Below are 57,671 nucleotides of genomic sequence, written 5' to 3'. Positions count from 1 at the left end.
AAAATACCTATCGTGAAAGTTTATCTATCAGGCATTTAATCGAAAACGGCGAAATTATTCCAGCCGCTCATTCGGAGATTAATTTTATTATACTTGTGGTTAACAGATTGCGCCTTGATTTGAACCACAATAAGCGCCTGACGGCAGAAATTCTTGAAGAAATGTTAAAAGGCGCACATCTTAGATTTGAAGATGATGGTTTTTTTTATTCTGAAATATCTATGCAGTTTAAAGAGCGACTGCAGAAGCGCCGCTCATCTCATCAGTCTATTGTGCAGCAATATTCATTTTCGGGAGTCGTTCTCAAAGAGGTGCTATTTGGTGTTTCCGAGAATAAAGAAGGGAAGAAAGCAAGCTGGATCCAATTTGAACGGCATAATACCAGAACCATCGCTGCTTTGACCCTGCATCTTATTGATTACCTGAGATATCGATGTACAGGAAAAAATATTGGCCCCTTCGGCGTATCCGTTTATACTGATCGCGAGCCTTTGACCATAAATCCGGTGAAGATTTAACTGATTTACACTGTACGTCGGTTGCGCATATATGCGCTCCAGACGGAGTTACCTGGAATTGAGTTTTTATGATAATTAATCTGAAAAAATACCCCGAATATCATGACTATCAGCAGGCTTTAATCGAACTGACTGAGCGTCTGCCGCAGCATATCCAGCCACCTTGTGAGCTGGTCTGTCAGTTTAAGATTGAGTTTTGTCGAAATTATTATTTATTAAGTATGACCGTGAGCGGAAAGCTGACAATCATCTGCCAGCGATGTTTAAATGAATTTACCTGCGATTATTCCAATTCAACGGAACTCGCTCTATGTGCCTCTGAAACCATTGCTGAAAAACTGATGGCTGAATTTGAGACAGTGGTTTATGAGAAGGATGAGGTTGACTTGAAACAACTGGTTACTGATGAGCTATTTCTCTACAGTCCAATGCTTCATGAGCATGTCGAGGATTGCGATGCTGAAATGCAACAACACATGAACATTTAAAATAAATCGCGGAAATTTCCGAATAATGGGAAATTGAAGTATAATACGCAGCAATTTTTGCTAAATTCCAATATTAGTTGCACTAAGACTTGGATTATAGGGAAAAAATGGGTAATATTTCGCCCAACATTAGACTATTCGCCTAGGAGTAATACAATGGCTGTTCAACAGAATAAAAAATCACGCTCACGCCGTGATCAACGACGTTCACACGATGCTTTGACCGGACCTACTTTATCCGTAGATAGCACAACAGGTGAAACGCATCGCCGACATCACATCACCCCGGATGGTTATTATCGTGGCCGCAAAGTGCTTGACACCGATAATGTCTACGAAGACGAGAAAGAAGAGTAATTCGCTTGAAAAGCATAACAATTGCCGTTGATGCGATGGGAGGGGATCATGGCCTTAAGGTGGTGATTCCTGCTTGTGTTCGAGCTGTTCAGCAAAACCCGGAACTTAAGCTGATTCTGGTTGGCGATCAAACACAAGTTAACTCATTGCTAAAAAAACATACTGCGAATCCAGAGCAAATCACAGTAGTGCATGCTTCTGAAATTGTGGGTATGGATGAACTGCCGTCTCAGGCAATGCGAAATAAAAAAGATTCATCCATGCGCGTTGCGATTAATCTGGTGAAAGAAGGAAAGGCAGAGGCCTGTGTCAGTGCTGGAAATACCGGCGCATTGATGGCTACCGCGCGTTTTGTCCTGAAAACCTTACCCGGTATTGATCGTCCGGCAATAATAGCTACCTTGCCGACACAGCAGGGAAAAACCCGGGTCATTGATCTGGGTGCTAATGTGGATTCCTGTGCTGAGCATCTTTTTCAGTTTGCTGTAATGGGCTCGGCTCTAATCCAGGCTGTTGATAAAAAACGTCAACCCAAAATCGCATTGCTAAATATTGGTGTAGAAGAGATCAAGGGAAATGATCAGGTAAAACGTACCGCTCATATGCTGGCCGAATGTACACTCATGAATTATGTTGGCTATGTGGAAGGGGACCAGTTTTATTCTGGTGAAGTAGATTTGGTAGTCTGCGATGGTTTTGTTGGTAATGTAGCCTTAAAAGCAAGCGAAGGATTGGCCAAGTTAATGCTGTCTGTTCTCAGGGAATCCTTTTCACGCTCATTTTTAACCAAACTCGCGGGATTGATTGCGAAACCTGCCCTAAATCATCTTAAAACCCGTATGGATCCAGCCCGATATAATGGGGCCAGTATGCTAGGGCTAAATGGCATTGTTATTAAAAGCCACGGCGGTGCAAACGAACTGGCTTTTCAAAATGCCATTGAAGAAGCAATTTTACAAGTTAAGAACAATGTAGTGGACCTTGTGCGTGAGCAAATAACCGATTTTATCAATCAAGGCTTATTGTTATGAAAAATGCTGTAATTAATGGTACAGGCAGTTACTTACCAAAGCATCAGTTAAGCAATGTCGAACTTGAGTCCAGACTGGATACCACTCACGAGTGGATTCATTCCAGAACAGGTATCAGCAGCAGACATATTGCCAATGATGAGGAAACTGTTTTTTTTATGGCGTCAGAAGCTGCCAGGAAAGCACTGGAGTCTTCTACTATTGAAGCAGACGATATCGACGTCATTATTGTCGCAACCTGTACCCCTGATCATTTTTTTCCGAGCATGGCCTGTCATGTTCAAAAAGCACTGAATATAAAAAAACCAATTCCGGCATTTGATATCAGTGCTGCCTGCAGTGGTTTTGTCTATGCTATGGACAACGCATGGAATTTTATCCGTTCTGGAGCTGCAAAGCATATTCTTGTAATAGGTAGTGAGCGTATGTCTCACGCAGTAAATTGGGAAGACCGTTCTACCAGTATTCTTTTCGGCGATGGCGCAGGCGCTGTTGTCTTGTCTGCAGACTCCGAAAGAGATGGAATTATTGCCAGTAAACTGCATTCCTCTTTTGATGCGGATGCTTTACTCACTTATGAAAATTTTACGACTCAAGGCCAGCGCTCCTATATTGGCATGCGCGGAAACGAGGTGTTTAAAATTGCAGTTAACATCATGGGTGACATTGTTGATGAAATTCTTGAAGCCAGCCAGCTGAAGAAATCAGACATAAACTGGTTAGTTCCACATCAGGCCAATATTCGGATTATTAAGGGAATCGCCAGAAAACTGGACTTACCGATGTCTCAGGTCATTGTTACTATAGAGAATCAAGGTAACACGTCTGCTGCCTCTATTCCCCTGGCTCTTGATTTTGCAATCAAAAATGGCTCCATTAAACGTGATGAGTTATTACTTCTTGAATCCTTTGGTGCCGGTATGACCTGGGGTGCCCTGGTCATTCGTTACTAATCCATTCTGGAGATTTATTTTATGGCAAATCTGGCATTTGTATTCCCCGGACAGGGATCTCAATCAGTAGGTATGCTGGCTGAGCTTGCTGAAGCCTACCCTGTTATTCATAAAACATTCAATCAGGTATCTGACGCATTAGGTTATGACCTATGGCATTTGGTTCAGAATGGTCCGGAAACCCGTCTTAATCAAACTGAATACACGCAGGTCGCAATGCTGACAGCGGATGTTGCTGTTTTCAGAGCATTAAAACAACAGGATTTACCACGTCCAAGATTTATGGCAGGGCATAGTCTCGGTGAGTATGCCGCTTTGGTTTGCGCTAATGCGCTAACTCTTCAAACAGCAGCAAAACTGGTTGAAAAGCGCGGTCAGTTAATGCAACAAACAGTACCAATGGGTTTGGGCGCTATGGCTGCTATTGTTGGCTTAACTGACGAGCAGGTTGTGGAGCTATGTGAACAATCAAGTGACTCACAGTTTAAAGTGAGCCCTGCCAATTACAATGCGATAGGTCAGGTGGTTATTGCGGGTCATAGCGCTGCCGTAGAAAATGCTATTAGAAATGCGGAAGAAGCCGGCGCCAGGCTTGCAAAGCTTATTCCTGTTAGTGTCCCCTGTCATTGCGATTTATTAAAAGACGCCGCAAGCGCGTTTGAGAGTGATTTGAATGCTGCTGATTTCAGGCTGCCGGATTTTGCTGTGGTCAGTAATGTGAATCTTGCTGTTTATCAATCTATCCAGCAAATGAGAACGCTCTTGAAAGAGCAGTTATACCGTCCTGTTCGTTGGGTAGAGACTATACAATTATTCAGAGCCAATGGAGTGGAGCATATCATCGAATGCGGACCAGGCAGAGTATTGTCTGGCCTGGTCAAGCGAATTGACCGTTCATTATCTGCCGCTTGTGTTCATGACAATGATTCGATGGAAGCGGTTTTGTCGCAATGGGAAATGAGCGAAAGTTATTAATTCGGAGCTTGGAATGATAAATCTTCAGGGTAAAATTGCATTGGTTACCGGTGCGACACGTGGTATTGGCATGGCCATTTCAAAAACATTAGCCAGGCAAGGGGCTTATGTTATAGGTACCGCAACGACTGAAAGCGGCAGCCAGACTATTTCCGACTACTTCAAACAGGAAGGCCTTTCTGGCGAGGGTGCCGCTTTGGACGTTACCAATAAGGACGCCATTGAGCATTTAATGTCGCAGCTTTCTGATCAGGAAAAACTGCCTGGAATTCTGGTGAATAACGCCGGGATCACTTGCGATAATCTGTTACTTCGCATGGACGATGAGGAGTGGCTTAAAGTTATCGAAACGAATTTAACTGCTGTATTTCGCATGAGCAAGGCTTGTATCAAGCCGATGTTTCGGGCGCGTTGGGGTCGTATTATCACTATAGGCTCAGTGGTAGGGGCCAGCGGCAACTCAGGACAGACTAATTACACTGCTGCCAAAGCAGGAATTGTTGGATTCAGTAAATCACTTGCTCAGGAGATGGCAAGCCGGGGTATCACAGTAAATGTGGTGGCCCCTGGTTTTATTGATACCGATATGACCAGCATCCTGCCAGATATGGTTAAAGATGAAATGCTGAAAAGAATACCCATGAAACGTCTGGGTTCTGTTGATGATATTGCTCAAACAGTCGCTTTTCTGGCCTCTGATTGCGCCAAATATATCACTGGAGAGACTATTCACGTGAATGGTGGAATGTACATGGATTAATTTCTTGCGTTCTTGCAAGAATTGAATAAACTACCTTCATAAATTTTTTTAACAAAGAGGAAACACTAGTTATGAGTACAGTTGAAGAGCGGGTTCGTAAAATTGTTGTCGAACAATTAGGCGTTAAAGAAGAAGAGTTGAAAAACAATGCTTCTTTCGTTGATGATCTGGGTGCTGATTCATTAGACACTGTTGAACTCGTTATGGCTTTGGAAGAGGAATTTGAGACTGAGATTCCTGATGAGAAAGCAGAGAAAATTACTACTATTCAGGAAGCCATTGATTATATTGAATCAAACCTGAATAAAGAAGAAGCCTGATAATTGAGGAGTATTCATTGAGTAAGCGGCGTGTTGTAGTCACTGGGATGGGTATGGTTACCCCTGTTGGACTTAATGTCGAGGAAACCTGGCAAAATATATTGGCTGGTAAAAGCGGTGTTGGACTGGTTGAAGGTTTTGATACTGCTGAATACTCCACCAAAATATGGGCAAAGGTTAAGAATTTTAACATTGAGGATTACGTGCCGCTGAAAGATGCCCGCAAAATGGATGTATTTACCCAATACGGAATTGCGGCTGCTGATGAGGCTCTGGCTGATTCTGGATTAGTGATTGATGAGACGCTAAGCCTTCGTACCGGTGTGGCTGTAGGTGCAGGAATTGGTGGTATTGAGACAATCACTAATAATCAGGATAAGCTGGTAACCGGTGGGCCAAGAAAAGTATCCCCTTTCTTTATTCCCGCAGGCATCATTAACATGGTTGCCGGACAGATTTCAATTCGCCATAGCCTTAAAGGCCCTAATATTTCAGTCGTAACAGCCTGTACTACTGGAACGCATAATATTGGTCTGGCAGGGCGAATGATTGCTTATGGCGATGCAGATGTAATGATCTGCGGTGGTGCTGAAATGACTACGACACCGCTTTGCCTGGCTGGTTTTTCTGCTGTTCGCTCCTTATCAAAAAGAAATGAAGAGCCAGAAAAAGCCTCACGCCCCTGGGATAAGGACCGTGACGGTTTTGTTATGGGTGAAGGCGCAGGCATTCTCATTCTCGAAGAATACGAACACGCAAAAGCTCGCGGTGCAAAAATTTATGCCGAACTTGCTGGCTTTGGCATGTCTGGCGATGCCTATCATATTACAGCGCCTGATGAAGATGCGGATGGAGCCTCTCGAGCAATGGAAGCGGCTATTCATGATGCAGGGATTGAGCCTGAGCTTGTTGATTACATCAATGCACATGGAACTTCGACCTATCTCAATGATATGAATGAAACCAAGGCTGTTAAACGAGTATTTGGTACTCATGCCTATGATCTGGCTATTAGCTCTACAAAATCGATGACTGGTCATCTGTTGGGAGCAGCTGGAGCAGTTGAAGCGATATTTAGCGTGCTCGCAATTAAGGATCAAATCGTACCGCCCACTATTAACCTGGATAACCCGGATGAGGGTTGCGATTTGAATTATGTTCCACATGTGCCGCAAAAGAGAAAAGTTGATTACGTGTTAAGCAATTCTCTTGGGTTCGGCGGGACTAATGGTTCCTTACTATTCAAGCGTGTATAAATGTTTGGCCGGGTAATCAAGCTATTCGCCGTTCTGTTTTTGGTATGTAGTTTGATTTTTCTCGGCTATAAAGCTTATTTTATTCACAACGATTTACATTCAGCCATGATTGATAATGGCAAACCCTTCATTATTGAAATCAAACCTAACTCCACTGCCAGTGCCATTGTACATCAACTAAAGACCCAAGGTTTTATTGAGTCCGAGCAAACCCTGCTGAATTATATTAAATGGAAAAAGATTGCCGCTCAGTTTAAGGCAGGAGTCTATGAAATCGAACCCGGCGATTCAGCGCTTGATTTCCTTGAGAAGATAATTCAAGGGAAGGTATTGATTGAATCCCTGGCAATTATCGAAGGAACAACACTTGCTCAGGTTGAAAAGCAGTTTACACAAACTCCTTATCTGTACTTCAGCCCGGATGATTTTAAGCTAATTATTGGTAATCATGAAACAGCGGAAGGCTTATTGCTGGCAGATACCTATCGTTACAATGCCGGGAGTGATGCAAAAAAAATAATTCAACTTGCAAACAAAAATCTCCTTAAGGTACTTAATGAGGCATGGCAGCAGCGGGCTGCAGATCTCCCTTATAAAGAACCGTATGACCTCCTTATAGTAGCCTCGATTTTGGAGAAGGAAGCCTCTATTGCAGAAGAGCGCGGGATCATATCAGGAGTTATTGTCAACCGTTTAAAGAAGCATATGCCGCTGCAGATGGATCCTACAGTTATTTATGCAATGGGTTCTGATTTTAAAGGAAAATTAACCCATGCGGACCTCGCCATAAACTCTGCTTATAACACCTATCGTAACAAGGGATTGCCGCCGACACCGATTGCAATGGTTGGAAAAAATGCTATCTTCGCTGCGGCCCAGCCCGAGAAAACCAATTATTTATATTATGTGGCTAAAGGTGATGGCTCGCATTACTTTTCCACTAATTATGATGAACAACGCCGCGCTATCTTTCGCTATCTGATTAAGGGGCATGAATGACGTCAAAAGGCAAATTTATTGTCGTTGAAGGGATGGAGGGCGCAGGTAAATCAACTGTCATTCATACCATTAAAGAGTTTCTGACAAAAAGAATTGATTCAGTCATTCTTACCCGCGAGCCAGGCGGAACGCGTATTGGAGAAAAAATCCGCGAAATCATAAAGGAAAATTATCCTGGTGAGACTCTTGCAGCGCGAAGCGAATTATTACTAATGTATGCAGCCAGAGTCCAATTGCTGGAAGAGCTTATACATCCAACCCTGAAAAAGGGCGGCTGGGTGGTTGCCGATCGATTTGAGTTATCCAGTTTTGCTTATCAGGGCGGGGGGCGTGGACTCAATATGGAGTTTCTTAATCAGCTGTCCTCTTTTTGCCTTGATAATATTCAGGCTGATTTGACTTTTTTTCTTGATATTTCACCCGAGAATGGGCTGGCCCGAACCAGGGGAAGGGGAGAGGCTGATCGTATAGAGCGTGAATCTATGGACTTCTTTAACCGGGTTTATCAAGCTTATCATCATAAAATCAGCACGATGGAAAAGGTCGTTATTATTGATGCGGAACTGTCCCTAAATGAAGTTCAGGAGCAGGTTATCTCCAGTCTGGAAGCATTTTTTAATTGATAGTTTGGGAGCTGTGGTGAATTTGTCTGAACCGGCGCATTTAATACGCGCTCATTACCAACACTGGCAGCATTTTGTTGAGATGGCACGAAAAGGCAAGCTCAGTCATTCTTTGATGCTGGTAGGAGCCGCGCATTTGTCGCTGGAGCTGTTTTCACTGCAAATAGCTCGAAGTATTTTATGTTCCTCTCTGCATTCAGATATTGAGCACTGCCAATCCTGCACTCTGGCAAACAGTAAAGAGCATCCCGATCTTCAGCTGATTATGCCTGAAAAAGCGGGGGCAGGGATTAAGATTGAGCAAATCCGGGACTTACAGTCCAGTGTTTATACCAGCCCTCAATTAGGGTATACGCGTGTAGTTATAGTCTATGCTGCAGAGAAAATGAATCAATTTGCAGCCAATGCTTTATTAAAAATCCTCGAAGAGCCGCCTGCCAATGTCTATTTCATCTTATTGGCCGAGCAGATGGGTACGCTGCTCCCGACCATCATCAGCCGATGCCAATTATGGCGATTTACAGACAGGTTTGAATCTGAAGGTCATTTAAGCCTGGCTTCTTGTTATAATCCGGAGAGCGAACGCGGAAAACTTGCCGCCGATTTGCCGAAAATTATTGAGGACTTGCTGAAGTTAAGTAATAACCAATACTCAGCCTGTGAGCTTGCCGCAAAATGGGCGGTTTATCCTTTAGTAGAATTAACCTGGATCCTGTATTTAATATGCTCAGAAATGATCGAGGCTAAACTGCTGAAACAGCTTCCAGGCCATGTTAACTCTCAAGCTCTTGGCCAACTCGCCTCAGGCTTTCACTTGTTTTCATTATTCATGGTTTTGGATAAAATAAATGCTATTACCAGGAATTTGAACCATAATATGAATGTGAACCCGCTGCTGGCGTTGGAAAATCTATTAATTATGACAAAACAGGGATGCAAAAATGAGCGAGGAAGTTCCAGTAATTAACTGTGCTTATCCTTCCGAAAGTGCATTATATATGGCTTATATGCCATTTTTAAAAAATGGCGGCCTGTTTGTAAGAACCTTACAGTCTTATGCTATAGACACCAAAGTCGTGTTATTGGTTAACTTGCCTAATGAGACACAAACCTATCGTGTAACGGCACGGGTAGTCTGGATCACTCCCCGAGGTTCACAAGGCAGCAAACCGCCGGGCCTGGGGCTTCAATTTATTGATCCTGACGCCCGTAATTTTGCGAATAAAATAGAAACTCACCTTGCTGGCATGCTAAAATCATCTCAAATGACTGATACGATGTAATGTTATGCTGATTGACTCCCACTGCCATTTAAACTTTATCGATTTAACCGAATTTGACAATAATCTGGATAACGTCATCCAGCAAGCAGAGGATAATGATGTCCAGCACTTTCTCTGTGTCTGCGTCGATTTGTCTGATTATGATACTTTGTGCGCTATCTCCAGGCGATATAATCAGGTGAGTATTTCCGTTGGCCTGCATCCCAATAGCCTGATTGAGAAGGAGCCTGATGCCCCATTGCTAATACAAATGGCAAGCCATCCCGCCTGTATTGCCATCGGGGAAACCGGACTTGACTATTATCGAACCGAGACTGAAGATGGGCTTGATTTACAACGCTCCCGGTTTCGCGAGCATATTCGGGCAGCGATTCAGTCAAATAAACCTCTGATTATTCATACCCGTCAGGCAGCCGAGGATACACTTCGAGTGATGAAAGAAGAAAATGCGGACGCCATTGGCGGGGTAATGCATTGCTTTTCAGAAACCTGGGATATCGCCAAACAGGCTCTCGATATGAACTTTTATATTTCAATGTCTGGAATTGTCAGCTTTAAGAATGCAGCCGTTTTGCACGATGTTGCTCGAAAAGTGCCATTGGATCGTTTATTAATTGAAACTGATTCCCCGTATCTTGCGCCTGTTCCCTTCAGAGGAAAACAAAACCACCCCGCGCTGGTTAAATATGTAGCTCAGGCAGTTGCCGATTTAAGACAGATGGATTATGCAGAGGTTGCTAACATTACTACTGAGAACTTTAAACGCTGTTTCAAATTAATCTAAAAACAATATCCCTGGCCCCACTGCCCTTAAGTTAAGGAAATTTTGTCTTTCCCGCGAAGGCGGGAATCCATTCCTCAATTGGCATTATAGCGAGCTTAGAGATGGATCCCCGCCTTCGCGGGCTGAGGAATCCCCTCATTTTTTCATTCAAAAAGTACGTATCTTATCAGGTCAAAATGACTTAAAAGTGTCGTTTCCGCGTAGGCGGAAATCCATCTTGCAAACAAAGTTAGGAATTACCTTGAGAAATAGATTCCCGCCTACGCGGGAACGACACGATAATAGACCTGTTTGAGTAATTGTTAAGCCATCCGCTGACTATATAAAAAATGAGGGCATTCCTCAGCGGGGAGGACAGCTTATATACAACTGAGCATAACTTAATGGCAGTGACCCCTGGCCCAAGGCACTTATTTAAGATATTTACCCAGGTCCTCGGCCGAGGGACTTAGGGGTTAAAGCATTAAACATTACTCAGGTCATGCTGTGGCTGTTTTGAGTAGATAATTCTTCATCATTAGTACTGTCTGCCTCAGGACTACTATTTTCTTCGCGTATCTCCCGGGCCCTGCTTTTATAATGCTGGGTGGTAGCAATTAAAGGCTTCATCGCTTCGTCTTGCTCAGCAATTTTACTCTGCTCTGATTTTGCCGAAGTAAATCCGCTTTTTATCCAATTCCATAGCCTGCTTAAAAGCTCTGTAAAGCTGGGCAGCCGACTAACATACTGTTTCGTTTCTTCTTCGTTTTGAGGGTAATGTATGTCCTCTGAGGAGGTGTAATCATTATCTGCATCATGAGCTGCCAGGGGTTTTTCAGCTAAAGCCATCAGAATATTGAGACATCGCTTGTCATCTGCATTTCTGGCGATCTGTAGTACATCTTCTGACTTGATTAAAGCAGCCAGATTCAGGTTGGGTACTGATTGATTTAAGTAATTAACAACCGCTTTGACGCACTCAGGGTTTCGAGACGCAGCGGCACCTTTTAGCAGAAAAAGCTGATAAACTTTTCCATGTTGCTCATTCTGTACATGTTTATCAAGCGTGTCGCGTACGAAATCATCGGCAAGGAGTTTTTCAAAAGCCTCGAGTCGGCCTGCCTGCAGAGCTATTTTACTGGCAGCCAGATATGCAACACTGGGATCGCCATCGGCATCATTTAAAAAATTTCGATATTGCTCGTCTAGCAATATCGTCATCGCTTCCAGTTTATTGTCACGAGCAGCCATTTTCAGAGCCATACGTGAATCGCTTGCTCCATTTCTGAACCAGGCCTCTATTAAGTCCTTATCGTCCTGAATGGCAGCCATCGTCAATTGGTTAAAATGAACATTATCGCCAACGTCGGCAGAAGCATTAGCACGCTCAGGATTATTTTTAATAATATTCTTGATAATAAAGTTTTCTTTATCGGGAAAGCTATCAGGGGCAATGGTTGATTCAGGATGTGCCATCACATTAATAGTCAGAGGGATTGTTTCCAGAGGGCCTTGTTCTGTTGCAAACGCTTCTCGGGATAAAAAGTTAGCTAACTTGCTTGCAGCATTTACTTTGTCGCCATCTTTAAACACACGAATCTTGTTATTATTCGGATCATAGACTTCGAAATTTCCCTCTTTATTGACAGATACAGCGATTGCATGTGTTGGGGTTCTAACTGTCCAGGCAGTATCAGGAACTCTCATTCTGTTAAAGATATTTCTCCAGTCACCGCGCTCAGCGACCAGCCCGATATTATAAACGCGCTGTAGCTTCATTGGCACGTTGACAGTCGTGACATCTCCGTCAGGACCGGGTGCAGGCTGGGCAACTGGCACTTTCAGATTGAGTACCGCATCCTCCTGGCTTAGTTTTTTATTGAACTCCTGGGGCAGATAGGCATTTAATACTTCCTGTATAAACTTGTTTATCTCGCTGTCGCTAACAGTCTGATTTTGGATAGATTCAGGATCTGTCTTTTGAGCTAATAACTCCCCCTTACGATTTATAGCATCTAAAATTTTTGCAAACTGGCTGGATTTTCCTTCGAGAGCATATTGGACATAAACCGCCGCCAAGCCATTACATATCCCATTATCATTGGCACTAAGCTTAATATCTCCCTCCTGAAGAATTAAATTAATCATGGGAATAACATAAGCTTGTTCCATTCCTTTGACGCTGGTGAATCCAAAATCAGGTAAAGGGGATTTGTTAGACATGTTAAAACTCGTATAACTGATTACTGCTTACAATAATTTTAGAACATTTAGCTTAAGGTTATCTTAGGGATAAGGACTATCAATATCTGTACCTAATATCGCATGATGGTGTTCATTTAATCCATACTTTAAATATAATCCGGAAAAAAGGAGTTTTCATGGGGATTGATGCCGCTGCAGTGATTAGCTTAAAACCTGAGGGACTTTATTGTATTCCTGGCGATTTTTATATCGATCCGCTTGTCTCAGTAAAAAAAGCTTTAATCACTCATGCGCACTCCGATCATGCCCGTATGGACCATGAGGAGGTCTTGGCTACTTTTGAAACAATTGAGCTCATGCAAATCCGTTATGGTGAAAATTGCAATACCCGTTTTCAAGGGCTTACTTACCATTCCAGGATTGATATTAACGGCGTGACTGTTTATTTTCTGCCGGCAGGACATATTTTGGGAAGTGCTCAGGTTGTTGTCGTATTTAAAGGATATCGTCTGATTATTTCTGGTGATTATAAGCGCTCCAGTGACCCAACTTGTGCCGCTTTTGAAGCGGAGCCTGCAAATCTCCTGATTACAGAGGCGACCTTTGGATTACCTGTTTTTAAGCATCCGCCTGTTGAGTCAGAGTTAAACCGTTTATTGGAATCGATGAAAAACCATTCTGGCACCTGTCATATCGTTGCCGCCTATGCTTTGGGGAAAGCCCAGCGCGTTATTAGAAGTTTGAGGATTTCAGGTTTTGATGAACCGATTTATATTCATGGCGCCTTATCAGCATTCTGTGAGTTTTATCAGCAAAAAGGGATAGATCTGGGTGATTTAAGATCTGCCAGTCATCTTAGTCCACAAACTGCAGCCGGGAAACTGGTTATCTGTCCGCCGAGCGCATTACAGGATCGCTGGAACAGGCGATTCGGAGATATTCGCTTAGGCTATGCCTCAGGCTGGATGCGGATTCGAGCGCGTGCCAAACAGAAAGGTATTGATCTGCCTTTGGTCATTTCTGATCATGCGGACTGGCATGAACTGACCCAAACCATTGAAGAAATTAATCCCGAATTGCTATGGGTCACACATGGAAGCGAAGAAGCCCTTGTTTATTATGCTCGGCAAAAGGGATGCCAGGCGCAAGCCCTGCATTTGCTAGGATACGAAGAAAATATGGAGTGAATATGCATCAATTTTCGAGCTTACTGAATGATTTGTATTTCACATACAGTAATCTGGCTAAAACTGAACTGCTAAAAAATTATTTTTCGACAGCTCCCGATCCGGAAAGGGGTTATGGTCTGGCCATACTTGCTGGCACACTAGAGTTTCCAACGTTCAAATGGAGTATGATAAAAGAGTTAATGAAGGAATATGTCGATCCGGTATTATTTTCCTTATCTTATGATTACGTTGGCGATTTGTCTGACACTATCGCATTACTCTGGCCAAACCAGCAAATTTCAAAGCCGCTTCCTGCATTGAGTGAAATTATTGATACCTTTAATCATTTATCTGAAGAAAGAATTGCATCCTATCTTCGTGAGCTTTTAAACAGGGCGACGACTGATGAGCGATGGGCTTTATTGAAAACAGGCACTGGAAGTTTGCGCGTAGGTGTTTCTGCCCGGTTTATAAAAAAAGCGCTTGCCGAGTACGGGCAGGTTGATGTGAAAGATATTGAGCATCTATGGCATGCTGTTAAGCCGCCATATAAGGAGTTGTTTGCCTGGCTTGAAGGACACACTGGCTATCCACAAATTGCAGAGAATATCCATTATCATCCGGTGATGCTTTCGCATCCTTTGAATGAAAAAGATTTGGATAGCCTCGATCTCGAGCAATACGCTATAGAAAGAAAGTTTGACGGCATTCGAGTTCAGTTGATTTCAACCGACTCAGGCAAGCGATTGTTTACTCGAACAGGAGAGGATATTAGTCATTCATTCCCGGATATTCTTGCCGAAATACAGGGGAAAGTAGTACTTGATGGAGAGCTGGTTGTCCAAAGTCAGGAAACGGTTGGTAGCTTTAATGAACTGCAGCAGCGTTTGAATCGGAAAAATCCTGGTAAAGACCTGATTAACAAATACCCTGCCGCCATTATTTTTTACGATATGCTTTCTATTAACGGCAAGGATATTCGTTCGCTGACTTTTATGGAGAGAAGAGTCAGTCTTGAATCCTGGTATAAAGAAAATCCAAATTCCAGCTGGCTATTATCCGAACTTCTCGATTTGAATAAGCAGGATATTTTTGTAATCAGAGATCAGATACTTGCCGAAAAACACGTGGCTGTTGAAGGGCTTATGTTAAAACGTAAAAGCAGCCCCTATATTGCAGGCCGTCCAAAAGGCCATTGGTTTAAATGGAAACGAGATCCAATGCTGGTGGATGCTGTATTAATGTATGCTCAGCGCGGACAAGGGAAACGTTCATCGTTTTATTCCGACTATACGTTTGGTTTATGGGAAAATAGCGAGATAGTTCCTATCGGAAAGGCTTATTTTGGATTTACCGACAAGGAGCTTTATGAGCTGGATAAATGGATAAGACATCATACCATTAACCGGTTTGGTCCTGTGCGCGAAGTAGAGAAGCAACTGGTGTTTGAAGTGGCTTTTGATGAGGTACGTGAATCGAAGCGCCATAAATCAGGTCTGGCGCTTCGTTTTCCAAGAATACATCGTATACGCTGGGATAAACCGGCAAAGGAAGCTGACACCCTGGCGGTTTTGCGCGGGTTTTTAAAATATACGGGCCAAAAGCCAAATCAGAACTAATACGCTAAGCGGTACTCCTAACAGCCAGGCAATAATATATTTCCACATAATGCTCTCCTGTAGTTTATTCCGTTAAACATCAAGCTAACTATAAGTATAGTTCGTTTATTCCTTGCAAAAGAGGCTGGCAACAAGACCAATAAATGCGCAAGCTAACAGACTGACTGAAAAAAGTGAGGGATATTGCATAAGAAAAATGCCAACCAGACCTCCCAATGCTGAAGACATACACATGCGGAAGGTGTTGACAAAGCCAAGGACGGTAGCGGCTTGCTCAGTATAATCAGCGAGAATCAAAGAGACAGTCGGCGGGTTGGAAATACTTAATCCAAAACTGAGCAAGAGGACAGGAGCCAGGGAGGTCAGTGTAATTCCATAGCATATATATAAGATTATGAGTAATGTCGCGCCAACAACCATTAACAGGTTACCAAAACGAATATTCCATACGAGAGATTTATACTCTCTTAGCCAGATTCCGAAATAATTCCCCACAATAATAGTTAACCCATTGCAGGCGAATATAAGGGCAAAGGCTTGTGGCGAGTAACTTAAACTATCGATAACCAGATAAGCGGCATTTACCACAATTATCATCAGGCAGGTGTAGGAAAATGTAACCATGATGGTTCCTATCCATAATTTTCTATGCCATAAAATTTCCCGGTAATATTTAAAGTAGTGCCAGATTGTCTTGGCTGATCTCTGCCAATAGCGAGACTCTTTTAAAAAAGGAATTGAGGCCCAAAATAAAACAATAGCCAGCAAGGCCATAAATACAAAATTGGCCCTCCAGCCAAAATTGACAAAAATGAGTGAGCCTATCAATGGGGCAAAAATAGGGGAGGCCGTAACGATCATCGAAAGATGGGAGAGTAAGCGGGCTCGGTCAATATTATCCTCCACATCACGCGCCGTGGAGAAGGCGATTATATTGGAGCTGCAGGCTGCAAATCCCTGAATGATTCTTGCAATAATCAATATTTCAATACTGGTGGCGAAAGTGCAAATCAAGGTGGCAAAAAGAAAAACGTAAAGGCTTGAAAAAAGGGCTTTGCGACGCCCGAAATAATCAATGACTGGACCCCAAAAGAGTTGAGCTACCCCAAAAGAAAAGAAAAAAAGACTGAGGGTTAATTGCCCGAGAGCATGGGTAGTCTCAAAATAACTGGTTATTGCGGGCAAAGCTGGCTGAAAAGAATCAAAGGTTACGAGACAAAAGGAAGAAAGAAAACCAAGATAAACCAGCTTATTCTCGTTCACAGGTGACTGATTCCTTTTCAATTATTTCCTAGGATGCTGACAGTATATTAGCATAGCATGCGTTTGAAATTCATATTAAAATAGCTGATTCTATTTATGCCTGCTGAGAATCTGATGAAATTTTACCTGGGTCTTATGTCTGGTACCAGTATGGATGGCATTGACGCCGCCCTGATTGATGAAAATAATTATTTTATCGACGGTTTAACCCGACCCTATGATCATCAGGTCAGAGACAGTATTCTTTCGGTTTCTCAAGGTGAGAGAAAAACGATCGCCGAATTTAACCAGTTGCATACGCTCATTGGTCGAGAATTCGCCGCGGCTGCCCAGGAGCTTATTCTAAGGCATGAGGATAAGAAACCCTTGATTCAGGCCATTGGCAGTCACGGCCAGACACTATGTCATGATGCCGGTGCTCAAATCCCATATACTGTTCAGTTAGGTTGCGGCCATACTATTGCCGAGGCTACCGGAATTACGGTGGTTGCCGATTTTCGCACAAGGGATTTAATTGTTGGTGGAGAGGGAGCACCCTTTGCTCCTGCCTATCATCAGGAAATTTTCAGACATCTTGGAACCCCTTTAGCTATTGTGAATATCGGAGGGATCAGCAATATCACCTGTTTACACAATGAAACAGCGATTTCAGGCTTTGATTTGGGGCCAGGTAATTGCCTTATGGATCAGTGGATAAGCCAGCATCTTGGTAAAAGTTATGACAAAAATGGAGAATGGGCTGCTCAGGGAACAATAATCCAGGAGCTCGTCGAGCAATTATTAAATGATCCCTATTTCAAACGGCCAGCACCTAAAAGTATCGGCAAGGAATATTTCTCCCTGGACTGGCTAAGCCGCTATCTGAAAGCGGATTACCCTCCTGAGGATGTGCAGGCGAGTCTATTATTTCTGACTGCTAAAACAATAGCCATGGGCATTCAGCAAATATTTCCGGAACCGGTTACTGTATTGATTTGCGGCGGAGGTGCCCATAACAACGAGTTGCTGCAGTCGCTGCAGGCCCTTTTGAGTGCCTGTACCGTAAAATCGAGCAATGATTTCAATATTCATGCTGATTATATCGAAGCCATGATGTTTGCCTGGTTTGCAGCTAAAACGATGAACCACATTCCTTTCAATTTAAAATCGATTACGGGCGCAAAATATCCTGCGATTCTTGGAGCAATTTATCCTGCGGGGATTGACAAAAGAAATCCGAATGGGTGTAATGTGCCTTTTGATTTGACACTCGGGACATTGGTGTGACAGCGCATTATCCGCATTATCAACAGGCCAATAAAGCCAGTGCCTATATCATTTTTTTATTATCAGCCAGCTTTTATCTGTATGAGTTTGTGTTACAGGTCGCGCCTAGCGTTATGGCTGATCCTATGATGAATACTTTTCAGGTTGGTGCTGCTGGCTTTGGCATTGTTTCCGCCTTTTATTTTTATGCCTATGCGCCAATGCAATTGCCTGCTGGATTGCTTTTTGATCGTTACGGACCTCGAAAACTAATGACCTACGCACTGATTCTCTGTGCTGTGGGCTCTTTTTTCTTTGCCGCAACCGATAGTTTGCTGACCGCCGCCCTGGGTCGTTTTCTAATTGGTATCGGCTCTGCCTTTTCATTCATCGGCGTTCTGGTATTGCTTTCCAGATGGTTTCCACCTCAGCAGTTCGCTATTCTGGCAGGTGTTGCCCAGTTAATGAGCTCTGTTGGAGCGATGTTTGGCGAAGTGCCGCTAGCTGCTTTAATTGAAGCAGTGGGTTGGCGCGCATCCAGTTTTATTCTTTCTTTTATCGGGCTCATTTTGGCGGCTCTGATCTGGTTTGTGATCAGAGATTATCCACATCAGCAAACGCAATCCCCCTCCAAACGCCAGTTTAAAGAAGAATGGAGGCGTTTACTTCAGGTTTGTGGGCGTGGCTATACCTGGGTAACTGGTTTATATGCCTGCGCTATCTGGACACCAATCGCAGTTTTTGCCGCGCTTTGGGGAGTGCCTTATTTACAACAGAAATTTCAGGTCTCAGTGCTTACTGCGTCTGGCCTGTGCAGCATGATTTGGTTAGGTATTGGTATTGGAAGCCCTTTGCTCGGTTGGGTTAGTGACCGGATTCACAGCCGCAAAATTGCCTTGGGCATCAGTTCACTTTGCGGTTTGGTAGCTACGATTTTTCTGCTCTATGTTCCGCAGGTTGACATCCAGATGATGTATTTTATCTTATTTCTTTTAGGCATTGGAGCCGGCGGTCAGACGGTTAGTTTTGCAGTGGTTAAAGATAATAATCCTCCTGAGTTAGTGGGTACTGCTTCCGGCTTTAATAACTTATCAGTTCTTATTGGCGGGGCGGTATTCCAGCCCTTAGTCGGCGTATTTCTTCATCAGAGCACAGAATGGGTGAATACTCGCGGCGTACATGTGTATACTGTGGCGAGTTATAATAAAGCCTTGTTAGTCATGCCGGTTTGCTTCTTAATTAGTTTGCTGGCCGTCTTAATAATGCGTGAATCGCATCCGCAAAAATGGCATCGATAAAGTCTCACGACACTGTCGTCTTTGCGAACGAAGTGAAGCAATCCAGATCGAATCTTGAATAAAGTCAGGAGGTGGATTGCTTCGCTGACGCTCGCAAAGACTGTATTTGGACCCTGTCTTTAAATAAATCTCAAATCCTTAACATTTATTTAAGCCTGATACATTAAACTAATACTATAACCAAATAGATAGTTGTAATGACAATGCCAGCGAAGACAAAAGAAGAAAGAACTCTTACTGTTGCGATACAGTATATTGATTTGATCCTGAAAACTCTCGAAGATCCTGATCTCCTGACCAAGGCTTTGAACGGTACCGAGGGTCTTCGACTTCAGGAGGGTAATCGTAAGATCCAATTAGAAAGTCTCGATCTTAATCCTTTTTTTACGGAGAAGGGAACATTAAAAGACAAGTATGTATTAAACCGTATTGATGAGTTCCTGCAAAAAATTCCTTTATCTCCACAAATTACAGATCGTGATCGATTCCAGATTTACGGTTTAACCTTTACCTTGCCTGCGTTTATGCATGAACAGCTTCTACCCGATTGGAGAAGTCTTGGACTAACTACAGAGAGCACGGAAATCCAGGAATGGAATGCTCTGTTTGAGCTCTATAGAACTGAGGCGCCGAAGGCAGTTTACGAAGCTTTACAAGCTGTGAAGTCATTAGATGATTTCAAAAACCAATTGGTGACTGTCAAAGCGCAACTTGAACAACAACTTAACTCAATAATCTCTATTGCAGAAACTAAAAACCCGCAATTGCTGCTTAATCGTGAAAACCTAAAAATAAAAGAAGAAATCATTCCGGGTAATAAGCTGCAAATTGTGAAGGATTCTGAACGTGATCTGACCTTTAATGGCCAGACTTTTGTGCTAAATAATACCACCGCTATTTCTGATCTAGTTAAAGTGCTAGAGATTTCAGAAGCACAAGCATTAGTTTTAGTCCAGGCTCAATCCCAACATATTGCTTATGGAGTGGATTATTCTATTGTTCACTTGAAAGCCCCTCTAGACGAACGAGGAATCGGTGTGTGGTGGAATAAAGACAGCGGTAATTGGAATATTGAAAAAAAAGATGATGAATTCACACAAACTTATACTCGCCGCGGTATCCAGTTTCGCGATTTTTATGGAGTATTACTTCACGAGATTGATGCAGAATTAACGATTCGTTACAACTTCAATTCTGAAACAGGTTTATGGGATCGAAATGATGCGGTTCATTTCAGCGGCAGTGATTCAGCTAAAGAGTTCATGACTCAATTAATGAATGCAGAACACTTTGATATCAATGGACGCCCTGAGTTAAAACCACTTGTTCCTTATCAGTTTCCTAAAATTAATAAGCTATTGGATTTCTATTTATATGATCGGGAGAATTTCGCTCAACGTTTAAATCGCCATCTTCCTGAACATTCTGAAGCCATTGTCGCGTTTTTAAGAAATTTAGAGGAGAAATTGGCAACTAAATCCCTGTCACTCACTGATTTTGTAAATAACAATGAACCTAAAGCTCTTCACGAATTTTTCAAAGCGAATCCTGAGATTAAAGAGCTATTAGGAGAAGGGGAGTTTGTTGTAAGTCAATTGCAGGAAAAAGAAGCTCTGTTAATGCCTGCGCCTAAGGTTGACATCATTGTCTGGAAATATGAAGCACTAAGAGACATTCCCTATGCCAGTGAAACGAGATTTAATAAATATTTACCTCATATTGGCAAGACTTTACCAGCAAAAGAGGTGCTCGATGCACTAAATACCCATGCTGCCGATTTAGATAAACCGGAAAATGCCTGGAAACTGGATAAAATGATAGCGCTCTGGAAACTGGCGTATCCTGATCAGATGAATTTACCCGATGAAGACATCAGATTCATTATTCTAAACCATAATCAATTTAGCTCCATTGCAAACAGAAGCCCTGAGGTTTTTGATCAGCTGATGACGCATTTGATTATGTTTAAAGACGCTCAAAGCAAAGAAGTGCCTTCTCAATTATCCTACAAGGTGTTAATTACTCAATTATCAAGCATGGTAGATGCTTTGCCCGCTGATTTAGCCAGAGATTTTATTGAGCTCTATAAAGAAAATATACTCAAAGACAATATTCTTATGCAGGAAGCGCTAGTTGCTGCAAATATTCCACCCAGTAATCCTTTATCAGAACTGGCAAAAGAGTATGATGTATTTGTGAGTCACTCAGTTAGTACAGTCCATCAGTTTGAGAAGGAAGAGGCCAATCAAAAATTATTTTTTGACGCGCTTATTAAATTAAGAGGACGCGCAGAATCGTCTGAAGTTAATAGTAAAGATCGAATGATTATCAGAGAGATGGCCGATAAACTGACGATTCATGGAATGAATTACTTCTCCGGACAGGCTCATGACAAAAAAGACCTTCAGGCATTTAGAAAAACCGCGGTAACAATGATTGAAACTGCCGAAGATCAATTGTCCTCAAAAAGTAAAAACTGGTTTGGGCGTCAATTCCAGAAACTATTATCCTGGATAGGCCAATATTTTCCATCGCTTAAACCAAAAGAAACCAAAGCGGAGCAAACAGTTAGCAGCGTCAAGGATTCAATGAAATTTTTAAGTTTCAAAGAACAGATAAAAGAGACAAAAGGGGATGATTCTAAACGGGATGATTCCTCGCCTGCTAATGTAATGTGATCCCGAAGCAATCCGAAACAAGTGTTCTGGATTGCTCACTTTGTTCGTTAAGCCGTGATAATCATTGCTGTTCTGTTTTCTAAATATAAAATACTTTTCGTTTTCACACGAAACCAGATATAGTTTGTGACCTTGTAGTTTTCAGGAGATTTCTATGTCTGGCTTATTTGGCCCTTATTATTCATCCTCATCAACTCATCGGGGAGCTCAAAAAGCATCCGCTGTGGCTACAGTTGTTGAAAATGGGCTCAATGCCATTAGCGGCGGCACTCTCAATGCAATTCCGAGTAAAGTGGTGCAGATTGGTTCATCCGGTTATACCATCTTTTGCACATCAACCCACACCAGCGAAAAAATCATTAATGGATTGGAAACCGGAATCACTTTAGCTCAGCTGGCATTAATCATTGCTTTGTACGTAATGGGTGAGGAATGTGCCAACGATGAGCATGCACTATGTAAAGCGTATTTTATATTGGAGGCAGTTTATTCCGGACTGTTGGCCTTAGCATTGGGAATAGGAGAAATGTCCAAGGATCCCACTACTCCTTCCGCCCCAACAGTATAAATTAACTTGATTAAAGGGAGAGCTCTATGCGTTTTGCCGGCATACTGTTTCTATTCTGCAGCACCTCGGTTTATGCAGATCTTAATGAAAAAATTGAACAATTAATTGAACAGAAACTGCCCCAGGCGACTGTGGGGATAGTGGTGAAAGATGTTGTTACAAACGAAATAGTTTACAGTAAAAATCCGGATAAGCTATTGGCACCAGCAAGCAGCACCAAGCTGCTAACCGCAGCGGCAGCGCTCTATCAATTAACTCCGGAATATAAGTTCAAAACTCAATTAATGACAAAAGGGAATGATGTTTATGTGGTTTTCAATGGTTCCCCTTCATTAACCTCCAAAGATTTGTCCAGTTTGCTTGCAAGTCTTCCAAAGAAGATCAAAGGGAATTTGATAATCGATGTATCACATTTTAAACCACCCTATTATCCTGGAGGAACGTCCTTTGATGATCTGGGCTGGTACTATGCTGCTCCCGATACAGCGGCAATTCTTGATGCGAATGAGGTTGCATTTAAATTTACCAGCTCCAGGCTTTTAAACAAACGGGTTCAGATTGAATCGCAGAAGCCTGATAATCCACTCCATCTCATCAATGAGGTGAATACGGTATCTGCTCAAACCGAAAAAAATCATTGCAATATGAATATTGAGGTCATGCCTGACAATACCTTGAAGCTGTATGGTTGTCTTGCCCAGTCTAAAGATCCCAAGGTAATGAGGCTGGCCATTCCTCAGCCTGTAGCAAGAGCCAGGAAATTAATTGAAGACTATCTCAAAATACATCGTATTGCTTTGAACGGTCATGTGAATACAGGCAAAGCGCCTGCCGATGCCAAGCTGATCTCCAGCCTGGAATCACCTGCCACGGAAAAATTGATTACGCATATGCTGCAAGAGTCAGATAATCTTTATGCAAATAGCTTCACTAAAGAATTAGGCTTTGTTATAACGGGTGAGGGCTCCTACAAGCAGGGGGTATTCGCGATTAAACAGATATTAAGCAAGAATACCTCGGTTGATGTTAAGAAAATTGCTCTTTACGACGGCGAAGGTACACGTTACAACCTGTTAACAGCTCAGCAACTCGTTAATCTGCTGGACTCCTTGTATCAAAATCAAAAGTTGCGTGAAATCCTTTTTAAGGCATTGCCGCAATCAGGCAGCAGCGGCAGTCTGAAGGCTCGTATGACAAAGACAGATCTGAATCATTTGGTTTATGCCAAAACAGGAACACTCCATGACGCATCCTCATTATCAGGTTTTCTGATGCGTCCTGAAAGAAATCCACTGGTCTTTTCAATCATTATTAATGGAGTCGAAAAGCCGATTTATATCGCAAAAGGATTGGAAGAGGAGATTCTTCTGGCAATCTATCAGAACCCGACCTAAGCTGGACAGGGCCAGGACCACTGCCATAAAGTTAAGGAATTTAGTCCTTCCCGCGAAGGCGGGAATCCATTCCTCAATTGGCATCATAGCTCGCTCAGAGATGGATCCCCGCCTTCGCGGGGAGGACAGTTTATATACAACTAAGCTTAACTTAATGGCAGTGAGGGCCAGCACCAGGCCTTATTTCGTAGTTAGCGGCGGCAGGGAAGTTTCTGGAGACTCCTTGGGTTTCTCCGCTAATTTTAGTGGGATGTGGCGGCTGATATCACGGCTTAAGCAGGTAAAATTAGCGTTCATACTGCTTACAAGGGTTTGCTGGTTAACAACCGGTAACTTGATGTGATAGTAAGCACTGTATTTCCTGTTCTCAAACGATGGTCCATAGATCACGTAATCTGCCTGCAGGATACTGTTGCCCTGACTATCGACTTTAAATTCATTAATGTTTACCTGAAGCTGAATGGCAGGGTCAAATTTGGGGTCCCAGGGAGCTACCTCGACCACGGCATTAGGAATAAGTGTGGAGAGATTGCTGCGAAGCACTCTTTTAACATTGCTCTGCAAGCCTTCAGCCCACTGATGATCATCTTCCATTTTACTCTGATTAGCGCTTAGGAAAAACATCAGCTGTGGCTTGGCCAGATACTCCGGTATACTCACATCGTCGATGCCAATACGCATCACTGAATGACTGTATGCCTGTGAGCTTGTATTTAAAATGGGATTAATGACATATAACAATGGCTCTTTACTTCGACCACAGGCAACCAAGAGTAACGTCAGTACAATTAAGAGATATTTTTTCATCACCTTCCTCTTAGCAAGGCATCGGGATGGCGCGCCAGATAATCAGTAAGCGTGCGCACGGAATAAGCCATTTTGGATACCTCTTTCAAACTTTCATTCCAATAGATCAAGGCGCTTGGAATCTGGCCTGTCATCAGATCGGCAAATTGATTAATACTGTCCGCCATTGTCTGAATAGCTATAATCGCTTCTTTTAGTTCTTTCGATTTAACAAAATTACTAATGTCATTCAGTGTACGCCTGGCCGTTCGCATCGTATCTTTGGCGCTCATATCGTCTTCGACAGCCACCTCTGTTGGAAATAAAGGGACTCCATGAAAAGTTCTGGCTTTAACAGAAGCCTGCTTTTTTTCCGCAAGAACCAGCTCAATAGTGGAGGTACCTGTCAGCAAATTGGGTGATGAAATAGTAGCAACGATCCCATTCTGGATAAGAATTTGAATTGGATTATCCCCAGGCTCAAATGATTTCTCGACAAAGAATTCCACATATACGGGAATAGATACATTGGTCTTGGACTTGGTAGCGGTCAGCTCAACGCGTTTGACTTCACCGATCTTAACACCGCGATAGGTGATAGGCGAGGTAGCATCCAGTCCGCTGAGAGAGCCTTTAAATAACATGACATAGGTTTCAATTTTGCCATGAAGGTATTGATTATAAACGAATAGGGTACCAAATACGGCTAGAATGAGAGCAAAAAAAACAAAAATACCTGTTCCGATATAAAATCTTTCCTGTTCCATGAAATTCCTAAAGTATTAAGTAAAGTTCAGTTTGACCAACACACTAATCACAACCAGCCAAAATAAACCCCGAGTTATAATTCTTGAAACTGCTCTTCTGACCGGCATCACCTTATTGGTAACGTAGTAATAGTAATAACCTGCAGTATAACTGGCAATGCTTGCATACAGAATAGTTTTGATCAGCGAAGTGATTACATCCGCTGGATTAATAATTTCTGAAAGACGCAAAAGGTATTCGTCGGTACTCATATGCAAAAGATAGGAAAAGGTTAAAAAAACACTGAGAAAAAAAGCCGCTGATATGTAGGTGTAAAGTAACATCGCTGTAATATTGACGCCTACAATCAAAGGAATAATGGTCTCCAGCATTACCCGATCGGGCGTATGATTTAAACTGGGATGATCCGGGTTAATCAGATTAAGCCCGCATTGCACACAGAAAATAAAACCAATCGGAAGGGGCGCCATATCGCGGATTATAGTGCTTTGTGCAATAAATAATGCCTGATTCTGCAAATTGAATGGTGCAAGTATGTAGTTAATGCTATAAGCCAGAGACATCCCAATCAGGCAGCTCAGTATAAGAAGCGGAAACACCAGCACTGATCCTGAATGCAGGGTACCAAGAATGGTATGGCTCCAGCGCACATCCTGCCATTTGAATATGAAGCAATAGGATAAATGGCCCAGATAAACAAAAAAGAGAGTAATTGCCCGATGCAGGCTAAAAATTTTCTGGCCGGTGTAAAAAAAAATTTTTGACATTAAATTTGACCAGTTCCCTGTTAATAATAAGCGCGCGTCCATTGAATGGCATTATTTCAGGCACATTCGATTTAACTTAAGCTACCATTATGAATATACTAAATTATAAGGGCTTCCATCTCTTATTAAAATACTTGGAATGGATTTAATTAACAGGCACGGAACTATGACACCTTGGTATAAAGAACTCCTGACACCACTAATTAGACGGATTGCGGATGATGATGAGAAACAATTAGCGGCAAATTTTGTTAATAAGGTTTTTTATTTTGTCGAAATGGAAATTTTTAATAAAATTTTGCCCCTGGAATGGTCTCTGGGTGTCATTAATCATCTCTTCAGGGAGTTCGGAAGTGAGAATGAACCCATTCTCTTAAAAGAATTTGTTCATATGATTCTCGGGCTCTCTTTGCTGCATGCAAAATATACCAATGATTTTGTGGTATGGACCAGTGATTTTGTACCCGTTCTTCCACTCCCCAAACCGGAAATTCCAAAAAATTATGCACGACCCTTGATAATGCACCGTTTACTCACTCAGTTCAAAGAAGACCAGATTTACCTGCAAGTGGTTCAGGGGGAGATATATTATTTTTACTTGTATGGGGGAACTGCGCGTGAATCTTTCATCGATAATTTGAATAGGGAAAGCAAATCAATTATCCAAAAAAAAATTCAGGGGCGACAACCACTTACAGAATCTGAGGCGAGTCTGTTAAGAAAAGCTTTGGTACTAAAAAACCCAAAGATTGAATTCCTTAAAAAATACCCTAATGCGGCATTTTGTACCACGTCTTATCCCCGATGGGATCAAATAAAACGTTCCCAATATAGTGAGAGTGAGAAAGAGTCTCTTTTTACCGCGAGGGAGATACTAAGCGAAATTGAAAATGAACTTTGGCCAAAACTGAAATTTGAAATGGGTTTTGGCTTGCGGCCCAATTCGCGAAGGGGGAAATTATTCTATGATTTATTCATGCAGGAACACTCCGAGTTTTTTTATATCAGTTTGTGCAGTGACTACTGTAAAGTTGAAGGAGGCTCACTGCAACTTCGCCGCTTTATTCATCGTGTCATACCAAAGCCAGTCAGAGCTGCCTGGGAGCATCTCTTTAAAATAATACCTCCTGCCTATCATAATCTGTTCATTCACTCATTGTGGACGCTTGATATCCCGGTTAGAGATCGAGAGCTTCTTGAAGCGATAATGACCCTCCTTAAAAAGTTTCCCGCTAATTTTTCATCATTACTTCCTACTTTTTCCAATAACTTGCTTCATCTGTTTTTACAATTACAACAAGCCTATGAAGCGCCTGAATCCGAAGGCGCCGAGCTTGGATTTAAACTCGAGTTATTGCAATACCTTCATAAATATGACTATCAAATCCATGAGCAGGGATGGCAGAAACTGACTGAAGCGGTCGAAGATAAACTATTGAATGATTCCTCATACGTTCTGCTGTTTTCACGCATTTCCAGCCTCAATCGTATCAACTGCAATCTATCTTCTTTTCAAGTGGAATTAAGGGATCTGGCTTGCAAACTCTTCAGAGAAGAGAGCAGAGGCGATCCTGATCAGCAATATGAGAGTTATTATACAATTTTTTTCAACAGGTTATATGACAGAAGAGTAGTTTTAACATCCCCTCAGGGACATGCAATAGTTCAAAGCTTGATTGATATGGGAAAGCACAAGTTTTCCAATTCATCAGCATACGATCTGAGCGACCAATTTTCATGTATCTCAATTAATCAGTCGATAAAAAGAGTCCGATTAGAGAGTCTTGTATTAACCCTGCTGGGCCTCCGAAGTCTAATGCCCGAACTTATCAGTAGAGCCTTGGTAGAAAAATATAAATATAACATCAATAACAGGCTTAAAAAACTGGTGGCGGCCGAAGTGAACTGGAAGCTGGAAAACAATGAACGTATCGAGATTAAACGAGCCTTGGTAAAAGATATATATTCTCAGGAGTTTCTGGGTAATCAGGCTCCTGTTCAATTGATTGCGGGAAAAGAAAATGTGGCATGTGGTTTATTCTTTTTTAGTATTGATAGCCAGGGATTGTATTTTCATCTTTCCCGTCTGGAAGCATTCGCCTGGACTCTTTCAATTTATTATCCTGCTGAAGGAAAACAGATATTGGAACTTGCAAACGAGTTGAGAGTCGCTGCTGTCGATATCCTGGAAAATGATCAGAAGAGTTCTAAAGAATTAAAAATGCTTGCAGTCAGCTTTATCAGATTATTAAACAGCAGAAATGATAAATTAACCAATATAAAACCAAGATGGGAGTCTTATTTGTCAGAAATGACTGAAGCGCTTGCTAATCTTGAGGTCTTTGAATCATTTGGTGAGTCATTCAAAAAATCTATATTGAGTTCTGCGATGACTGAAAACAGTCACTTATTTTTTAAAAGAAACTTAAGTTTGCAATGCCTGGAGGATTCTACCCAATTGCGCCCCCCCTCAAGCCCTTAGTTCAATAAATTTCATAGTTTTCTGGACTTTCAATTAAACTCTTTTAAAATTGTGGGTTTGTGAGAGAGCCCAGAGAGAATATGAATCCAATTGATGCGGTTATTTCATGGGTTGACGGCCATGATCCTGTTTATCTGGAAAAGCTGCGATCGTTTTGCGAACAATTGGGAATCAAACAGCACGCGGCCGTTGAACCAACACGTATTAACCACTGTAATGAAATTCAGTATTGCCTGCTTTCGCTTGATCGTTTCGCCCCCTGGATTAGAACAATCTTTATTATCACCAATCAGCAAATTCCTTCGGTAATCGCAGATTTACAGGGTAGTAGTCTGGCAAAAAAAATCAAAATAATTGATCAGAATGAATTGCTTTTACAGTTTGGCTCAAAAGCACCGGTATTCAACAGCATCAGTGTAGAGTGGTTAATCTGGCATATTCCCGGCTTGTCGGATCAATTTCTTTATCTCAACGACGATTTTTTTATCATTCGGGAGGTCAGCCCTGAGGATTTTTTTCACAACCAGCAGTTAGTTCTTCGAGGAGAATGGAAAGTGCAGGCAGAAAAAAAATGGACTTATCGACTACAAAAACAGCTAAGCCAATGGTTTAGCATTAAGGAGCCGCTTCCGAAGACTAATCCTCATCGGACATGGCAGGAAAAATCTGCCAGAATGAGCGGTTGGGATATGCATTTTTATCTTCTCCCGCATGCCCCTTTCCCTTTATTCCGAAGTTCTTTTGAGAAGTACATGACAAACAATTCTGAATTGTTTTCCAGCAATATACGCATTCCATTTCGTCATGCGGATCAGGTATCCAGCGTTCCTTTGATAGTTCATTTTGATTTAAAAGAAAAGCGGGCCGTACATGATCTTAAAAAACAGGTGACGATGGTTAATGGAGCCAGTCATTCTTTTCCTAAAATAAAAAAACGGCTGAATCAGGCCCATAAAAACAAGAATATTGCGTTTGTATGCATGCAAAGTATCGATCAAGCGCCAGCAGAGGTTCAGGAGTATATGCTGGATTGGCTGAAACAGCATATTGCATAAGGATTCTGAATGAATATTGTTATTGATATCACCCGGCTAATGCGGCGTAAACTTAAAAAACAAACGATTACGGGTATTGACAGGGTTACTCAGGCTTTCGTCAATCACTATAGCGAAAGAGGGCTCGCGCTTGTACGCTGGAGCGGCCGGAGCTGGATTTTACCGCGGGCTCAATCTCAGGCACTATTCAATTGGCTGAACACTGAGGGTACTCGTTCCCAGTTAGCAAAATGTATTATTAGCGGCATTTTCTCGCGCAAAAAAATGAGTAAAGAGACGCCAACCTTTTTGTTAAACACTGGGCATGTCGGTTTAGGACAATCTGATTATCAACGGCTGGCAAAAGAAGAGGGTATTAAACCCGTTTTCATCATTCATGATACTATCCCGATTACGTATCCTGAATATTGCAGCCCAGGAGAAGACCGGCGATACCATGAAAAAATGGCTTCCATTTTACCGCTGGCAAGCGCAATCATCACCAATTCAGAAGCGACTCTGAATGACTTAATCCTTTATTCAAAGCACCACAATTATGATTTACCTTATACTAAGGCTATTTTGCTGGGTTCAGGAATTCCACCAGCTATTGAACCTGGTTTAAAGCCGATCCAAAAGCCCTATTTTGTGATGTTAAGTACCATTGAACCGCGAAAAAACCATTTATTAATACTGCAGATATGGCGCCAGTTAGTGGAACAGATGGGAGAAAACGCTCCTCATTTAGTCATCATTGGCAAACGCGGCTGGGAGTGTGAAAATGTGGTAGACATTCTCGAGCGCTCTCATTTTCTTAAAACGTTCGTCACTGAATTATCACATTGCCCGGATGCAGATTTAGTCACCTATCTTTCTCACTCTCAAGCTCTGCTTTTTCCATCGTTCAGTGAGGGGTTCGGCTTGCCTCTTGTGGAAGCCTTGACCCTGAAAGTACCAGTAATTGCCAGCGACCTGGCAGTGTTTAAAGAAATTGCAGGACATATTCCTGACTATATTGATCCTTTGGATGGCCGGCGCTGGAAAGAACTTATCTCAGAATACGCTGCGACGGAGAGTAGTCGCAGAAGGGCACAACTCGAGCGTATTAATAGTTTTAAATACCCCTCATGGGAAGAGTATTTTCAGCAAATGGATTCTGTTTTGGAAGAGATGGGCTGTCCTTCTCACGAAGACATTGTTGCGTAAATGAAGATGGCTGCGCAAAAAACTGTCTTTGCGAGCGTTAGCGAAGCAAGCCAGTTCCTTGCTTTGTTCAAGTTTCGATCTGGATTGCTTCACTTTGTTCGCAAAGACGACAGGTAAAGTGAGTCATGGCAGCTGAACTAAGCTACTCGTCTCTATCACGGCACAAAACTGGAGGATGAGCTGTCATCCTGCTTTGCTCTTTTATTGCGCTGCTCAGCTTCTGTATCTACTTTATCCGTTATTACCGCCTTTAAATCCAATACCGATACAGTCCTTTTCAATCCTTTTTTGGGTGAACTGTTCGACTGGAAGAAACCAGAACTGCCTGGTGCAGATAGTTTTTCTGCATCGGAAGCAGCGGAAGTTTCGCTAACAGGCTCTGGCTTTTTCAATCGGGTATTCAGATCAAATACTTTCAGATCTGTATTGTCGCGGAGAAAAGCTTTTTCCTGAGAAGAAGCGCTGTCTTCAAGTTTTTGATAGTCCTCTTCACTCATTGCGAAAAGGGTTTCCAGTTTATCCTGGATGTGAGCAGCTATGTAAGCCGAGACCTGTTGTCCACCGTGGCCATCGTACACACCGCTCATGCCCATAAAACCGGGCGCCTCATTTGGCCTTTTAACCGTTTGTACAGCGACCGTCACATTATCGGAAGATCCATTCTTAATAGCCCATAGAGCAAGATACTCAGACAGCTGCTCTTCTGAAATGGTTTCTGATTTACCAGCAGCGGCGATTGCTTCCTTCAGATAGTTTTCCTGAGCCTTTTTAACGTCGCCCAGCGTTTTTACCTGCTTGCGTGCTCCATCTGTAAAGCCGTCTGAGGAGCTAATTAATTTTACTGAATATCCTGCGGGAATATTGGACAAGTCAACAATGGAAATATCTGGATCGGCAATAACAGGTAGAAAAAAGGCATCGCCAATTGCTCTGGAAACGGCAAGTCTGCCCCAAACCCGACCATTTAAAACATAATAACCTTCGAATTCCATTATACGTGCTCTTTCGAGGTCGGGCTTGTGCTCTCTCGCATTTAATCTGTAGACATCAATCACTTCGCCAGATTCATTATAAACAGCCGCGAATGTTGCAGCATCTGCAAGAAGTGCGGTAATCAGGAAATTATTTTTTATCACCGTTGTAACTGCGGTTGAACCGACTTGCTCAAGTGTTTTATCTCTAAGTATTTCAGCGTCAATTTGCCGATAAGCAGTCCATAGACGCTGACCAATCTGAAGAGGTGTCAAATCCAAAGAAGCGGAGTCTGATTTAAACCAGGCGGCAGTATCTTCCTGGTAAGCACGCCCCCCCTGTAACTGGCTGCCACCGTATCTGTGTTTAGAAATGTTATCGTTTGGATTATCGCCAGGGACTGGCATGGTCTCAGTAGAATTGTTTGGCATTGGTATCGGAAATAAATCAAATAGGCTTTATTTTATACTTTTAGGGGCTTTGTTTCAAGGCGTCTGTATTTTATTTCAAGTTTTTCAATTACTCATTTCTATAGCTTGGCATCATGCTAGATAAATTATACAATATGTCGAAAATAGCATCATCCGATTAATTCATGTCAGTTCACTACAATTTAGTATCTCGCCGAAATTTAAAAAATTTCATGCAAAAGCCTAACAAAAACTATAACCTCCATAGCTTATACGATGAAGCACGCACACTTCATACAGATTATAAAAAAAATAAGGAGAAAAGCCTTGTTGCGCAAATTGATTTTCTAAAATCAATTCTCGAAAAAAACAATGACTTCTATGATACGCAAATTTACAGTAAAAAAAGCTGGTGGAAGAAGATTTTCTACTTCTTTGGCTGGGTCCCGAAAGATGAATCTCGACTTCTCTCACTCAATAAGTCATTAAAAAAGCAAATTCAAAGCTTGGAAAAGATGAAGTTTAGCTTTGACTTTCTGGATAAATGGGTACTATCCATTGTGGATGAGCAAATTGATTCTCTTGTGGATAGTGAAAAAGATATCGACAGGCAGTTATCGAATTTGTCGCATCGCTCTTTACTTTCCGTCACAGACGTACCCGATTACCTGGAAGGAAATGCCAGTGTTACCGCTTATCGTGATTATGTTTCAGATTTAAATGATTATATCAGAACCTTGCCCGAGCAATCTGAGATCCAGCTTCGACTCAAGCGAATAGCGGTGCAGCTCAAGAGTTGTGAGGAGCAGGAAGGACGAGTTTTGAGACATCGTACGCAAACAGAGTATCTTATCAAAAATGGACGTCATCAGGATGTACAAACGCTTAATGAACAATTGCATGATGAAATGACATTTGAAGCGATTAAAAAAATTGATAATCTATGTCCTGGGGAGTCTGCTCTTTTCAGCCATGGTTTTTCCTCTACCCAGGGAGGGCATGCGACTCTGTTTGAAGTGGAAAAACTTGAGAAGGATTCTTCAGTTTTCCTGTTTATTAATACCGGGTATGGTGTTCAGAAAAGTTATAGTTGGCTAACCTCAATTGTAGACAATGTATTTGGTCTGGATAAAAGCCCCGCTAAAAAAACAAGCCCAATTGACATCGAGGAGCTGGCAACAGGCTCGTTAATGCCAGAGTTATTAGCGCCTAGAATCACCACCGCACCGGATATTAAAACCGGTTTACAAAATATGCTGCAGCCATTATCCGAATTACAAAGACAGGGGCGATTACTGGATGATGATCATCAGATAAAACATCAGAAAATGGGATCCTGTTCCCAGTCCTGTATTGATGCCTGGTTTGAGCGGCAATGCAAGGAAGCAGAGACTATTCCATTTCAGATATTTCGATTAAAGAAAACTTTATCAAAAATCGATCTGCTTTTACGAAACAATACACTCAATCTAATACAGCGTGAGGCTTGCCGACATATGCGGGTTGCAGTGTATGTTGAACTTAGGAGTTTGCAGGCCAGAGTGAACTCTCTAAACGAAAACACGCGTAACATACTCAGCAATAGCCTTGCTGATTTGAAGAGAGTGCGGGAAGAGAATTCTGAAGCGAAAGAAAAGGCAGCAAAACCGGTAAATTTTGAAGATCCTGATGAACTCGAACGCTACTGTAAAATAAAAACAACACAGCATTTAAACTCCAAATTTTCTTCGCAAGAGCAATTAAGAATAAAAAATGCGTCTCGGGAAACCGTTTCTGTGAAAACCGCATCAAGAACCTTTCTTCTTTTTGGTAAGAAAAGAAAACTCAGCGATGAGGAGATACAGGAAAATAAATTAAACAAAGTATTGCTGGCAAAGCAAATAATGCACGCCAGTGAATTATCAAATCGTTATAGTTTTCTGCAACAAAATCTTCTACAGCAGAGCGGACTAAATGAAGAAGAAACAAAGCGAATCGATCAGCTTGTGGCTTATCAACGAGAGAAGGGCGCGGTTCCCTATTACAGTCTGGAATTTTAAGGATTCAGTCAAAGTCAGAAGTACGATTAATGATTAAGACGGTCCCGGGTGGGGACCGGTTTATTTTCTATGTTATGAAAGCATTCCATTCAAGCAAAGAATGCTTGATGCAACTGCATGGCCAAAGTCATTTTTGTCATCAGCCTCGTTATCATCCTGATTGGTTTCTGCATTCTCACATTTTTGAATATAAATTTTATGCAGATCGACTGTTGTCTGGAGGATAGCCTGACTAAGGCTGCGGATTTTGCATTTGCATTGGAGCATTCCAGAGAGCGCATTCGAGATGCTTTCATCAGCTACAGGGCGAAACTCAGACAATAATTCAGCCAGGCTTGCTTCTGAAGTTTTTAAATTAATTGCAAACAATTTTTTCGCACTTTCGGAGGATAAGTTGAGTAATGCAGGAAGCATCATGCAGTAATACTGGAAAAACTGAACTTTCAACAATCCTGCCATTGCGATGCGTTGCTGATCCTGATAAAAAACAGGTTGATTTTGTTTGAGCTCTTCTTGGGTTGCATGCTGTGCAGGTAATAATCCATTCACTGTACATTGCAGCAATTGCTGCAAATCAGCCAGTTTGGCAGCGAAAACTTGCCGATATACGCGGTCAACTCCACCAAAAAATGCCGGATCATCCGAGTTCAATGAGATTATTTGTTTTTCCAGAAACTTTATAAATTGCTTGTGTTTATCCAAACCAGGAATTTCATTAGGATATACTGTAATATCGCTGATAGGGCAGCTTTCAAGCGTTACGCCCTTATCTTTCATTATATTTAAGTACTCCTCTTCATCAGCACTATTTTGCCCATGTGCTACCCAATCAAGAAGTTCTGTCGATTCCAGTATAATCTTCGCATCCGAGGATTTTTCCATATGCGCCGTGAAATACCAGGCTGGATTTTCTGCTGATAAGCGAAGCTCTTTGCCTTCCTTGTAAAACTCTTTGAATAGTTCAAACGGAAATGGCCCTTCATTGCCTGCCAGGCCTATTGTTGTAATTAATCCATTAGGGCAATCTTTAAGATCTTTCCAAATCTCGTTAAATGGTTCTGGATAGTGGTGGCGCTCCTGATAATAACGCAGTCTTAAAACACTAATCTCGCCAAAATCCTGCATTCCTCTCACTAATGCTCTGTTGTAAGCCTGATTAAAATCAGTAAAACTCATGTATTTTTTGCACTGGACCCAGGATATGCCGGGGAGGGCGAAAATAACATTATTTTCATAACAATATCTGTAAAAATCATAGGCAATGTCTTCGATATCCTGTGGTGTTCTAATAAAATCAGAAATTTCAAAAAAATCATCGAGAAAGCCCTGAAAGTCTTCTACCCCTCGATATTTAAACAGGTTACCGCTCTCATGAACAAGATCTTCACGGAATTGAAGACCATTTCTTGCGGCAATTTCCCTTGCTCTTTTAACCGTTATGAATCCGGCTTCTCCATGAACATGGAGGTCGACTTTGGGCAATTTGTTAATCAGCTCCTCAGCCACAAACTTATTTCCCAAGTGATTCTGTAAATTCTGCAATAACTCTTCAGTTATTGAAGGCAGGGCGGGTACTGGCCTTTGTTTCGAGCTGATCTCAAATCCTTGCAAGTCAATCACAGGCTTAATCGCGGGTGAGGAAGTGGCTTGCTCCTGTTTAAACATACTATTTTTCATTTAATTTTGTCCTTACTCCATTTAAGAGACGTCATTTTTTCATAAATGAAAAATAAGTTCCATAAATAACTTGTCTGTCCTATTTAGCAGCATTATATTGAATGCTTACTTTGAACAAGAGCAATGTACTAAGCTCAGAAACTATTAAACTGTAAAACGAGCATGGATGTTTTTTAATTTTTGTTCGCCGCTCAAACGAGCATAGGCCTTCTCAAGCAAATAGTCCTTTTTCTCTTTCGGTAAATGTTCAATAATTTTATAAAAACCATCGGAAGACAGAGACAAAAACAGGCAGGTCGAACTTGTTTTGACAGTGGCATTTCGCTCACAATTATAAAGCAAGGCGACTTCTCCAAAAAAGTCGCCATCACTTAAGCTTGCGATAATTATTTCTTCGCCATCTTCAATAGAAAACACATCAACCATACCGATAGCAATAATATAAAACTTGTCCCCTTGTTCACCTTGTTTAAACACAATTTCATGTCTGTCAAATCGCTCGGTAGTCATGTTGTTCGCAATGTCGACCATGAGCTCTTTATCGAAATCCGCAAAAAGAGGTATGTGTTCAAGCCATGCAGGATTAACTCGCACAAAGCCCTGTTCCGGCATTAAGGTGAAGCCTTTTTGTTTATTCCATAGCTGATTATAAAATCCATTTTGATTAACCAGAGTGCTGTGGTTACCCGATTCCACAATTTCACCTTCCTTCATAACCAGTATCAAATCAGCATTGACAACCGAACTTAGCCTGTGTGTTATCGAAATAATTGTGTGCAAGCCGGTTAATTTATCGATGGTTTCGTCGATTAGTGAAGAAGAAAAAGGATCCAGGGCTGAGCTTGCTTCATCCAGACAAAGAATCGCAGGGTTGGCAACCAGTGCACGGGCTATACAGATCCTTTGTTTCTGGCCGCCAGAAAGATCTGAGTTTTTAGGGCCTATAAGCGTATCATAGGTATCAGGAAGCTGCATAATTTCATTGTGAATTCCAGCCTGTTTTGCGGCCTCAATAATTTCATTTTCTGATGCGTCCAAACGGCCCATTCTGATGTTTTCCAGGATGCTTCCCTCAAAAAGCTTGGGTTCCTGCAATACCACCGAAGTCTGCGCAAGCAATGTTTCCTGGGTGAAGTCACGATAATCTGTTGAATCAAAAAAGATAGTACCTGAAGCAGGAGTAATTTCCTTTAGAATAAGTTTTAAAAGGGTGCTTTTACCTGAGCCGCTCAGGCCAACAATCCCAAGGAATTGTCCTGCTGCAATTTTAAAACTAATCTGTTTCAGGACGGTTCTGTCATCATAACTAAAGGTAACGTCTTTTATATAAATTCCTTTCTCAAGTCGTGGAAGAAAAACTTCTTTACCGGGTGTATTTTCCATCTCCAGTAAATCTTCAATGATCTTCAAGCTTGACGCACAGCGCATAATCACAGGCAAGGTGTTGCTGATGCTATTTACTGCTGATAAGAAATTTCTAAATAACAGGATAAATGCAATAAACGAGCCCATGCTTAATAAATGAAAAAATACCAGGACTCCTCCCAGAATATAAATCAAAAGCATGGAAAAATTGATGCCTATTAGCAAAGAGGCACTGGAAAGACCTAAATTGATGTTATATCTATAATTAGCCTCTGTTGATTGTGTAAGAAAGGATTTGAATCTGTTTTTTTTGAACTCTTTTAGAAGCTCTAATCGTATTACGTCCTGCATTCTAATATTTTCTTGAATGTTATCCAGTATTTGGGCATCCATTTTTTGTTTATCGCTTATTGCCTGCGCAGTTTTTCTGAAAAAGAAACGTGGCAGCGCCAGAATTATTACCAGGCTGGGTAAAATAATCAGAGCAATAATCCAGTCAAAATAAAACAGAAGGGCTCCAGCAATAAAACAAAGTAAAACATCACTCAAAATACTCCAGGTTGAAAACAGGGTAGTACTTTCAATAAGTGCAAGATGTTCACTAAAATAGGAGATCAGAGGAGAGGATTGTTTTTTGTAATAGGAGTTCAGATTTAAATTCTGAAGAATAACAAACATTTTATATCTCAAATGGCTGATAATCTTTGCCCCCATAGTGGACAGAATTTTTGTGCGCATCAGAAAAGCAAAAATAAAAAGGATATAGTTAGCAAGTAAGAGAAACATCGTCAGCGCTAACAGAGAAATATTATTTGTTTTTAAAACATCATTAATTAACCACTCGACGATCACAGGTTGAATGCATTGAAACACTACCGAAAGGATAACGGAGATAAATAAAAGTGAAAACAATAAAGGCTGTTTTTTCTGATATCTGAATAAGCTTTGATAAAATTTAAAAAGACTCATTGTATCCCTTTCAATAACAGGTAACTCTATCCAGGCCGATGCGGTTATCTTGAGTATATATCAAAAAAAAGAAGCAGTTAGATTACTGATTTATGGGCATAAGCCTGATTGAGTTGTTCTGGCTGACTCGGATCGCATTGAGAGTCAGCCGGAAGATTTCTAAAGTCAGGCCCTTCACTGCCACTTGGAATAATGGCAAAGTCTGCTGTTCTGACTTACACCACAGCCATCGTTATTAACTGAATGTCTATAACCTGAGTTACCATTCGCACCCAGCCAAAAGCCAATTATATGCGATAAATTAACCCCGGGTACTTTGGGAGCTAAAATGGCACTGTCCATCCAAATAGCGTTTTTGAAGTTGGTGTAGACACCAAAACCAATCGCTGTATGAGTAGTCACATTGCTTCCCACTTTATAAACAGCGTAGCCATTAATATTTCCATCCATCCACTCTTGCTGGCTGGGAACATCATAGGCAGGCTCCGATTGAAACTCATACATTATTCCGCCATTTCCATTCCATACGACGTTGTATTTTTCAAAATGCTCGGACATAAGGTTGTAGGTTTTGACATTATTGCCATTGATGATAATGCCATAATCACCGGCGTTTTGAGTCCAGCCCACATTCGAGCCATGATCTGCACGCCATAACCAGGTGTTATCAATAACCACATCATTGCTGTTAATAACCATACAGCTTCCAGCAGTACTCTTGTAGTTATTGGGTCCGCCTACACGACAATACACATCATCAATGAAAACAGGATCAACATGGGTTGTATTGTTCGCTGAGGCACCTACCTGCAGCAAAACAGGGGCCGAAACTGGACCACCATCGATCATAAAGCCAGCTAGCTGAACCCCTTCAACATCACTAACATTCATGATTGGTTTGCCTGTATCGGAAACGAAGGTCGGATATCCCATCCCATATATAATTGTATTTTTTCTCGTGACATTAATGGTTTCTGTTAAATGATAGACGCCTGGGGTGATGAAAAGATTGCTTCCCTGTCGTAAAGCTGCGTTGATTGAGGCTGCACTATCCCCTGGTTTTACCATATAAAATGACGATATCGGCAGGTTTTTGCCTGCAATATGCCAGTCAGTACCGGAAACATTTTTCCGACGCGTTCTTACATTTAGTGCGAATTGATTGGTAAGTTTATCAAATACCAAATAAGGTTTTTCTTTAATCAAAGGCACTTTATCAATGATACTGTAAGGTGGATTGGGCCAATTACCCGCAGGTATCTGACTTCCCGGTGTAATACCCACAAACACCATGTTCCAGTTACTGCCATTCCAGGCTTTAAACTGGGTATTTCTTGTCAGATATTGTTGCTGTGTACCTGAATAAATGGTTCCATCCACCCTTGAGTCTGCAAGTAAGCCGCCGCTTGACCAGCTTACATCATTTAAACGCAAATCGCCCATTACGTGAATGCGTCTTGCTGGTGATGCCTGAGAGACCGCCCAGACATTCTGGTTTTTAGGAATAGAGCCATCAGTAAGAGAGCCCAGGGTAGGAATAATTGCAAGATTTTCCATTGAGCGCCAGAATACGGTGGTGACTCCACCCAGATTGGGTCTATCCTGAGTACGCACGGCACCGGTTATGACGACATCATCGGGCTTTTGTCCCGCACCGACAACAGAGGTATACACTCCAACACGCACATCAACTGGTGATGAAGCTGTGCCGTATTTTCCCGGCATGAATATAAACGCATAGCGATTATCAGAGAAATCAACAGAGTAGCTGTTCGCAGGATTATTTTGCTGATTGTAGATTTGAAGAATCCTGTTATTGATTTCACTGGCGGGCATAGAGGGATCGAAGATGATTACGTTTGAACCAAATGGATTATCTACACCAACTTGATTATCAGTATCTGCAAAAACGGTATTACACACAGGTAACAAAGACAAGCCAAGTGATAAGATAAGTTTCTTCATAAGTGATTTTCCTTAATCGATTATTAATGGGGAACCTAAAAGCCTAGCATAGAAATTTCATGTTGTCAGATCGCAAGACAGCCATTTCGATATTTGATGAGAGCTCAGAGGGTAGGGTATATCAGACGTAGAACTAATATTTCAGCTAGTCATTTGCTTAATATTTGCGCATGATTTAATGATGCATACTAAACTAAACGATAGAGATTCTCATTATTTTAGCTGAAAAAAAATGAATGACATGCCTCAGAAGCTTGCAATGTATCTGGCAAAACTAAAGGAAAAAACAACGACTCATGCGGGTTACCCTTATAATCTCAATTATAACTATGACGAGTTAATACCTTTTCTGAAATTTTCACTCAATAATCTGGGCGATCCATTTGTGCGATCCAATTATCAAATTGAAAGCAGGGAATTTGAACTGGAGGTTCTCGAGTTTTTTGCAGAATTATACAAGTGCAGCAACTGGTGGGGATATATTACCCATTGCGGCACTGAGAGTAATTTACATGCCATGTTATTAGCAAGAGAATATTATCCCAATGGAGTTCTCTATTTTTCAGAAGATACTCATTACTCTATAAAAAAAGCTGCCAAGATATTTTGCATACCCTATAAAGAAATTAAATCACAATCCAATGGAGAGTTAGACTATCAGCAACTTTATCATGAACTGGATTCTACGCGTCCTGTTATTTTAAATTTAAATATAGGTACAACGTTTAAGGGGGCGATTGATGATATCAATCAGATTTCAGCATGCTTCGAAGAAAAAGGAATCAAAGAGTACTACATTCACTGTGATGCTGCATTGGGGGGTATGTTAGTTCCATATTTAGCCCCAGACATGATTAATTTCCACGCCAACATTCATAGTATTGCCATATCAGGGCACAAGTTTATTGGTGTTCCTTTTCCATGTGGAATTATTTTGACTTATAAGTCAGTAGCGAAAAAATTTTGCAATTTCATTGAATATTTAAACTCTAATGATGCAACAATATCGGGTTCCCGAAATGGCCATGCCGCATTATTTCTTTGGTATAGTATCATGCAGAGAAAAGATGAGTTTAAAACCGAGGTAGAAACCTGTCGTCTGAACGCAGAATATTTCGCTAAAAAAATGTGTGACAATCAACAAAATTGCTTGCTGAACAATTACTCCACTACACTTGTTTTTGATCTTCCAAATCCTGGTCTGGTTGACAAATGGCAGCTTGCAGTATTAGGTAAACAAGCTCATTTTATTGTAATGCAGAATCATTCCAAAGAAACAATTGATCAGTTTATCAACGAATATCTTGCATTTAGATAGACCAAAACCATTTGGTATAAACCAGTATTTTGACTGTTTTTAATCAGATGGTGTAATATGTTAGCTTTAAAATTAAAAATATGTATTTATGAAATCAATTTTACACTCCCTTAAACGAAACGAGAAAACAAGTCTAAAGCGAAAAGATACCACTCCCGAGAGCATTGGAACCGAGAAAAAAGCAAAATTATCGCCAGTGATTCGAGCATACGAAGCTAAAGATAGGAGTTCTGTTCAACAAATCATTGCAAACGGTTTAAATACAACAGAAGAGTCTCCAATGTGCGAAAAAATTAGAAAGCATTTAGATACTTTTGATAGCCAAAGCAAAGAAAACTGGCCTCAATTTAATCAGCGGTTCTGGGTTGCTATTCTTGATGATAAAGTAGTCGGTTGTGCTGGACTTATGCGGACCACTTACCAACCTAAGGATGCAAAGAAAATGGTTACTTTACATCATTTAAGTGTAGCCGCTGAGTTTCGCAGGAATGGGATTGGTCATGCATTGATGAATCATATTGAAGAATATTGTAAAACCCAGCAAATCAGCCGCTTACGCGTTACTACCCAGGTAGATCTCGAACCAGCCATGTCATTTTATGAAAGCCGCGGTTATCACATCACCGAAAATAAATCTAAAACCGTAACAAAAAGTAATAAAGGACTGGTGCGATACGAATTACAAACGTTTAAGCCATTGATAGAAAATGCCGAAATTATGTCGCAACTTGGAGTATTTAATACACAATCTCCAGTATCCACTGTTAATTCATTTAAGGAAACACCAGAAAAAGGGCTTTATCAGCTGTAGTAATTTGTGAACTATTATTTGCAAGCGCTTGTTAATCAGCGCGCTTGCTTTAGGTCTGTATACTTACTTCTCGACTGCTTTATAGGTCTCTGTTAGTATCCACACAGACTAAACCCAAATACAGAAAAGTTATGAAACAGGGAATGTTGAATCTAATATTTAAAATAATATCTATCGGTGTATTACTTCTCGCCAGTATGAGTGACTACGCAGCCGAACAAATCTCTCTTTCAAAAAATATTTATGTTAATGGCAGTCTTCCCTTTGAATCGCATCGGGGATCAGGTCCTTTCGATACTGCGATCGCGATGAATATTCAATACCAGCCAATTAAATCAATACGAGAGGAACTCTCAAGCTATCTGCAATATTCCTTGCGATTTTTCACAGGATGGAATGAAGATGGGGAAGCGCATATCACAGTGATAACACCCCCAGAATACTCCGAAGTCATTAAAAAGTTTGTCAGCATAGAACGAATTGAAGAGATTGCCATAGAGAATAGTATTCAAAACTCGGATGTGAAAATTTTGGGGTTGGGAAGAGGTGTCGCAAGCATTAATGATAAAGCAGAGGAAACTTATTTTCTTATCGTAAAATCTAAAAATTTATTGCAAATTCGGCAATTAGTTTATGAAGAATTCGTCAAAAATGGCGGTAATAAAGATGCCTGGAATCCGAGACATTTTCATCCTCATATTACGGTCGGGTATTCTTTAAGAGATCTTCATGAAACGGATGGTGTGATTAAAGATGTAATGCATTCGCTGGATGCTCGATTTGAACTGGTATCTACTGAATAGACAGATCACCCTGGCCCTGTTAAGGGCCAGGTATTCCTGCCGGAGCCGGTTGCCTTTGAAGAACGACATTGCTCGAACATTTCATAGCTTGTATACAGATTTTAACCACTCCTTTGCTTCTTGGCTGATTTTTTCATCCTGTAGAGCAATGACTGTAATCGCAGACTTTTTATCTCCTTGCACTCCACATATTTCATCCATTAACTGATTCCAGCTTTGCAATAGCTCAGATGAAGAAATTTTTCCTACATTATTCAGAATGGCATAGGCACGTTGTTTCAAATAAGCATTCATTGCCTTATCCATCCAGCAAACGATTTCTGGCGTCAAGCCATGCTCGTCAAGTCCCTTTCCCTCAGCAAAGCCTTTTTCGAATTTTTTCGTCCGAAGATGAGCATATTTTTTGCCGTATAGGTTATTGACCCAGTCCATCAATTTTTTCCCTAGACGAATACCCGTTTCGGAATTAGGATCGTCACACAGGCTGTTTTTAAACTCTTCAACCAGATGAAACCAGTTTTTTTCAAACGTCTCCTTTTGTTCTGGAGTTGAGTTTGTTCTTAACTCAGTTTCAAATTTTGCATAATCTTTCAGTTCATTAGGTGTAAAGATTTCTTTAACCCATGCATTTTCTAGTTGTTGCGCCATTTTATATACCTCGATTAGTTCGATTACTTTTTTCCAGGGAATGGGTTTATTATTGCTGCAATCTTGCGAGATGCGGTCTAATATCGCACTTGCCTCCATTAATGAAGCTGCCTTTTCCCGTAAGCACCTTGATTGCATGGCAAGATGGTCTGGTGCATTATCATTTCTGGTAAGTAATTCCTGGATTTGAGTGAGTTCAAACCCCAAAAATTTAAGTGCAATAATTTGTTGCAGCTTTAATAAATCCTTTTCAGAGTACAAACGATAATTATTACTTTGACGCAAACTGGGTTTGAGTAAACCAATTTTGTCATAGTGATGCAGCGTACGTACGGACACTTGGACAAGATTTGCAAACTCTTTTGGCCGCCATTGTTTCATCGTTTTTTCCTCCTTGTATCCAAGGTTAGTGTATGACGCAACGTCATAGTCAAGCTTTTTAGATCCAATTTTTAATTAAATATTGGGGTTGATTTCCTGAAAAAGTTTGTATACTACCCACTGAAGGATGTGTATCTGATTTGAGTTCGATGTTAGTTATGTGCTAAATTTCAACTCTTGTATCAAGGGCCTCTATGTTAGCAACAAACATCATTATATGCGTATCGATATGATGCCATCTCTTATCAAATGTCTTGCACTGATGTTATTGCTCCCTTCAATAGGGATTGCGAGCATTCTAAGTGATCCGCAAGTTGAGAAACTGATTTCACGGCATATAGAGGCTAGTGGTGGCGAAAATGCCTTGATGGAAATGCAATCTATCTCACGATACGGGCAGATTTCTTTTTATCAGCAAGGTACTAAAGAAAACTTTTGCTACCACACCGATATTATTTACCCCAATAAATTACGTGAGCAAATAAAAGGCAGACAGATAGAATACGACAGGGGGACTGATGGGATATCTTTTTGGCAATGGACTGGTAATCAATATGAATTAACTGATGACAAAGCACTAATTCAATATATGCATCTCACAGCAGAGCGCGCTAATCGTGACTTGCTTTGGGTAAGAAACGAGTTCACTAAGTTTAAGATGATGGATTTCTCACCCGCATGGGCGCCAGAGAACAGTCAATGTATTCAAGCTAACGAAGGAAATCCGAAGCGTGCTTATTGTTTTGATTTATCAACCGGGTTAGTGAATGCTATCGGCAGTTCTGAAGAGTACCGATTAGAATCCGATTGGCGAGAAGTTGGCAATATCAAGCTTCCATTTCGCCTGGCTCATTATCAAAAAGGGGTTATGATTTACGAAATCCAGCTCGACTATGCAAAACTGAATGATTTTATTTTGGACATTCAGTTTCAAAAGCCGTTCACTCCTCAAATGGATTGTTGATTTTTTTGAAGACTACTTTTTTGGAAGTATATGATTCGGTATCAATGAAACGATGAAGTGCACTTAATAGAGAGATGAATGCGCAGGTAAAATGGGTGATACTCCAATTAGAAGCGGAGTAGCGATTACCAACGAACCTCTGTTTGTAAATAGGGCAGGGAATAGAGTCAATACTCGTAACATATACCGAATCTGTCAGCGGGTTTTACAGCAAGTTTTGGCATTTTTGCCAGAACATGAACAGTTTAAGTTTACGCCGCATAAGCTTAGGCATACGTTCTTGAAAAAGGTAACCTAATGCTCAACAAAATCACAACCCTGCTGACACCCCCGACACCCTGGCCGCATCAAAGCTCTCTTTCTTATCCGAAATCCTCCCCGCCAACTGTAACTTACCCGCCTCTTTAGCAAGCTTAATCCCCTCTATGCAAGCGGCATCAGCTTCTTCGCTTTGTTTCAATTTATTGTAACAGGACGCCAATGTAGAGTAGCAAATTGCACGCTCGTCTTTGGCCTGTCCAGGAAAATAGCTTATTAAATACAATAATTGATACACCGCGACGACATAAGCTTCCGCCTGATAATTTTTTACTGCCTTGTCATAAATAAATTTAAAATCAAATTTACCAAGATTCATAGAATCATTAAATTTATTCTGCGTACGCTTCAATAATTCAGCATGCTCTTTATTGTTGTTAAGTGGATAAAATAGCGAAAGCGCCTTTTCAAATGCATTAATACTTTCAGGAATCAGATTCTTCTTCGCATTACAAGACCCTAGCACCGAATAGCAATACCCTAATTCCAAATCGGATCCCTTGTTTTGCTCATAGCTTTCTTTTGCAGCCACACAATAGTTGAATGCCGTTTGGTAATCCTCCAGCTTATAATGAGCCACTGCTTTATCATATAACTCACGCGGTTTCAGCGAAAAAAATCCTGACTGAACTTTCTTCGCTGCCTCCTCCTGTGGAAGACTGGCTTGATACAATAGATGGCTAAGACCTGCAAAGGCGGATTCTTTATTCATTCTTGCCAGGTTCAGTTTGGCGAAATTCTCCTGAATCGTTTTTTCAGCCAGTTTAAGATCCATATCCCGGACAGTATGGTCCAGTGTGCTATAAAAAGAAGCCCATTCCTCGTTAATCGATTCAATGAAAAGCTGCTTATACTGTTCAATGAAGGAGGACCAATCGACCGCCTTGCCTTCTGAGTGATAACCAAGCAAAATCCTGGCCCTGTTGCAAAGCGAATGCCAGGCAGGAGAATGCACTAAAGGATCTCCCTGTGAAGGCGCTGCATTAATCTGACAGGATTGCTGCCACTCTTCCTGGCTCAGGGTATCAAAATCCTCACGAATTTCCTGCAGTTTGCTGAAAAACTCCTTTAATACGCTGTAGAGCATTGTTTCCAGTTTTGAACTATAGCGGCGTTCTTTCGAATGCCTTTCGGTCTGCTCGTTTCTTAGCTGACGAAGAAAATTTATTTTTTCTTCATTTGTCCCCTTGAGCCAATTCTTGACTAAAGAATCCAGTGATTGGTTGCTTAATAAAGTTAATATATTGGGATCTTTGGCTTGTAAAATCATTTCCGAGCTGCCCGGTTCTCCCTGCCTTGCAGAGCGCCCATCCCCTTGTTCCTGTACTCTGGAATCCTCAGGATGAAAGGTGAAAATAAAATGCAATCCGCCGGCAGCCTTACTTCCGGGAGACAGGATAATATCAGTTCCCCTTCCTGCAATATTGGTGGCAATCGTCACCATCCTTTCCTGTCCGGCTCGCGCAATAATGTACTCGCCCGATTCCCGCTGGGTTTCATTTAACAACTGGCTGTTAATGCCTTTTTCAACAAGATATGCATTAAATCGCTCGGTTTCAGCGATACTTTCAAAAAGCACCAGCACTGGCCTGTTAAGCGCCTGCATTTCCTGAATGCGTTGATATATAGCCAGGTACTGATTAGGAATATCATCGAGAATTCTGGGAGGCAATGTCTTTCGCTGGCAGGGAAAATGCGGCGGGACATCGAAGCTCTTTATTTTATAAATATCCTGAACTTCCTCCCGCTCAATTTTCTCTCCCATTGTTCCTGTTAAACCAAAGAGCAATTGATACTCATTAAACATGGACGGATGGGAAATGGAAGCCACCATGAGGGACTGAGGCGTTATTTTCAGTTGATGCCTGGCTTGCAGCATTTGATGGATACCATGCTGCCACTGGCATCCTTCACTAATACTTCCGGTATTGGAATAATCAACAATGCGAATGTCATCCGCCTGAATAATATAATCTCTCCCTTCTTTCTTGTAGTAATAAGCAATTTGCGCGCTTTTAATCCATCGGCTGAGGGCAGTATCCGATAGCGAGCGTAACTCCTTCATAAACGCGGGGCTGTTAAACTCCATACCCAGGTGATTTCTTAGTTTTGAAATATGTTCTGGAGTAATTCGGCCTGCTTTCACAGTTTCTATAGTGAATTTCAGGATTGGCGCGTAAATCCAGGTTAAATCGTCTTTTCCAGGATAGGAAATACGGGCAGCACCGGTTGTATTCAGCAGGAGATTATCCACCTCGTCAACCACCGCAGCGTCGTGGGTGCGAGGGACAAGCTCTCCATTTAGATTGTAAGAAAACCGTAACTTTTCCTTATTCAGACCGTCTCTTAATTGTGCAAATTCATAATCCCAATTTGTACCAAACAAAACCTGTGCATGGAAATGCGCTTGCTTCTGCTCGACACGGCTGATGTGGGAGCTGGATATTCCCAGGGCTTCAAAAAACTCTGCATACTTTCTGTAATCGCGGATTGCCAGCACTGAAGAAGACGTGATGACATCGACAAAATGCCCCTGTCCCGCCAGAAAGGCAACCAACATGGCAGAGATAGTCGACTTGCCCTCGCCCGTTCTGATTTGGGCAATCCAACCCTTGATATCCGTCTCTTCCTGACCTATTAAAGCCAATAGGGCCATGATTTGAGTATCGTAAGGGGATATTTTAAAAAAGCGGCGCAGGGTTTCGATAATTACAGCAATCATTATTTGCTTGGCTTCATTATCCTGTTGCTCACGAGATCGTTTTGCCGCTTCGAGAAATGAAGTTTTCAAAGCATTCTGGCTCAATTCCTCAAGTGTTTTTGCCTTTGCCCTGATGCCAAGATATTCCGGTTTAAAACGCTGTAGGACTGCCGCGGGCAAGGGGTTTGCCGTAAACTCATCAGCCGTTGCAAAGCGCTCCAAAACTGTATCGATATCGCTGTTGGGATAACGCTTTTCCAGATAAAGACCATATTCTGACTGCAGAGCCTTGCGCAGTGCCTGTAGATCAGGCAGGTGGCTCTTAAGCAGAGAAGAAATTCCTTTGACATCCTGGAGATTAATCAGTAATTGCATGACAGCAAGGTAATCGGCAATTCGGCGTTCGCTATCTGGTACTTCTGCCTCTAATAATCTTCGATACAGTTCAAGGCCATAAACTGATTTAAAATAGGAAGCCAGGGTGATAAGCTGCGCCAATTCCTTCACAGCCAAAGGCTGCTCAAAACATTGAAAAACAAGCTCCTGTAATAAAAATTTCTCGGCTGTCTTATCCTGGCTGGCATTTAAATGATTACAAAACTGATTCCATTGCTGCCAGGAGGGCACTGTATGGAAATTCTTGAAAAAAATTTCTGCTTTCTTTTGATGCGAAAAATAATCCACTTCATCCAGGACTGCCTCTTTTTGACTTTGAAAAGTTGCCGATTGATACGATTCAGGGGTTCTCATTAGTATTTTCTCTTAAAACATTAGCTTGGGACGTTTGTTTTTAACTGCTCAGCTGATGGCTGCATCGGCTTATGAAGGCTTTTATAGAAACTGTGCATCATTAAACCTTCATTCACTTTAGACACTGAATGGTATTGGCTAAGCGCGCGATTTAACTCGTCATTTCGCTCCTTGGGTAAATGGGCAAAACTTGCAGGGCTTATACTTTTATCTCCCGCTTGCACCAGTGCCCTGACAATTCTAAAATGCCCTTTACCCAGAGCCGTTTGTGCAGGCGTTAAACCATCAGCATTGATGGGGTTTAAATCAGCTCCATGCTTTATCAATTCCAGCACTGCAGGCATCTTGCCATTCTGGCAAGCGAGGTGTAATGCAGTGCCATTGCCGCTTGCTGGTTGATTCAGATTTGCACCCGCTTTAGCCAGCAATTCAATCAAACCCACATGATTAAGTTGGGCAGCATAGTGAATCGGCGCATACCCAAGCCGATCAGTATCATTGAGAACAAGATCCCCACCTTTGAGCAACAGCGCAGCAGCGTCCCTGGCATCGTTAATACAGGCCAAGTGCAAAGCAGATCGCCCATTCTTATCCAGGACATTGAGATCTACATCGTCCAGAATCAGCTCTGCCAATGCATATTTGTTATTTTTTGTTACAGCTGCATGCAAAAGCGATCGATTGCGTTCTTTGCTATGATAAAGCGGGATTAATTTAACAAAATCCAGCATTTCCTGATTCTTCGAATAAATGGCATACTCGCATACCCCAAAGCCATGCTTATCCTCTTTTTCAAGGTCAGCTTTTAACTCGAGCAGACAAAGTACGGCTTTAACATGTCCATTCAAAGCAGCCAGATGCAAAGCGGTTCGTCTCGCACTTTTTTCAAGTTTTTTAGTCCCCTCAGGTGTCTCGGGTTGATTTAAATCAAAGCCCTGCCTCGCCAGATACACAATACTTTTTACTTTTCCAAGCATCGCCGCATAATGAAGGGCGTTGTTTCCGGATTGATCAACAGAGGAAATGCTATGTCCCGACTCGCAAAGGTATCGCAAGACAGGCAGCGATTCCTTGGCAGCAGCTAACATCATTGGCGTTATGCCCAGACGGTTGCTCTGATTGGGTGTTTTCATCAGAGGAAGAAGCGTTAATGCGGCGGCCTCAGACGGCTTCTCAAGGGCATAATGCAAGGCACTATTACCTTTTAAATCAACCTGATCAACTCGTGCCCCTTCTTTTAGCAGCAGGTTCATTAAGGCGACATTGCCGGTGGCTGCTGCAAACATCAGGGCAGTCTGCCCTTTATGATTGGGGCGGTTAACCGCATAATAGGGCAGCAACTGTTTCACCAGTTCATACTTGTTGGCCTTTATGGCTTCATGCAAACCATTATGATCCGATGTTTCAGCACTACGGCAGACCGCATCCATTTTGGTAAAGAGCAAGCTATGTGACTTTGCTGAAGCTAACTGCAGCATACTCAGGCCGCGGATTTTGTCGGAAATTAAATCGGCAATGCAGTCAGGAAAATACTTGACCACGACATCAAAGCGGTAGCATGCCGTTGCGTCATCATTTGCATTGATAATCGCCCGTAATACATTTTTATCTCCTTTAAACAAACCAGGAGAGACTCCATCCTTATTTAAGGCGGCCAACAATTTTTCCAAAGAGGAATCAAGATTACCCAGGGCCAAGCCTTCTTCACCTGCCTGAAGTGAAGTCAGATGATAGGTATTTGCGATAAGATGTTGCAGTAAAGAAGCCCCTTTTGTGGACTTGAAAGCCGTCAACAGAATTTTTTCTTTGTTAAATAATGACAATGCTTTATCAAATTGCAGTTTTTGTAGATGCAGTTTGAATTTTTTTATAACCTTCCTCCCCTTTTTATCAAGAACAGGGGTAGGAAGCGGCTTGCTGGGAGCAGGGGAGGGCTGAACTGGAGCGCCTTTTGATTTAGCAGCCTCTCGAGAGGGGGATTGACGCTTTTCATATTTACTGAGCAGCTTACGAATATCAGCAGACACTTCTTCCAATAGAAACAAGTCTCTCGGCCATTCACTCGGCAGGCTTAATTTAAACAAACGTTTAAGGAGCGCAGCATCGTCCTGTTTTACAGCCAAATGAAAAGCCGTTTGCTGCCTGCTGTTAACACTTGCAAATTGACAAGCCCTTTCCTTTAACAAGGGTAAAATACGATGGGCGCCAGTCTTTATCGCGATGTGGACTGGATAGTTTCTCTCAGTATCCAGCGGCTGATCGATATCTTTGCAGTATCTGAAAACCAAAGAAGCTATTTTTTCATCATTACTTTCAATTGCCGCAGCTATTAAAAGAGACGTCTGAATAGAGTTCTTTTGACCTTTTTTGAATAAATATTCCAGGCAGGAAAATGCTCTATTTTGAATTGCCTTCAAACTCAAAGCGGTCAGATCATTGTCTTCTTGCAGATTATCCCGCAAATAACCAATTTCATCAGCCATTACTGCACAATCAAGCAGAGTCAGCGATGAAGAGGTTTTATAGGCAACACCTTTTTCAAGCAAAGCATAAACAATGAGAAAATGGCCAAACTGCGCCGCTATCGCTGTTAAGCTATTGCCTTCATACATCTCCCTGAAATTTACATTCTTTCGAAGCAACTGCCTGACGCGTGCATAATCCCCATTGCGCACCAGAAAATACAGACTTGAAAAGCCATTTCTGTCTTTGGCGTGATAGTCTTCACCGCGCCTGAACAAGATATCGCTAACGGCAGGCAGCGCATACTGAATAGCTAATTGTGAAGCAGTCTGTTTTTTATGATTAGGCTGGTTAACAGCTGCCCGCTCAGCAAGCCATTGGGCTGTTTCAAGCTGTCCCGCCTTAATAGCGAGGACTAATGGGGTTTCTCCTTCCAGGTTTTGGGCATCGATTAAAGCGCCTTTTCCAATGAGAAACTGAACTGCAGCTAACTGTCCTGCCTGTGCCGCAAGATGCAAGGCTGTTTTTTTAGACTCCAAAGGCATATCCACGGCTAAATCCGGGTTAGCCGCTAACATGATTTGAAGCAGTTCAACTTCACCCTGAGACGCCGCACAATGAAACGCGGTGTAGCCATCGGATTTTCTGCGGATGTCCGGCCGGGCTTTTCGGCGAACCAGCTCTTTGGCTGCTTCTATTTCACCGCCTTGAATGGCCAGGTGTAAACTGGTCATACGGCTGTCAATCATTTGATTGAGATCCAGTCCAGGGACATGCTCCATCATCCATAATGCAAGCGATCTGAAATTTTTCTGGAACGCCATGAACAAGGGAAATAGACCATTGGGAAGCGCATAGTTAAAATCGGCTCCTGCGAGCTGCAATGCTTCCATTACCTCTTGTTTACCATGCTGCACAGCCAGCATGAGCGGTGTCAGTCCACGTTTGTTTTTGGCGTTCACCAGATCAGGGGCAATGCCAAGCATTAACCGCAGCGCTTCTACATGACCCGATTGTGCTGCCATGTGCACCGGCAAATTACCTGCTTTATCCGCCAGTCGAAGCACTTCTACACCGTTTGCCTGGAATATAGTTTTTAAAATAGCAGGATTTAATGATGCTGACGCATAGTGCATCAGGGTGGCGCCATTGCTGTCAACAATTGTTTTTAAGCTTTCCTGACTTAAATGCACAGCCTGGGCGGCATCATTATTTATGCGATTAATCGCCTCCACGGCCAGAGTATCCAGTGCCTTATGTTCCTCTGAATCAGCGAGCACCAGTTCAGAATCTTTGGCTCTTAATCGATAAGCAATATAGCTTTGCCCTTGGAACTGAAAGCTGACTTTGTCTTGTCTGCCCGCTTTAAAAGCGGCAGACAGTGACTCTTCAAATAATTCCCCATGCGGCAGCGGGGCAGCTTTTATATTGGGAAGCTCGGGAGCACAGCCGCCGACATATTTTCGTGTTAAATCCGAGCTGGTGAAAGAGACGAAGCTGTGGGTGTATTGCTTACTGACTGGATTTTCTGCGATTTCCTTGTGAGAAAGCAGGCAATCAATGAGATGCTGTATATTCTGCAGATAACTGGTAAGTCGTTTTATTTCATGGGCGAAATAATACCCCAACTGTCCTAATGCCTCCTGATAACACGCACTGATAATGTCTTCGGCTACCGCCGCTTCGATATTTTTAGCCTGTTCCTGGCTAAGGGTTGTATAATGCTGTTTGCATTTTATTATTTCCTCATCATACTTTTCTTTTAATTTTTCGCTGTCTTCTTTAATGAATTTTTCAACTTGTGGGTTAATTAGTGCTGTCAGCTCGGTTTTTCTGGTGCGCAATAATTGTATAGCCTCTTCAGGATTTGGGCTTGTCCCGGGAGTTATTTCGCTCGCTTCAAGTTTAACCAGCTCAATCGACTGTCGAATCCCTTCAATCCGGTCGTTCTCCCCTTTAATGAACGCCGTAATTTGAACCTCATTAGCTGCACGGAGATGCACCGGTACAGCGTCGACCTGAGCCTTTTTGTTGACTTCGATTTTTTTTATTGCTTCCTCAAGCTGCTTGATAATAAGATCTTTAAGCGCTGTGATTTGTTGGGAAAAAGCTTCTGCAGCCTGTTTTTCATGACGCTCTTTATTTGCCAGCAATCCAGCCTCATAGGCTTTTGACAGCTCTGCGAAATCATCGGCTAAATTCGAGTCGCTTTTCTGTTTAATTTCAGAAATAGCAGCTTGTTTCGTAGTGTCCAGATTTTGTTGGATAGCCTTGAAATTATCGCGTATGCTCGCCCGCAATGAGATTAATTTTCCCTCTTTGTCTTTTACCAGAGTGTCTTCCGGAATTACCGCAAGAATTCCGTCCTGTGCTTTCCGAGGATCTTTTTTCCATTCAGCCTCTAATATTGCCTGCTTTTGAGTAATGGCGCCTATGACATATTCAATCCGCGAGGCCAATGCTTTTTCTTTGGCCATCGCTTGCTGTTCCCTGGTCAAGCCGGCGGCCATTTTGTTAGCGGCTTTCTCAATGATGCTGTGCAATTGGCGAATATTATTCAGTAAGTAATCACTCGCGGCTTTTGTGATTCGCTCACTCTCATCTTCATTAATCTCAACTGCTTCACCCTGCGGAAGCTTAGGGCTTAGTTTTTCCTTAATGAGCGAAATAACACTTGCCTGCATTTTCTCGGCAATGCCCTTGGGAAGCGCCTCTGCTTTTTTAAATTTAAAAAGCTCGGAAAATAATTGATCGCTTTGCTCACGCCCCTCTGTCTGCCTGAAGCGCTCAAGTATCTCATTAAACTGAATGCTCAAAGGATAGGTCTGAAAATGACGAACTGGAATTGGCGGTAAAGATTTTGGGAAATGGGGATGAATAGCTGCCTCTTTTAAAGGCGGAAGCTGAGGAAGCTTGCCCATCTTCTCGAAGGTTACATAAAGATATGACAGTACAGTGATTATCCCTAAACGCTTGAATAGCTCTTTACAGAACTGCAGTTGCGGCATTTTTTCAGCCACTTCCTGGGCAAACAATTCATAGCAGCGTAAATTGCTCTCATATTCCGGGGGATATTTTCCATGTTCCAATAAATAGGAATCGACATATTGCTTATAGTCCGGCATTAAATCAACACTGTACTCAATCCTTATATCGGGATGGGGAAGCAGCATATTGTCAATCGTTTCGATTTTTGGAAGTATGGAAATAATGCGAAATGAGGTCATGAAAGGCTGCTGATAAGCTGAATCGCTTGATTTATATTGTACTCCATAACGGCTTTCCAACTCGCGCAATGAAATATAAGCAAGGCCCGGCATCTTCTCTTTGCAGTATTTCTTAAGGTCAATCATGTTGGCTCTTAAAAAAGCATCATCACAATTTTCCTGCTCATGCCATCGCTCTAAAAACGCCTCATCAAAAATGCCACCATTTAAATAGCCTTTCAGCCAGAAATCCAGGAAGCCAATGAGCCTGCCGACCGATGTGTCTTGTAATGCCTTAGGCAAAACGGAATAGTTAAAACCCTGTTGATTAATGTGCAAACTAAAAATCGGCAGGGTCTTTTCTTTGTGATAGGCATTGTAAAGTTCATGCTGAACCTGACTAAACCACTCATCAGAAACAGACATTTTGTTCTCGGGAAAGCACAGATAGAAATGATCGGTAACTGCATGCGCCTCACTGTTGAGGAGGTTCTCAATAAGGGATACTTCAGAAGCAACACCGCCAATTTCCCCGGATGCCTCCATTTGGGAGTAGACTCTGTTGGCTATATTATACGCGTTAAAGCTACTGACCAGATTAGTTGCCATAAGCACATGCGAAAAATCTGCCAAGCCCAATGTTTGGAAATAAGCGCTATTCCAGGAAGACGTTGATAACGAAACTTCACGGTAAATCGCCGACTCAATCGATGGCGACATGAAGCCGTAGCGCAGCTGAAATTCCCTGACCGCCTGTTGTTGCGCACTCCAGGTCATCATTGAAAGATTATTAAATGCGAAATAACGCGGCTGATAAGATAAATTAAACTGGTTACTTGTGCAGATGAATTGCTGGAAAGAGGTATTTTTAGAATGCAGATTAGTCGCCTGATAACGGGCGGTGTTCGTTGACGCCTGTTGCTGTGCTGCCTGCTTTTGCTCTGCTTTTGGCGATGCAGGCATATTTCGGCCGTTTAACCAGCCAAATGTGGCATGGCAAACATTCCGGGTAACTTCGCCAAGCGGCTTAACGATTGGAGCAACCGCGTCAGACGCTAATTTTGCCCCGGTTAATCCCCCAATTATGGCGCCGGCTCCTTTAACATAGGGATTGGGTACAGGCCCGCCAGCGGCAAGACCACCAACAGCTGCTCCGCGCACTAACCCCCATGTCACGACCCCCGCACCAGCCCCCACTTCGACAACATTCTTGAGTCCATTGCACACCAGGCTTTCACCAAAACCGTATTCGGTATCTTTGGCAGCGTCCGATACAACCGTTGCCGCTCTTGAAATTTTTCCTACATAAGGAATACTTTCTCCAACAGCTTTGGCACTTCGGTTAACCTGCCTTGCAGAATCTGCAATGACATCAGCGGCTTTTCCAAGATTTTCACGTAAAGGGGTTTGGCTATCGTTTTTTTCTTTCTTTTCATTCATGGTGGGCTGACTTTTTTAAAGTGCTGAGGTGTGAATTTACTTTGCAAACGGATCTTTAGGGAAGGATTATTTTAAACCAGGGTGCGATAAAAAAATACCGTAGAACTACGGGATTGACTATCCTTCAGACCTGCAAAATTATGGCTACTGCGAAAGCTTCCGGAATCATGGTGTCAACGAGCATGGTAAGTATAGCCCCTGCGGCAACCGCGATGGTGGCAGCAATGACTAACTCGCCTGAAGTGTATCTTTCTATGGGGATCATAGGGAATTGCCCATTTATATTGGCAAGAGTGTGACCCTTCGCCAACGGATTGCCTCTCATTTTTAGCAAGACTATTGCTCAGAGAAAGAATTTAAGCTATTGCCAGCTACGCCATAATTCAAAAATCAAGGTATCGCCATCAACAAGCACAGCAGCGATTAAAAAAGGCGGGGAAGGGGGGCTCATATTGATATACAGCTCGATAAACTCAGCCAGCAGTTCAATAAAAGGTTGAATCAGTACAAATTAAACAATAATTAATTGAAACAGTTATTTAAACTCATTGAAGCAAAATCAACTTGAGACTTAAAAATTGAAGAGTTTACAAAAACGGTGGTTTAATTAAATTACCCGAGGCATCTATTTGAGAAATAATGTTACGGCGGAATATTTCATAGTAAATTGCTCACTATACTAAAATTTGCTATAGTAATGTTTACTATAGTGAACTCATATTATGCGAATTATAAAAACAAAAACTTTTTGTAAATGGGCTGTCAAGAATGAAATTAGCGATAAACGCCTTCTCATTGCTGCTCAGGAAATATCTAATGATATTTATGAAGCTAATTATGGTGGTGGGATCATCAAAAAAAGGGTCGCTAATAAAGGAAGAGGGAAGAGTGGTAGCACTAGAACGATTGTTGCCTTCAAAAAGGGCAAAAATTGTTATTTCATTTTTGGCTTTGAAAAAATGCGAAAGATAATATTTCCTCTAATGAGGAGCGGGCTCTTAAAATTTTTGCCAAATCTTTATTCGCTTATTCTGAGAAGGAAATTGCTGAATTGTTAGATAGCGGTTCGTTATTGGAGGTACATGATGAGTAAAATTATTGAGGCTGTACTAGAAGCAGCCAGAGATATCCGTTTAGATCCGATTACAATTAGAGAAATTGAGCTTCTGAATGTTAGTGAAGTTAAGGAACTTCAGGCAAATGAAATCAAGAAAATGCGAATAAAAGAGAATCTGAGCCAAACAGTTATGGCTAAAATATTGAATGTTACCCCCTCAACTTATCAAAAATGGGAAAGGGGAGAAGTGCATCCTAGAGGTGCAAATTTAAAACTATTGAGGCTAGCTTATACTCATGGGATCCATTATATACTTTAATGGGGTTATAGATTTCGCAAGTTTCTTTTGTATGGAGTGTCAGCAAAATCCTTCCACTATCTCCGGAATCAACTTGGTATTTTAGTCGAAACAAGAGCGCCAAAGCAAAAGGGAATTCAAATGGGTAAAACTATCTTTCAGCGATTACAAGATTATTATTGGGTTTTCCCGCATATCCAGCCCAAACTGGCAATGACTATGCACGTGGCGTGACCGAGTAGTAGCTACGAGCGTTAATAGAATTAAATTTGATGTCCTGGATGTACCTTAATGGCAAAGCTTGAAAT

Annotated in this window: 43 protein-coding genes and 1 pseudogene (1 of these 44 running past the window's edge); 31 read left to right on the top strand and 13 right to left on the bottom strand. The window is 41.9% G+C overall.

What is annotated here, in order from left to right; all coding sequences use genetic code 11:
- From B1207_RS08610 to B1207_RS08545, 14 genes are all read left to right on the top strand, one after another.
- Positions 1-518: the 3' portion of a hypothetical protein gene (locus B1207_RS08610; RefSeq protein ID WP_112219585.1), read on the top strand. The gene continues 43 nt to the left of window position 1, outside the view; only the last 518 of its 561 coding nucleotides appear in the window; its start codon lies off the left edge, out of view; its stop codon occupies positions 516-518.
- Positions 519-586: 68 nt separating this feature from the next.
- A complete protein-coding gene (locus tag B1207_RS08605) occupies positions 587-1,006 on the top strand; it encodes a YceD family protein (RefSeq protein WP_112219584.1) in 420 nt (139 codons plus the stop codon).
- Between the two features lie 156 nt (positions 1,007-1,162).
- Positions 1,163-1,363, top strand: coding sequence for a 50S ribosomal protein L32 (rpmF, locus tag B1207_RS08600; protein ID WP_058506476.1), 201 nt, complete (start codon positions 1,163-1,165; stop codon positions 1,361-1,363).
- Positions 1,364-1,368: 5 nt separating this feature from the next.
- Positions 1,369-2,394 carry a phosphate acyltransferase PlsX gene (gene plsX / locus B1207_RS08595; RefSeq protein WP_112219583.1) on the top strand — a complete coding sequence of 342 codons (1,026 nt, stop codon included), beginning with the start codon at positions 1,369-1,371 and terminating at the stop codon, positions 2,392-2,394.
- Positions 2,391-3,347 carry a beta-ketoacyl-ACP synthase III gene (locus B1207_RS08590; protein ID WP_112219582.1) on the top strand — a complete coding sequence of 319 codons (957 nt, stop codon included), beginning with the start codon at positions 2,391-2,393 and terminating at the stop codon, positions 3,345-3,347. Before plsX ends, B1207_RS08590 begins: the two co-directional genes overlap by 4 nt.
- A gap of 21 nt (positions 3,348-3,368) precedes the next feature.
- Entirely contained in the window at positions 3,369-4,322 is a 954-nt protein-coding gene (gene fabD / locus B1207_RS08585; protein ID WP_112219581.1) for an ACP S-malonyltransferase, read from the top strand.
- A gap of 13 nt (positions 4,323-4,335) precedes the next feature.
- The gene (fabG, locus tag B1207_RS08580; protein WP_112219580.1) at positions 4,336-5,082 is read left to right on the top strand and encodes a 3-oxoacyl-ACP reductase FabG; all 747 of its coding nucleotides are present in this window, start codon (positions 4,336-4,338) and stop codon (positions 5,080-5,082) included.
- Between the two features lie 71 nt (positions 5,083-5,153).
- Positions 5,154-5,402 (top strand): acyl carrier protein, encoded by a 249-nt coding sequence (acpP, locus tag B1207_RS08575; protein WP_058506471.1) that lies wholly within the window; start codon positions 5,154-5,156, stop codon positions 5,400-5,402.
- A gap of 17 nt (positions 5,403-5,419) precedes the next feature.
- On the top strand, positions 5,420-6,658 hold the full coding sequence (fabF, locus tag B1207_RS08570) for a beta-ketoacyl-ACP synthase II (protein WP_112219579.1): 1,239 nt from the start codon (positions 5,420-5,422) through the stop codon (positions 6,656-6,658).
- On the top strand, positions 6,659-7,657 hold the full coding sequence (gene mltG, locus B1207_RS08565; RefSeq protein ID WP_112219578.1) for an endolytic transglycosylase MltG: 999 nt from the start codon (positions 6,659-6,661) through the stop codon (positions 7,655-7,657). It abuts the gene before it with no gap.
- The gene (gene tmk, locus B1207_RS08560) at positions 7,654-8,280 is read left to right on the top strand and encodes a dTMP kinase (RefSeq protein WP_112219577.1); all 627 of its coding nucleotides are present in this window, start codon (positions 7,654-7,656) and stop codon (positions 8,278-8,280) included. The genes mltG and tmk overlap by 4 nt, the downstream gene beginning before the upstream one ends.
- Before the next feature lie 16 nt (positions 8,281-8,296).
- Positions 8,297-9,247 (top strand): hypothetical protein, encoded by a 951-nt coding sequence (locus B1207_RS08555; protein ID WP_172458224.1) that lies wholly within the window; start codon positions 8,297-8,299, stop codon positions 9,245-9,247.
- Complete coding sequence (locus B1207_RS08550) at positions 9,222-9,563, top strand: PilZ domain-containing protein (RefSeq protein WP_112219575.1); 342 nt, start codon at positions 9,222-9,224, stop codon at positions 9,561-9,563. The genes B1207_RS08555 and B1207_RS08550 overlap by 26 nt, the downstream gene beginning before the upstream one ends.
- A 4-nt stretch (positions 9,564-9,567) precedes the next feature.
- The gene (locus B1207_RS08545; protein WP_112219574.1) at positions 9,568-10,347 is read left to right on the top strand and encodes a TatD family hydrolase; all 780 of its coding nucleotides are present in this window, start codon (positions 9,568-9,570) and stop codon (positions 10,345-10,347) included.
- Positions 10,348-10,821: 474 nt separating this feature from the next.
- Here the strand turns inward: B1207_RS08545 and B1207_RS08540 are convergent, their stop codons facing one another.
- Complete coding sequence (locus B1207_RS08540; RefSeq protein ID WP_112219573.1) at positions 10,822-12,549, bottom strand: hypothetical protein; 1,728 nt, start codon at positions 12,547-12,549, stop codon at positions 10,822-10,824.
- Positions 12,550-12,707: 158 nt separating this feature from the next.
- On the opposite strand from B1207_RS08540, the gene B1207_RS08535 reads away from it, so the two are divergent.
- On the top strand, positions 12,708-13,718 hold the full coding sequence (locus B1207_RS08535) for a ligase-associated DNA damage response exonuclease (RefSeq protein ID WP_112219572.1): 1,011 nt from the start codon (positions 12,708-12,710) through the stop codon (positions 13,716-13,718).
- Positions 13,719-13,720: 2 nt separating this feature from the next.
- Positions 13,721-15,319: a cisplatin damage response ATP-dependent DNA ligase gene (locus B1207_RS08530; protein ID WP_112219571.1), complete on the top strand. Its 1,599-nt coding sequence runs from the start codon at positions 13,721-13,723 to the stop codon at positions 15,317-15,319.
- A gap of 105 nt (positions 15,320-15,424) precedes the next feature.
- Here the strand turns inward: B1207_RS08530 and B1207_RS08525 are convergent, their stop codons facing one another.
- Positions 15,425-16,582 (bottom strand): MFS transporter, encoded by a 1,158-nt coding sequence (locus B1207_RS08525; RefSeq protein WP_112219570.1) that lies wholly within the window; start codon positions 16,580-16,582, stop codon positions 15,425-15,427.
- A gap of 114 nt (positions 16,583-16,696) precedes the next feature.
- On the opposite strand from B1207_RS08525, the gene B1207_RS08520 reads away from it, so the two are divergent.
- From B1207_RS08520 to dacB, 5 genes are all read left to right on the top strand, one after another.
- Positions 16,697-17,848, top strand: a complete 1,152-nt coding sequence (locus tag B1207_RS08520) for an anhydro-N-acetylmuramic acid kinase (protein WP_112219787.1) — start codon at positions 16,697-16,699, stop codon at positions 17,846-17,848.
- Positions 17,845-19,125 (top strand): MFS transporter, encoded by a 1,281-nt coding sequence (locus tag B1207_RS08515; protein WP_253255816.1) that lies wholly within the window; start codon positions 17,845-17,847, stop codon positions 19,123-19,125. The genes B1207_RS08520 and B1207_RS08515 overlap by 4 nt, the downstream gene beginning before the upstream one ends.
- Before the next feature lie 203 nt (positions 19,126-19,328).
- Entirely contained in the window at positions 19,329-21,803 is a 2,475-nt protein-coding gene (locus B1207_RS08510) for a hypothetical protein (RefSeq protein ID WP_146740052.1), read from the top strand.
- Between the two features lie 154 nt (positions 21,804-21,957).
- On the top strand, positions 21,958-22,371 hold the full coding sequence (locus B1207_RS08505; RefSeq protein ID WP_112219568.1) for a hypothetical protein: 414 nt from the start codon (positions 21,958-21,960) through the stop codon (positions 22,369-22,371).
- 26 nt (positions 22,372-22,397) lie between these two features.
- Positions 22,398-23,765: a D-alanyl-D-alanine carboxypeptidase/D-alanyl-D-alanine endopeptidase gene (gene dacB / locus B1207_RS08500; RefSeq protein ID WP_112219567.1), complete on the top strand. Its 1,368-nt coding sequence runs from the start codon at positions 22,398-22,400 to the stop codon at positions 23,763-23,765.
- A gap of 180 nt (positions 23,766-23,945) precedes the next feature.
- On the opposite strand, the gene B1207_RS08495 is transcribed toward dacB, so the two are convergent.
- Genes B1207_RS08495 through B1207_RS08485 form a run of 3 tightly spaced genes read right to left on the bottom strand, consistent with a single transcriptional unit; the run spans position 23,946 to position 26,086 of the window.
- Entirely contained in the window at positions 23,946-24,572 is a 627-nt protein-coding gene (locus B1207_RS08495) for a PqiC family protein (RefSeq protein ID WP_112219566.1), read from the bottom strand.
- On the bottom strand, positions 24,572-25,318 hold the full coding sequence (locus B1207_RS08490; RefSeq protein WP_112219565.1) for an MlaD family protein: 747 nt from the start codon (positions 25,316-25,318) through the stop codon (positions 24,572-24,574). The genes B1207_RS08495 and B1207_RS08490 overlap by 1 nt, the downstream gene beginning before the upstream one ends.
- Before the next feature lie 15 nt (positions 25,319-25,333).
- Positions 25,334-26,086, bottom strand: coding sequence for an ABC transporter permease (locus B1207_RS08485; protein WP_133140445.1), 753 nt, complete (start codon positions 26,084-26,086; stop codon positions 25,334-25,336).
- Positions 26,087-26,252: 166 nt separating this feature from the next.
- Here B1207_RS08485 and B1207_RS08480 point away from each other — a divergent pair, with 166 nt between their 5' ends.
- The 3 genes from B1207_RS08480 to B1207_RS08470 all read left to right on the top strand — a co-directional run bounded on the left by B1207_RS08480 (position 26,253) and on the right by B1207_RS08470 (position 30,808).
- Positions 26,253-28,568 carry a hypothetical protein gene (locus B1207_RS08480; RefSeq protein WP_112219563.1) on the top strand — a complete coding sequence of 772 codons (2,316 nt, stop codon included), beginning with the start codon at positions 26,253-26,255 and terminating at the stop codon, positions 28,566-28,568.
- 80 nt (positions 28,569-28,648) lie between these two features.
- Positions 28,649-29,623 carry a Stealth CR1 domain-containing protein gene (locus tag B1207_RS08475; protein WP_112219562.1) on the top strand — a complete coding sequence of 325 codons (975 nt, stop codon included), beginning with the start codon at positions 28,649-28,651 and terminating at the stop codon, positions 29,621-29,623.
- A 9-nt stretch (positions 29,624-29,632) separates the two neighbouring features.
- Positions 29,633-30,808, top strand: coding sequence for a glycosyltransferase family 4 protein (locus tag B1207_RS08470; protein WP_112219561.1), 1,176 nt, complete (start codon positions 29,633-29,635; stop codon positions 30,806-30,808).
- A gap of 155 nt (positions 30,809-30,963) precedes the next feature.
- Here the strand turns inward: B1207_RS08470 and B1207_RS08465 are convergent, their stop codons facing one another.
- Positions 30,964-32,211, bottom strand: coding sequence for a PP2C family serine/threonine-protein phosphatase (locus B1207_RS08465; protein WP_112219560.1), 1,248 nt, complete (start codon positions 32,209-32,211; stop codon positions 30,964-30,966).
- Between the two features lie 212 nt (positions 32,212-32,423).
- Between B1207_RS08465 and B1207_RS08460 the strand changes: the two genes are divergently transcribed.
- Positions 32,424-34,229, top strand: coding sequence for a hypothetical protein (locus B1207_RS08460; RefSeq protein WP_146740051.1), 1,806 nt, complete (start codon positions 32,424-32,426; stop codon positions 34,227-34,229).
- Positions 34,230-34,301: 72 nt separating this feature from the next.
- Here the strand turns inward: B1207_RS08460 and B1207_RS08455 are convergent, their stop codons facing one another.
- The 3 genes from B1207_RS08455 to B1207_RS08445 all read right to left on the bottom strand — a co-directional run bounded on the left by B1207_RS08455 (position 34,302) and on the right by B1207_RS08445 (position 40,205).
- The gene (locus B1207_RS08455; protein ID WP_112219558.1) at positions 34,302-35,906 is read right to left on the bottom strand and encodes a hypothetical protein; all 1,605 of its coding nucleotides are present in this window, start codon (positions 35,904-35,906) and stop codon (positions 34,302-34,304) included.
- 144 nt (positions 35,907-36,050) lie between these two features.
- Entirely contained in the window at positions 36,051-38,240 is a 2,190-nt protein-coding gene (locus B1207_RS08450; protein WP_112219557.1) for an ATP-binding cassette domain-containing protein, read from the bottom strand.
- 174 nt (positions 38,241-38,414) lie between these two features.
- Positions 38,415-40,205, bottom strand: coding sequence for a coagulation factor 5/8 type domain-containing protein (locus tag B1207_RS08445; protein ID WP_112219556.1), 1,791 nt, complete (start codon positions 40,203-40,205; stop codon positions 38,415-38,417).
- Positions 40,206-40,446: 241 nt separating this feature from the next.
- Between B1207_RS08445 and B1207_RS08440 the strand changes: the two genes are divergently transcribed.
- The 3 genes from B1207_RS08440 (at position 40,447) to B1207_RS08430 (ending at position 43,137) form a co-directional block, all read left to right on the top strand.
- The gene (locus B1207_RS08440) at positions 40,447-41,523 is read left to right on the top strand and encodes a histidine decarboxylase (protein WP_172458222.1); all 1,077 of its coding nucleotides are present in this window, start codon (positions 40,447-40,449) and stop codon (positions 41,521-41,523) included.
- An 88-nt stretch (positions 41,524-41,611) separates the two neighbouring features.
- Complete coding sequence (locus B1207_RS08435; protein WP_112219554.1) at positions 41,612-42,334, top strand: GNAT family N-acetyltransferase; 723 nt, start codon at positions 41,612-41,614, stop codon at positions 42,332-42,334.
- A 143-nt stretch (positions 42,335-42,477) separates the two neighbouring features.
- A complete protein-coding gene (locus tag B1207_RS08430; protein ID WP_172458220.1) occupies positions 42,478-43,137 on the top strand; it encodes a 2'-5' RNA ligase family protein in 660 nt (219 codons plus the stop codon).
- 81 nt (positions 43,138-43,218) lie between these two features.
- Here the strand turns inward: B1207_RS08430 and B1207_RS08425 are convergent, their stop codons facing one another.
- Positions 43,219-44,166 carry a MerR family transcriptional regulator gene (locus B1207_RS08425; RefSeq protein WP_112219552.1) on the bottom strand — a complete coding sequence of 316 codons (948 nt, stop codon included), beginning with the start codon at positions 44,164-44,166 and terminating at the stop codon, positions 43,219-43,221.
- A gap of 229 nt (positions 44,167-44,395) precedes the next feature.
- On the opposite strand from B1207_RS08425, the gene B1207_RS08420 reads away from it, so the two are divergent.
- Positions 44,396-45,130, top strand: coding sequence for a hypothetical protein (locus B1207_RS08420; protein WP_172458218.1), 735 nt, complete (start codon positions 44,396-44,398; stop codon positions 45,128-45,130).
- Between the two features lie 310 nt (positions 45,131-45,440).
- On the opposite strand, the gene B1207_RS08410 is transcribed toward B1207_RS08420, so the two are convergent.
- The 3 genes from B1207_RS08410 to B1207_RS15960 form a co-directional block, all read right to left on the bottom strand.
- Complete coding sequence (locus tag B1207_RS08410) at positions 45,441-48,899, bottom strand: hypothetical protein (protein ID WP_112219550.1); 3,459 nt, start codon at positions 48,897-48,899, stop codon at positions 45,441-45,443.
- Positions 48,900-48,919: 20 nt separating this feature from the next.
- Positions 48,920-56,008: an ankyrin repeat domain-containing protein gene (locus B1207_RS08405; protein ID WP_112219549.1), complete on the bottom strand. Its 7,089-nt coding sequence runs from the start codon at positions 56,006-56,008 to the stop codon at positions 48,920-48,922.
- A gap of 124 nt (positions 56,009-56,132) precedes the next feature.
- Complete coding sequence (locus B1207_RS15960; RefSeq protein ID WP_112219548.1) at positions 56,133-56,333, bottom strand: hypothetical protein; 201 nt, start codon at positions 56,331-56,333, stop codon at positions 56,133-56,135.
- 397 nt (positions 56,334-56,730) lie between these two features.
- On the opposite strand from B1207_RS15960, the pseudogene B1207_RS16205 reads away from it, so the two are divergent.
- Together B1207_RS16205 and B1207_RS08390 are read left to right on the top strand one after the other, a co-directional pair.
- A pseudogene (locus B1207_RS16205) lies at positions 56,731-57,101 on the top strand (type II toxin-antitoxin system RelE/ParE family toxin).
- Positions 57,091-57,384 (top strand): helix-turn-helix domain-containing protein, encoded by a 294-nt coding sequence (locus B1207_RS08390; protein WP_253255814.1) that lies wholly within the window; start codon positions 57,091-57,093, stop codon positions 57,382-57,384. Before B1207_RS16205 ends, B1207_RS08390 begins: the two are co-directional and overlap by 11 nt.
- Positions 57,385-57,671 lie beyond the last annotated feature (287 nt).

The organism is Legionella quinlivanii (assembly GCF_003265995.1).
GTDB lineage: Bacteria > Pseudomonadota > Gammaproteobacteria > Legionellales > Legionellaceae > Legionella_C > Legionella_C quinlivanii_A.
This window is presented reverse-complemented; position numbering and strand designations above follow the sequence as displayed.

Excerpts from the sequence above, each read along its gene's own strand:
- B1207_RS08475 (WP_112219562.1), top strand. The coding sequence starts at position 28,649 with ATGAATCCAATTGATGCGGTTATTTCATGGGTTGACGGCCATGATCCT.
- B1207_RS08450 (WP_112219557.1), bottom strand. The coding sequence starts at position 38,240 with ATGAGTCTTTTTAAATTTTATCAAAGCTTATTCAGATATCAGAAAAAA.
- B1207_RS08455 (WP_112219558.1), bottom strand. The coding sequence starts at position 35,906 with ATGAAAAATAGTATGTTTAAACAGGAGCAAGCCACTTCCTCACCCGCG.
- B1207_RS08550 (WP_112219575.1), top strand. The coding sequence starts at position 9,222 with ATGAGCGAGGAAGTTCCAGTAATTAACTGTGCTTATCCTTCCGAAAGT.
- B1207_RS08590 (WP_112219582.1), top strand. The coding sequence starts at position 2,391 with ATGAAAAATGCTGTAATTAATGGTACAGGCAGTTACTTACCAAAGCAT.
- B1207_RS08535 (WP_112219572.1), top strand. The coding sequence starts at position 12,708 with ATGGGGATTGATGCCGCTGCAGTGATTAGCTTAAAACCTGAGGGACTT.
- B1207_RS08465 (WP_112219560.1), bottom strand. The coding sequence starts at position 32,211 with ATGCCAAACAATTCTACTGAGACCATGCCAGTCCCTGGCGATAATCCA.
- fabD (WP_112219581.1), top strand. The coding sequence starts at position 3,369 with ATGGCAAATCTGGCATTTGTATTCCCCGGACAGGGATCTCAATCAGTA.
- B1207_RS08605 (WP_112219584.1), top strand. The coding sequence starts at position 587 with ATGATAATTAATCTGAAAAAATACCCCGAATATCATGACTATCAGCAG.
- rpmF (WP_058506476.1), top strand. The coding sequence starts at position 1,163 with ATGGCTGTTCAACAGAATAAAAAATCACGCTCACGCCGTGATCAACGA.
- B1207_RS08445 (WP_112219556.1), bottom strand. The coding sequence starts at position 40,205 with ATGAAGAAACTTATCTTATCACTTGGCTTGTCTTTGTTACCTGTGTGT.
- B1207_RS08495 (WP_112219566.1), bottom strand. The coding sequence starts at position 24,572 with ATGAAAAAATATCTCTTAATTGTACTGACGTTACTCTTGGTTGCCTGT.
- dacB (WP_112219567.1), top strand. The coding sequence starts at position 22,398 with ATGCGTTTTGCCGGCATACTGTTTCTATTCTGCAGCACCTCGGTTTAT.
- B1207_RS08425 (WP_112219552.1), bottom strand. The coding sequence starts at position 44,166 with ATGAAACAATGGCGGCCAAAAGAGTTTGCAAATCTTGTCCAAGTGTCC.
- B1207_RS08410 (WP_112219550.1), bottom strand. The coding sequence starts at position 48,899 with ATGAGAACCCCTGAATCGTATCAATCGGCAACTTTTCAAAGTCAAAAA.
- fabG (WP_112219580.1), top strand. The coding sequence starts at position 4,336 with ATGATAAATCTTCAGGGTAAAATTGCATTGGTTACCGGTGCGACACGT.
- B1207_RS08480 (WP_112219563.1), top strand. The coding sequence starts at position 26,253 with ATGACACCTTGGTATAAAGAACTCCTGACACCACTAATTAGACGGATT.
- B1207_RS08530 (WP_112219571.1), top strand. The coding sequence starts at position 13,721 with ATGCATCAATTTTCGAGCTTACTGAATGATTTGTATTTCACATACAGT.
- B1207_RS08540 (WP_112219573.1), bottom strand. The coding sequence starts at position 12,549 with ATGTCTAACAAATCCCCTTTACCTGATTTTGGATTCACCAGCGTCAAA.
- acpP (WP_058506471.1), top strand. The coding sequence starts at position 5,154 with ATGAGTACAGTTGAAGAGCGGGTTCGTAAAATTGTTGTCGAACAATTA.
- B1207_RS08420 (WP_172458218.1), top strand. The coding sequence starts at position 44,396 with ATGATGCCATCTCTTATCAAATGTCTTGCACTGATGTTATTGCTCCCT.
- B1207_RS08485 (WP_133140445.1), bottom strand. The coding sequence starts at position 26,086 with ATGTCAAAAATTTTTTTTTACACCGGCCAGAAAATTTTTAGCCTGCAT.
- B1207_RS08440 (WP_172458222.1), top strand. The coding sequence starts at position 40,447 with ATGCCTCAGAAGCTTGCAATGTATCTGGCAAAACTAAAGGAAAAAACA.
- B1207_RS08545 (WP_112219574.1), top strand. The coding sequence starts at position 9,568 with ATGCTGATTGACTCCCACTGCCATTTAAACTTTATCGATTTAACCGAA.
- B1207_RS08505 (WP_112219568.1), top strand. The coding sequence starts at position 21,958 with ATGTCTGGCTTATTTGGCCCTTATTATTCATCCTCATCAACTCATCGG.
- B1207_RS08490 (WP_112219565.1), bottom strand. The coding sequence starts at position 25,318 with ATGGAACAGGAAAGATTTTATATCGGAACAGGTATTTTTGTTTTTTTT.
- B1207_RS08405 (WP_112219549.1), bottom strand. The coding sequence starts at position 56,008 with ATGAATGAAAAGAAAGAAAAAAACGATAGCCAAACCCCTTTACGTGAA.
- B1207_RS08510 (WP_146740052.1), top strand. The coding sequence starts at position 19,329 with ATGCCAGCGAAGACAAAAGAAGAAAGAACTCTTACTGTTGCGATACAG.
- B1207_RS08520 (WP_112219787.1), top strand. The coding sequence starts at position 16,697 with ATGAAATTTTACCTGGGTCTTATGTCTGGTACCAGTATGGATGGCATT.
- mltG (WP_112219578.1), top strand. The coding sequence starts at position 6,659 with ATGTTTGGCCGGGTAATCAAGCTATTCGCCGTTCTGTTTTTGGTATGT.
- B1207_RS08430 (WP_172458220.1), top strand. The coding sequence starts at position 42,478 with ATGTTGAATCTAATATTTAAAATAATATCTATCGGTGTATTACTTCTC.
- B1207_RS08390 (WP_253255814.1), top strand. The coding sequence starts at position 57,091 with ATGATGAGTAAAATTATTGAGGCTGTACTAGAAGCAGCCAGAGATATC.
- tmk (WP_112219577.1), top strand. The coding sequence starts at position 7,654 with ATGACGTCAAAAGGCAAATTTATTGTCGTTGAAGGGATGGAGGGCGCA.
- B1207_RS08435 (WP_112219554.1), top strand. The coding sequence starts at position 41,612 with ATGAAATCAATTTTACACTCCCTTAAACGAAACGAGAAAACAAGTCTA.
- B1207_RS08460 (WP_146740051.1), top strand. The coding sequence starts at position 32,424 with ATGCAAAAGCCTAACAAAAACTATAACCTCCATAGCTTATACGATGAA.
- B1207_RS08470 (WP_112219561.1), top strand. The coding sequence starts at position 29,633 with ATGAATATTGTTATTGATATCACCCGGCTAATGCGGCGTAAACTTAAA.
- B1207_RS15960 (WP_112219548.1), bottom strand. The coding sequence starts at position 56,333 with ATGAGAGGCAATCCGTTGGCGAAGGGTCACACTCTTGCCAATATAAAT.